Source organism: Streptomyces sp. NPDC000983 (assembly GCF_040299205.1).
Classification (GTDB): domain Bacteria; phylum Actinomycetota; class Actinomycetes; order Streptomycetales; family Streptomycetaceae; genus Streptomyces.
Genome location: NZ_JBEPBM010000002.1, coordinates 1 through 57377 on the forward strand (window position 1 = coordinate 1; position 57377 = coordinate 57377).

General features: G+C 71.7%; 45 protein-coding genes, 9 tRNA genes, 1 rRNA gene and 1 riboswitch (1 of these 56 running past the window's edge). Of the genes, 28 read left to right on the plus strand and 27 right to left on the minus strand.

The annotated features are described in order from the left end of the window. Both ABT296_RS01950 and ABT296_RS01955 read right to left on the minus strand, forming a co-directional pair. Positions 1–90: ribosomal RNA gene (locus tag ABT296_RS01950) — 16S ribosomal RNA — on the minus strand; the annotation flags it as partial. Between the two features lie 615 nt (positions 91–705). Then, entirely contained in the window at positions 706–1257 is a 552-nt protein-coding gene (locus ABT296_RS01955) for a MarR family winged helix-turn-helix transcriptional regulator (RefSeq protein ID WP_351922419.1), read from the minus strand. A gap of 164 nt (positions 1258–1421) precedes the next feature. Here ABT296_RS01955 and ABT296_RS01960 point away from each other — a divergent pair, with 164 nt between their 5' ends. Next, positions 1422–2675: an MFS transporter gene (locus ABT296_RS01960; protein ID WP_351922881.1), complete on the plus strand. Its 1254-nt coding sequence runs from the start codon at positions 1422–1424 to the stop codon at positions 2673–2675. Positions 2676–2697: 22 nt separating this feature from the next. Here ABT296_RS01960 and ABT296_RS01965 read toward each other — a convergent pair whose 3' ends face one another. Together ABT296_RS01965 and ABT296_RS01970 are read right to left on the minus strand one after the other, a co-directional pair. Beyond that, entirely contained in the window at positions 2698–4341 is a 1644-nt protein-coding gene (locus ABT296_RS01965) for an ATP-binding SpoIIE family protein phosphatase (protein ID WP_351922420.1), read from the minus strand. Positions 4342–4555: 214 nt separating this feature from the next. Further along, positions 4556–5935 carry an NAD(P)/FAD-dependent oxidoreductase gene (locus ABT296_RS01970; RefSeq protein WP_351922421.1) on the minus strand — a complete coding sequence of 460 codons (1380 nt, stop codon included), beginning with the start codon at positions 5933–5935 and terminating at the stop codon, positions 4556–4558. 383 nt (positions 5936–6318) lie between these two features. Between ABT296_RS01970 and ABT296_RS01975 the strand changes: the two genes are divergently transcribed. Beyond that, entirely contained in the window at positions 6319–7137 is an 819-nt protein-coding gene (locus ABT296_RS01975; RefSeq protein ID WP_351922422.1) for a TetR/AcrR family transcriptional regulator, read from the plus strand. Positions 7138–7437: 300 nt separating this feature from the next. After that, positions 7438–9462, plus strand: coding sequence for a sigma-70 family RNA polymerase sigma factor (locus tag ABT296_RS01980; protein ID WP_351922423.1), 2025 nt, complete (start codon positions 7438–7440; stop codon positions 9460–9462). Between the two features lie 82 nt (positions 9463–9544). Here the strand turns inward: ABT296_RS01980 and ABT296_RS01985 are convergent, their stop codons facing one another. Further along, entirely contained in the window at positions 9545–11644 is a 2100-nt protein-coding gene (locus ABT296_RS01985; RefSeq protein WP_351922424.1) for an asparagine synthase-related protein, read from the minus strand. Positions 11645–12337: 693 nt separating this feature from the next. Between ABT296_RS01985 and ABT296_RS01990 the strand changes: the two genes are divergently transcribed. The 4 genes from ABT296_RS01990 (at position 12338) to ABT296_RS02005 (ending at position 17539) form a co-directional block, all read left to right on the plus strand. Then, positions 12338–13762, plus strand: coding sequence for an NsdA family TPR-like regulatory protein (locus tag ABT296_RS01990; RefSeq protein WP_351922425.1), 1425 nt, complete (start codon positions 12338–12340; stop codon positions 13760–13762). 100 nt (positions 13763–13862) lie between these two features. Continuing rightward, positions 13863–15071, plus strand: a complete 1209-nt coding sequence (gene lhgD, locus ABT296_RS01995; RefSeq protein ID WP_351922426.1) for an L-2-hydroxyglutarate dehydrogenase — start codon at positions 13863–13865, stop codon at positions 15069–15071. Between the two features lie 137 nt (positions 15072–15208). Continuing rightward, entirely contained in the window at positions 15209–16108 is a 900-nt protein-coding gene (gene trmB / locus ABT296_RS02000) for a tRNA (guanosine(46)-N7)-methyltransferase TrmB (protein WP_351922427.1), read from the plus strand. Between the two features lie 54 nt (positions 16109–16162). Continuing rightward, positions 16163–17539: a PrsW family intramembrane metalloprotease gene (locus tag ABT296_RS02005; RefSeq protein WP_351922428.1), complete on the plus strand. Its 1377-nt coding sequence runs from the start codon at positions 16163–16165 to the stop codon at positions 17537–17539. Between the two features lie 79 nt (positions 17540–17618). Here the strand turns inward: ABT296_RS02005 and ABT296_RS02010 are convergent, their stop codons facing one another. The 4 genes from ABT296_RS02010 to ABT296_RS02025 all read right to left on the minus strand — a co-directional run bounded on the left by ABT296_RS02010 (position 17619) and on the right by ABT296_RS02025 (position 20706). Then, a complete protein-coding gene (locus tag ABT296_RS02010) occupies positions 17619–18641 on the minus strand; it encodes a M23 family metallopeptidase (protein ID WP_351922429.1) in 1023 nt (340 codons plus the stop codon). 11 nt (positions 18642–18652) lie between these two features. Then, positions 18653–18810, minus strand: a riboswitch (cyclic di-AMP (ydaO/yuaA leader). Between the two features lie 206 nt (positions 18811–19016). After that, positions 19017–19367: a hypothetical protein gene (locus ABT296_RS02015; protein ID WP_351922430.1), complete on the minus strand. Its 351-nt coding sequence runs from the start codon at positions 19365–19367 to the stop codon at positions 19017–19019. 60 nt (positions 19368–19427) lie between these two features. After that, positions 19428–19501: transfer RNA gene (locus ABT296_RS02020), tRNA-Met, on the minus strand. Between the two features lie 56 nt (positions 19502–19557). Then, positions 19558–20706: a dihydrofolate reductase family protein gene (locus tag ABT296_RS02025; RefSeq protein WP_351922431.1), complete on the minus strand. Its 1149-nt coding sequence runs from the start codon at positions 20704–20706 to the stop codon at positions 19558–19560. A gap of 60 nt (positions 20707–20766) precedes the next feature. Between ABT296_RS02025 and ABT296_RS02030 the strand changes: the two genes are divergently transcribed. The 4 genes from ABT296_RS02030 to ABT296_RS02045 all read left to right on the plus strand — a co-directional run bounded on the left by ABT296_RS02030 (position 20767) and on the right by ABT296_RS02045 (position 24908). After that, positions 20767–21282: a MarR family winged helix-turn-helix transcriptional regulator gene (locus tag ABT296_RS02030; RefSeq protein ID WP_351922432.1), complete on the plus strand. Its 516-nt coding sequence runs from the start codon at positions 20767–20769 to the stop codon at positions 21280–21282. A gap of 144 nt (positions 21283–21426) precedes the next feature. Next, on the plus strand, positions 21427–22197 hold the full coding sequence (locus ABT296_RS02035; protein WP_351922433.1) for a GTP cyclohydrolase II: 771 nt from the start codon (positions 21427–21429) through the stop codon (positions 22195–22197). A 100-nt stretch (positions 22198–22297) separates the two neighbouring features. Continuing rightward, positions 22298–24505 carry an AbeC-like domain-containing protein gene (locus ABT296_RS02040; protein ID WP_351922434.1) on the plus strand — a complete coding sequence of 736 codons (2208 nt, stop codon included), beginning with the start codon at positions 22298–22300 and terminating at the stop codon, positions 24503–24505. 19 nt (positions 24506–24524) lie between these two features. Then, positions 24525–24908 (plus strand): DUF5955 family protein, encoded by a 384-nt coding sequence (locus ABT296_RS02045; protein ID WP_351922435.1) that lies wholly within the window; start codon positions 24525–24527, stop codon positions 24906–24908. A gap of 70 nt (positions 24909–24978) precedes the next feature. Here ABT296_RS02045 and ABT296_RS02050 read toward each other — a convergent pair. The 5 genes from ABT296_RS02050 to ABT296_RS02070 all read right to left on the minus strand — a co-directional run bounded on the left by ABT296_RS02050 (position 24979) and on the right by ABT296_RS02070 (position 30135). Beyond that, positions 24979–25051: transfer RNA gene (locus ABT296_RS02050), tRNA-Lys, on the minus strand. Between the two features lie 88 nt (positions 25052–25139). Then, positions 25140–26690: an amino acid permease gene (locus tag ABT296_RS02055; protein ID WP_351922436.1), complete on the minus strand. Its 1551-nt coding sequence runs from the start codon at positions 26688–26690 to the stop codon at positions 25140–25142. 111 nt (positions 26691–26801) lie between these two features. Beyond that, positions 26802–28937 (minus strand): DEAD/DEAH box helicase, encoded by a 2136-nt coding sequence (locus ABT296_RS02060; RefSeq protein WP_351922437.1) that lies wholly within the window; start codon positions 28935–28937, stop codon positions 26802–26804. Positions 28938–29162: 225 nt separating this feature from the next. Beyond that, on the minus strand, positions 29163–29696 hold the full coding sequence (locus ABT296_RS02065) for a hypothetical protein (protein ID WP_351922438.1): 534 nt from the start codon (positions 29694–29696) through the stop codon (positions 29163–29165). A gap of 88 nt (positions 29697–29784) precedes the next feature. Continuing rightward, positions 29785–30135, minus strand: coding sequence for a metallopeptidase family protein (locus tag ABT296_RS02070; protein WP_351922439.1), 351 nt, complete (start codon positions 30133–30135; stop codon positions 29785–29787). A gap of 84 nt (positions 30136–30219) precedes the next feature. Between ABT296_RS02070 and ABT296_RS02075 the strand changes: the two genes are divergently transcribed. The 7 genes from ABT296_RS02075 (at position 30220) to ABT296_RS02105 (ending at position 36894) form a co-directional block, all read left to right on the plus strand. Next, on the plus strand, positions 30220–31788 hold the full coding sequence (locus tag ABT296_RS02075; protein WP_351922440.1) for a metallophosphoesterase family protein: 1569 nt from the start codon (positions 30220–30222) through the stop codon (positions 31786–31788). An 80-nt stretch (positions 31789–31868) separates the two neighbouring features. Beyond that, positions 31869–31941 (plus strand) — tRNA-Glu (locus ABT296_RS02080). A gap of 37 nt (positions 31942–31978) precedes the next feature. After that, positions 31979–32053, plus strand: a tRNA-Asp gene (locus ABT296_RS02085). Positions 32054–32077: 24 nt separating this feature from the next. Continuing rightward, positions 32078–32151 (plus strand) — tRNA-Phe (locus ABT296_RS02090). A gap of 116 nt (positions 32152–32267) precedes the next feature. Next, on the plus strand, positions 32268–36212 hold the full coding sequence (gene hrpA / locus ABT296_RS02095; RefSeq protein WP_351922441.1) for an ATP-dependent RNA helicase HrpA: 3945 nt from the start codon (positions 32268–32270) through the stop codon (positions 36210–36212). A 95-nt stretch (positions 36213–36307) separates the two neighbouring features. Next, positions 36308–36382, plus strand: a tRNA-Asp gene (locus ABT296_RS02100). A gap of 248 nt (positions 36383–36630) precedes the next feature. Then, entirely contained in the window at positions 36631–36894 is a 264-nt protein-coding gene (locus tag ABT296_RS02105; protein ID WP_351922442.1) for a DUF6274 family protein, read from the plus strand. Between the two features lie 459 nt (positions 36895–37353). Here ABT296_RS02105 and bldC read toward each other — a convergent pair whose 3' ends face one another. Further along, positions 37354–37560, minus strand: coding sequence for a developmental transcriptional regulator BldC (gene bldC / locus ABT296_RS02110; RefSeq protein ID WP_003949541.1), 207 nt, complete (start codon positions 37558–37560; stop codon positions 37354–37356). Between the two features lie 528 nt (positions 37561–38088). Further along, positions 38089–38931, minus strand: a complete 843-nt coding sequence (locus ABT296_RS02115; RefSeq protein ID WP_351922443.1) for a DUF8083 family protein — start codon at positions 38929–38931, stop codon at positions 38089–38091. A gap of 219 nt (positions 38932–39150) precedes the next feature. Between ABT296_RS02115 and ABT296_RS02120 the strand changes: the two genes are divergently transcribed. Beyond that, on the plus strand, positions 39151–40245 hold the full coding sequence (locus ABT296_RS02120; RefSeq protein WP_351922444.1) for a Leu/Phe/Val dehydrogenase: 1095 nt from the start codon (positions 39151–39153) through the stop codon (positions 40243–40245). A gap of 296 nt (positions 40246–40541) precedes the next feature. Continuing rightward, entirely contained in the window at positions 40542–40799 is a 258-nt protein-coding gene (locus ABT296_RS02125) for a DUF3073 domain-containing protein (RefSeq protein WP_351922445.1), read from the plus strand. Positions 40800–40901: 102 nt separating this feature from the next. On the opposite strand, the gene purM is transcribed toward ABT296_RS02125, so the two are convergent. From purM to purS, 9 genes are all read right to left on the minus strand, one after another. Then, on the minus strand, positions 40902–41999 hold the full coding sequence (gene purM, locus ABT296_RS02130; protein ID WP_351922446.1) for a phosphoribosylformylglycinamidine cyclo-ligase: 1098 nt from the start codon (positions 41997–41999) through the stop codon (positions 40902–40904). A gap of 35 nt (positions 42000–42034) precedes the next feature. Further along, positions 42035–43561, minus strand: a complete 1527-nt coding sequence (gene purF / locus ABT296_RS02135) for an amidophosphoribosyltransferase (protein ID WP_351922447.1) — start codon at positions 43559–43561, stop codon at positions 42035–42037. Between the two features lie 57 nt (positions 43562–43618). Then, positions 43619–44515 carry an META domain-containing protein gene (locus tag ABT296_RS02140; protein ID WP_351922448.1) on the minus strand — a complete coding sequence of 299 codons (897 nt, stop codon included), beginning with the start codon at positions 44513–44515 and terminating at the stop codon, positions 43619–43621. 69 nt (positions 44516–44584) lie between these two features. Continuing rightward, positions 44585–45382 carry a maleylpyruvate isomerase family mycothiol-dependent enzyme gene (locus tag ABT296_RS02145; protein ID WP_351922449.1) on the minus strand — a complete coding sequence of 266 codons (798 nt, stop codon included), beginning with the start codon at positions 45380–45382 and terminating at the stop codon, positions 44585–44587. A 10-nt stretch (positions 45383–45392) separates the two neighbouring features. Continuing rightward, positions 45393–46226, minus strand: coding sequence for a M23 family metallopeptidase (locus ABT296_RS02150; protein ID WP_351922450.1), 834 nt, complete (start codon positions 46224–46226; stop codon positions 45393–45395). A 96-nt stretch (positions 46227–46322) separates the two neighbouring features. Further along, the gene (locus ABT296_RS02155; RefSeq protein WP_351922451.1) at positions 46323–46823 is read right to left on the minus strand and encodes an ArsR/SmtB family transcription factor; all 501 of its coding nucleotides are present in this window, start codon (positions 46821–46823) and stop codon (positions 46323–46325) included. Between the two features lie 156 nt (positions 46824–46979). Next, a complete protein-coding gene (gene purL / locus ABT296_RS02160; protein ID WP_351922452.1) occupies positions 46980–49238 on the minus strand; it encodes a phosphoribosylformylglycinamidine synthase subunit PurL in 2259 nt (752 codons plus the stop codon). After that, positions 49235–49915 (minus strand): phosphoribosylformylglycinamidine synthase subunit PurQ, encoded by a 681-nt coding sequence (gene purQ, locus ABT296_RS02165; RefSeq protein WP_351922453.1) that lies wholly within the window; start codon positions 49913–49915, stop codon positions 49235–49237. Before purQ ends, purL begins: the two co-directional genes overlap by 4 nt. After that, entirely contained in the window at positions 49912–50175 is a 264-nt protein-coding gene (gene purS, locus ABT296_RS02170) for a phosphoribosylformylglycinamidine synthase subunit PurS (protein ID WP_020124274.1), read from the minus strand. Before purS ends, purQ begins: the two co-directional genes overlap by 4 nt. A 309-nt stretch (positions 50176–50484) precedes the next feature. Between purS and ABT296_RS02175 the strand changes: the two genes are divergently transcribed. The 8 genes from ABT296_RS02175 (at position 50485) to ABT296_RS02210 (ending at position 55092) form a co-directional block, all read left to right on the plus strand. Continuing rightward, complete coding sequence (locus ABT296_RS02175) at positions 50485–50802, plus strand: histone-like nucleoid-structuring protein Lsr2 (RefSeq protein WP_351922454.1); 318 nt, start codon at positions 50485–50487, stop codon at positions 50800–50802. Positions 50803–50940: 138 nt separating this feature from the next. Continuing rightward, a tRNA-Gly gene (locus ABT296_RS02180) sits at positions 50941–51012 on the plus strand. An 80-nt stretch (positions 51013–51092) separates the two neighbouring features. After that, a tRNA-Gly gene (locus ABT296_RS02185) sits at positions 51093–51165 on the plus strand. Positions 51166–51319: 154 nt separating this feature from the next. Beyond that, on the plus strand, positions 51320–52276 hold the full coding sequence (locus tag ABT296_RS02190; RefSeq protein WP_351922455.1) for an ABC transporter ATP-binding protein: 957 nt from the start codon (positions 51320–51322) through the stop codon (positions 52274–52276). Next, positions 52273–53052, plus strand: coding sequence for an ABC transporter permease (locus ABT296_RS02195; protein WP_351922456.1), 780 nt, complete (start codon positions 52273–52275; stop codon positions 53050–53052). Before ABT296_RS02190 ends, ABT296_RS02195 begins: the two co-directional genes overlap by 4 nt. Then, on the plus strand, positions 53034–54386 hold the full coding sequence (locus ABT296_RS02200; protein WP_502977167.1) for a sensor histidine kinase: 1353 nt from the start codon (positions 53034–53036) through the stop codon (positions 54384–54386). Before ABT296_RS02195 ends, ABT296_RS02200 begins: the two co-directional genes overlap by 19 nt. After that, the gene (locus tag ABT296_RS02205) at positions 54383–54997 is read left to right on the plus strand and encodes a response regulator (RefSeq protein ID WP_351922458.1); all 615 of its coding nucleotides are present in this window, start codon (positions 54383–54385) and stop codon (positions 54995–54997) included. Before ABT296_RS02200 ends, ABT296_RS02205 begins: the two co-directional genes overlap by 4 nt. A gap of 22 nt (positions 54998–55019) precedes the next feature. Continuing rightward, a tRNA-Gly gene (locus ABT296_RS02210) sits at positions 55020–55092 on the plus strand. A 42-nt stretch (positions 55093–55134) separates the two neighbouring features. Here the strand turns inward: ABT296_RS02210 and ABT296_RS02215 are convergent. Together ABT296_RS02215 and ABT296_RS02220 are read right to left on the minus strand one after the other, a co-directional pair. Beyond that, a complete protein-coding gene (locus ABT296_RS02215; RefSeq protein WP_351922459.1) occupies positions 55135–56034 on the minus strand; it encodes a phosphoribosylaminoimidazolesuccinocarboxamide synthase in 900 nt (299 codons plus the stop codon). Between the two features lie 80 nt (positions 56035–56114). Beyond that, positions 56115–57377 carry the 3' portion of a N,N-dimethylformamidase beta subunit family domain-containing protein gene (locus tag ABT296_RS02220; protein ID WP_351922460.1) on the minus strand. It continues 255 nt past the right edge of the window, so 1263 of the gene's 1518 nt are visible here — the last part of the coding sequence; the start codon falls outside the window, past its right edge; the stop codon is at positions 56115–56117.

The window sequence follows — 57377 nt, forward strand, 5'->3', positions numbered from 1 at the left end:
AATCCACCCCGAAGGGCTTCATCGTTCGACTTGCATGTGTTAAGCACGCCGCCAGCGTTCGTCCTGAGCCAGGATCAAACTCTCCGTGAATGTTTTCCCGTAATCGGGATGACACCACGAGAGCGGTGCGAGAGGAGGAATAATCCCCTCGCACACAGCGTCCTCGCTGTGTTATTTCAAAGGAACCTCGCCCCGGCCGATGGCCGGAGACGGGGTATCAACATATCTGGCGTTGACTTTTGGCACGCTGTTGAGTTCTCAAGGAACGGTCGCTTCCTTTGTACTCACCCTCTCGGGCTTTCCTCCGGGCTGCTTCCCTTCGGTCTTGCGTTTCCGACTCTATCAGATCTTTCCGACCCGATTTCCTCGGTGCTTTCCGGCTTTTCGGCCTTCCGGCGGTGTTGACTTTATCAGATCCTCTCGGCGTCTGACTCCCAGTCAACCGGGCTTGTCCTCGCGGCTGTTGGGCCGTTCCGACGTTTCAAACCCTAGCGGATCCTCCCGGCAGTTCCTAATCGGGCTGCCGAACCCCATTCGAATTGAATTCGGGCACGCCGAATTCATCCCGGCTGGGAGATCGTGCTGGTGGTTTGTAGTGCCGCTTCAGCGGCGGAGGTGCTACCGAAGAACCGTTACGGCCCCGCGGCAACCCGAAGAACTTTACAGATCCGCCAGGGGGCCGTCAAGCCCCGCCTGTCAAGATCTTTAATCCAGGTCGGTGAGCCGGCCGCCAGCGTCCGGCTGGGCGTGCTCCACCCTGCGCAGGAGGCGGGTGAGGACCTCGCCGAGGGTCGTGCGCTCCTCGGGAGACAGGTCCTGGAGGAGCTCCTCCTCGAAGACCGAGGCGAGGCGCATGGCCTCCATCCACTTCTCCCGGCCCTCCGTCGTCAGCTCCACGATCACGCGGACCCTGTTGGACTCGTCGCGCTCCCGGGTCACCAGGCCCTCGGTGACCATGCGGTCGATCCGGTGGGTCATCGCGGCCGGCGTCAGGCCGAGGCGCTTGGCGAGGTCGCTCGGGCCCAGGCGGTACGGGGCGCCGGAGAGGACGAGTGCCTTGAGGACCTCCCACTCGGTGCTGCTGATACCGAGCGTGGCGGTCTGGCGGCCGTAGGCGACGTTCATGCGGCGGTTCAGCCGGGAGAGCGCGGAGACGACCTTCTCGACCTGGGGGTCGAGGTCCTGGAACTCGCGCTGGTAGGCGGCGATCTGCTCTTCGAGTGTCGGCTCGCCGCTGAGGCCGGAGTTGTCGCCCATGCGCCGAGTATCGCACGAGGGTGGTTGGCGTTGAAGTCCTTCGATCTGTACTCTTTAGCTTCGAACTTTAGCTTTGAAGTCTTCAGAGCTAACCACTCCAGGGCCATCGGCCCGTATCGAACGACTTGAGAGAGGTGAACGTGACCAGGGCGATGGGCGCGGCGATGCGCCGGATCCACGTGGCGAACGCACTCAGCACGTTCGGGCTCGGTTTCACCGTCCCGTACCTGTACGTCTACGTGGCGCAGGTGCGCGGTCTCGGCGCCGTCACCGCGGGTCTCGTACTCGCGGTGTTCGCCGTGGCCGCGCTGATCGTGCTGCCCTTCGCCGGGCGGGCCATCGTCCGGCGGGGCCCGCTTCCGGTGCTGCTCGCCGCCCTGGTCACCGCCGCCCTGGGGGCGCTGAGCCTCGGGCTCGCGGGGAACGCCACGGCCGTACTGCTGTCGGCGGCGGCTCTGGGGGCGGGGCAGGCCGTGATGCAGCCGGCGCTGGCGACGATGATCGTGGACTGCTCGACCGCGGAGACCCGGTCGCGGGCGTTCGCGACCCAGTTCTTCCTGCAGAACCTCGGGCTCGGCGTCGGCGGTCTCATCGGCGGGCATCTCGTCGACACCTCCCGGGCCTCCTCCTTCACTCTGCTGTTCGCGATCGAGGCGGCGATGTTCCTGCTGCTGGTCGTGGTGATGGCGACGGTGCGGATGCCGCACTCGCCGCGGATCGAGGGCGCGCCCGCGTCGGCGAAGGGCGGCTGGAAGCAGCTGCTCGGGAACCGGGCGATGGTCCGGCTGTGCGTGCTGGGCTTCGTGCTGTTCTTCGCCTGCTACGGCCAGTTCGAGTCGGGTCTGAGCGCGTACGGCGTGGAGGCCGCCGGGATCTCCACCTCGGCCCTGGGGACCGCGCTGGCCGCGAACACCTTGATGATCGTGGTGGCGCAGTTCGCGGTGCTGAGGTTCGTCGAGCGGCGGCGCCGGTCGCGGGTGATCGCGGCCGTGGGGCTGATCTGGGCCGTGGCGTGGGTGGCCGCCGGGTATGCCGGGCTCGGGCACGGCAGCCAGGAGATGGCGACGGCCGCGTTCGTGTCGACGTACGCGTTGTTCGGGCTCGGGGAGGCGATGCTGTCGCCGACGGTCGCGCCGCTGGTGGCCGATCTGGCTCCGGCCGGGATGGCGGGCCAGTACAACTCGGCGTTCGCCCTGGTGAAGCAGCTCGCCCTGGCGGTGGGTCCGGCGGTGGGCGGTCCCATGGGTGCCGCGCTGCACGCGCCGTACATCGTGACGTTCCTGCTGTTCTCCCTGGGGATCACGTATCTGGCGCTGCGGCTGGGGCGGGAGCTGACGGCGGCGCAGGACGATCCGGCGTCGGTGCGGAGCCGGGTGGTCGCCACGGGTGGCGCCGCGCCGGCCCGGGCGCACGCCTGAGCCGGCCGCCGGCCCGCTCCGGTCAGGTGCGGGGCAGGACGAACTCGCACCACACGGCCTTGCCGCCGCCCGGGGTCCTGCGGGAGCCCCAGGAGGTGGCGATGGTCGCGACGATGGCGATGCCGCGGCCCGACTCGTCGCCGGGTTCGGCCCGGCGGCGTCTGGGGAGGTGGTCGTCGCCGTCGGTGACCTCGACGATCAGCCGGCGGTCGGTGCGGCGCAGGCGCAGGCGCATGGGCGGGGTGCCGTGCTGGAGGCTGTTGGCGACCAGTTCGCTCGCCGCCAGGACTCCGAGGTCGTGCAGGTCGGTGGGGAAGCGCCAGCTGGTCAGGACCCCGGAGGCGAAGGCACGCGCGCGGGGCGCGGCCTCCACACCGCCGAGCAGTTCCAGGGCGGCGTTGCGGAAGAGGTCGCCGTCGGGGCCGGTGCGGGCGGGGTGCTGGAGGACCAGCACGGCGACGTCGTCGTCGTGGTCCGCGGTGACGCCCGCGGAGCGGACCAGGCGGTCGCAGACGACCTGGGGGGTTCCCGTGGCGCCGGCGAGGGCGCGCTCCAGGGAGGCGATGCCCTCGTCGAGGTCCTCGTCCCGGCGTTCGACCAGGCCGTCCGTGTAGAGGACGGCCGTGGAGCCGGGGCTCAGCGGGACGGAACCGGACGCGTGCATCCAGCCGCCGGTGCCGAGCGGGGGGCCGGTCGGTTCGTCGGCGCGCAGAACGCGGCCGCTCTCGTCGCGGACGAGGATGGGCAGATGGCCGGCGGAGGCGTACACCAGCCTTCCCTCGTTGGGGTCGTGGATGGCGTAGACGCAGGTCGCGATCTGGTTGGCGTCGATCTCGGTGGCGAGGACGTCCAGCAGTTGCAGCACCTCGTGCGGGGGGAGGTCCAGGCGGGCGTACGCGCGCACGGCGGTGCGGAGCTGGCCCATGACGGCGGCGGCGCGGACGCCGCGGCCCATGACGTCCCCGATGACCAGGGCCGTACGGCCGCCGCCCAGGGTGATCACGTCGTACCAGTCGCCGCCGACGGCGGCTTCCGTGCCGCCGGGCTGGTAGGTCGCCGCGATGCGCAGGTCGTCCGGCTGTTCGAGTTCCTGGGGGAGGAGCGATCTCTGGAGGGTCACCGCCGTCTCGCGCTGGCGGCGCTCGCTGGCGCGCAGGCGCTCGGCGGCCTCGGCGTGGTCGGTGACGTCGGTGGCGAAGACGAGGACGCCGCCGTCCCCTTCGGCCACCGGGGTGCAGGTGAAGGTGTAGGAGCGGCCGTCGGGGGCCTTGCGGGACTTGACCGTGCGGGGTTTGCCGCTGCGCAGGACCTGGTCGAGGAGCGGGAGCAGGCCCAGTGCGCCCAGTTCGGGGAGGGCGTCGCGGGCCGGTTCGCCGAGCGGGCGTTCGCCGAAGGCGGTGGCGTAGGCGTCGTTGACGTAGGCGAGGCGGTGGTTGGTGCCGTGGACCAGGGCGACGAGGGCGGGTACGCCGTCGAGGACTTCGCGTACGGGCAGTTCGTCGAGGGCGGGGACGGGTGGGCCCTCGTCGGTGAGCTGTTCGGCTCTGGCCGCGGGGACGGCGCCCGCGCCCTCCCCGCGTCGCTCCGCGGCGACCGCGTGTTCGGTCCGGGCTGCGGCGCGGCGCTGCGTTCCGGGAAGCCGGGCGCTCCAGCGCGTGAAGTTCACGGATCCTTGCCTCGTGTCGTTGTCTTCGGCCAGCTCCGGACCCGGCCGGGGTCTGGGGGGTGGCTCCCCGGGGGATGCAGCACTGTGGGGACGGCTTCGTAGGGACGGACGGCGGGTGGTTGCCCGTCCGGGTTCGGGGGTCAGTCTGGCAGTGTGGCGGACGGCGCCGACATCCGTCAGACGCCCGCCGGCTCGCAGGAGTTCCTCGGTCCGGTCAGGACGACCCCTTCGGGTCGTCGTCGGTGTTCTGAGGAGACTTTCCACCGGCCGCGAGTTCGAACTCCGCTCGGGGGTGTTCGAGTGAACCGAGCGAGACGATTTCGCGCTTGAAGAGCCCCGACAGCGTCCATTCGGCCAGTACGCGGGCCTTGCGGTTGAAGGTCGGCACCCTGCTGAGGTGGTAGACGCGGTGCATGAACCAGGCAGGGTAGCCCTTCAGCTTGCGGCCGTAGACCTGTGCGACGCCCTTGTGGAGGCCGAGCGAGGCCACCGAGCCGGCGTACGCGTGCGCGTACGTGCGCAGGGGTTCGCCGCGCAGGGAGTGCGCGATGTTGTCGCCGAGGACCTTGGCCTGGCGCAGGGCGTGCTGGGCGTTGGGCGCGGTGTGGGTGCCGGGCTGCGCGGCGGTGACGTCGGGCACGGCGGCCGCGTCTCCCGCGGCCCACGCGTGCGGGGTGCCCTCCACGGTCAGCTCCGCGGTGCACTTCAGCCGTCCGCGATCGGTGCGCGGGAGGTCGGTGGCGGCGATCAGGGGGTGCGGTTTGACGCCGGCCGTCCACACGACCGTGCGGGTGGGGAAGCGGGCGCCGTCGCTGAGCACCGCCATCCGGTCGGCGCAGGACTCCAGGCGGGTGCGCAGGCGTACGTCGATGTTGCGGCGGCGCAGTTCGGTGACGGTGTAGCGGCCCATGTCCTCGCCGACCTCGGGGAGGATGCGGTCCGACGCCTCGACGAGGATCCACTTCATGTCCTCGGGGCGGAGGTTGCGGTAGTAGCGCGTGGCGTAGCGGGCCATGTCCTCCAGCTCGGCGAGCGCCTCGACGCCCGCGTAGCCGCCGCCGACGAAGACGAAGGTGAGGGCGGCGTCGCGGATCGCGGGGTCGCGGGTGGAGGAGGCGATGTCCATCTGTTCGATGACGTGGTTGCGCAGTCCGATGGCCTCCTCGACGGTCTTGAACCCGATGCCGTGGTCGGCGAGTCCGGGGACCGGGAGGGTGCGGGAGACCGAGCCGGGGGCGAGGACGAGTTCGTCGTAGGAGAGCTGTTCGGCGCCGGCGCCCTCCTCCTCGGTGGCGAGGGTGGTCAGCGTCGCGGTGCGCTTGGCGTGGTCGATGGAGCGGACCTCGCCGACGACGATCCGGCAGCGGTCCAGGACGCGGCGCAGCGGCACCACCACATGGCGGGGGGAGATCGAACCGGCCGCAGCCTCGGGAAGGAACGGCTGATAGGTCATGTACGGGTCCTGGGTGACGACGGTGACCTCGACTTCTCCCCGTTTGATTTCTGGTTTCAACTTTCTCTGGAGTCGCAGCGCCGTGTACATCCCGACGTAGCCGCCGCCGACAACGAGAATGCGCGCACGTTCCTTCACCATCCCATGACGCACCCGGCGCTTGAGTTTGTCCACAGCCTCGACCATTTGTGTGACCGGACGCCTTCCAGCCGCAGGGTTGGCCGAATTGCCGGAGTGCGGGGAATACGCGCAGGTCAAGTGGGGTGCGCCGGGGGGTCACAGGGGGTGCAATCAGGATGTATGCGGCCCGTACGCCGATCGGGGGGCGCTCCGTGCGGAACGTGCCCCTTCTGAATTGACTCCCTCTCAACTATGTTCGTGTGTCGACGGGGTGTAGGGGGATGCGCTCCTCGGGCTCAATGGGTTCGCGACGGCGGACCCGGGGCCCGGGCATGTTCCACCGCGCTCCGGCTGTCAAAGGCGGGGAGTCTCCGGGGGGAGACATCAATACCGGGGGAACGCTTATGCATGTTCAGGACTCTCATTGGTCGTCCACGTCCGCCGTCGCATCCGTCGGCGGGGCGATGGGCGGAGCGATGGGTTCGGCGATGAACGCGGCGGGGCACGGACGCGCGGACAGTGCGCGGACCACACCGCTGCGGGTGGACGCACAGCGCAATCTGGAGCACGTGCTGCGTGCCGCGCGCGAGGTCTTCGGCGAGCTGGGTTACGGGGCGCCGATGGAGGACGTGGCGCGCCGCGCGCGGGTCGGCGTCGGGACGGTGTACCGGCGCTTCCCGAGCAAGGACGTCCTGGTGCGTCGGATAGCCGAGGAGGAGACCTCCCGGCTCACCGAGCAGGCCAGGGCGGCGCTCGGGCAGGAGGACGAGCCGTGGTCGGCGCTCTCGCGCTTCCTGCGCACGTCGGTCGCGTCGGGTGCCGGGCGGCTGCTGCCGCCGCAGGTGCTGCGCGTGGGCGTCGCGGAGGAGCGGGCGGACGGCGCCGGGTTCGACGAGGCGCGGGTGCCGCAGCAGCGGACGCAGCCGGGCTCGGGCGAGCTGCGGCTGGTGCCCGGGGAGATCTCGTCCCCGGCCGGCGGCTCCGGTGCGACCGGTGTCGGCGGGGACGACGACGCGGGGGCCTCGGCGCTGCTGGAGGTCGTGGGGCAGCTCGTCGACCGGGCGCGCGAGGCGGGTGAGCTGCGGGCCGACGTGTCGGTGGCGGACGTGCTGCTGGTGATCGCGACGGCGGCACCCTCACTGCCCGACCCGGCTCACCAGGCGGCGGCCTCGGCGCGGCTGCTGGACATCCTGCTGGAAGGGCTGCGGTCGCGGCCGTCCTGACCGGGACGGCTCGCGGTGCCGGGTGACCCGAAACGGTGACGCGGGGGCGTGGGCGATGTGTGTGCGCTCCCGCCCCGGGCACCACCGGGAACCGCCTGGGACATATCGGGTGAACGGCTCAACTTCCTCATAGACCAAGGCAGTTGAGCCCTCTCCGAACGGGTGGGGTCCGGTACCGCGCCGTACGAAGTCCCCTCCAACGAGTGGAAGGCCGCCGCCGTCGGGCGCTGACCAAAAGTCGGTATGGCACTCTGACCCGGTGTTCTGGACTGGTTGGGCCGGCGGCGGGGGCTTTCCGCGATGAGTGTTGACGGGCGGGACGGGTCACTCGGTGACGGTGACGCGGAGGACGGCGGCCCGGCCACGCCTCACGTACCGAGCCAGGGTGGCCGGCCCGGCCCGGCGCACGGCACGCCCCCGGCGCACGGCACGCCCCCGGCGCACGGCACGCCCCCGGCGGCCGGCGAACCGCCGGTGACCGTGGGGATCCCGGCCCAGGGCGGCGAGCCCGTCGAGGGCAGCGTGCCCGCGCAGCGCGACCGGCGCGAGGACGGCGTCCTGCCACCGCCCCGGGAACTGCCGCCGTCCGACACCGACTTGATCGGCCGGATGCGCTCCGGCGACGACTCGGCCTACGCGGAGCTGTACCGCCGGCACGCCGACGCGGTCCGCCGGTACGCCCGCACCTGCTGCCGTGACGCCCACACCGCCGACGACCTCACCGCGGAGGTCTTCGCCCGCATGCTCCAGGCGGTGCGCGGCGGTTCGGGTCCCGAGTACGCCGTACGCGCCTATCTGCTCACCTCCGTCCGGCGGGTCGCGGCGACCTGGACGAAGTCGGCCAAGCGCGAGGAACTGGTCGAGGACTTCGCGGTGTTCGCCTCCCAGGCCGTGCGGGTCGCGGAGGTCTCCGACGACGACACGCTCGACCTGGGCGCGGACGTCCGCGCGATGCACGAGGCCGAGCAGTCACTGGCCATGCAGGCGTTCCGCTCGCTGCCGGAGCGCTGGCAGGCGGTGCTGTGGCACACCGAGGTCGAGGACGAGTCCCCGAGCGAGGTCGCCACGCTCTTCGGGCTCGACGCCAACGGCACCCGGGTGCTGGCCAGTCGGGCCCGCGAAGGGCTCAAGCAGGCCTACCTCCAGGCCCATGTCAGCGCCTCCCTCGCCGGGGACGAGGAGTGCGCCCGCCACGCCGACCGGCTCGGCGCGTACGCCCGCGGCGGTCTGCGCACCCGAGCCGAGCGCGGTCTGCGCAAGCATCTGGAGGAGTGCGCCAAGTGCCGGCTGGCCGCCGGGCAGATCAAGGAGGTCGCCAGCGGCATCCCCGGCGTCGTGCCGGTCGCGGTCATCGGCTGGTTCGGCGCCGCCGGGTACGCCAAGGTGGCCGCGCTCGTCGCCGGCGGCACCGGGGCGGGTGCCGCCGGGGTCGCCGGTGCCGCGGCGGCTGCGGGCGGCTCCTCCTCGGGCGCCGGTGGCGGCGCGGCCGTCTCCGAGGGGCTCGGGGCACCGGTGAAGGCAGGTATCGCCGCCGGCGTGGTCGCGGTGGCCGCCGCGGCGGTGGCGCTCGCCCTGGTCGGGGACGGCGATCCGGTGGCGAGGCCGGACGCCAAGCCGCCGGTCACCTCGCACGCCCCCGTGGTCGAGGAGTCCCCCACCGCCGGGCCCCCGAAGCAGAAGCCGCGGCCGGCCCCGCCCGTGGTCGCCGCCGAGCCGAAACCCACGCCCACCCCCAGCCCGACCCCCACGCCGAAGCCGAAGCCCACACCCGCCCCGGCACCGCCCCCCGCCCAGAAGCCGGGGCCGAAGCCCACCCCGTCCCCCACGCCGACGCCGACCCCGACGCCCACCCCCACTCCGCCGCCGCCGGCACCGGCACCGGCACCGGCACCGGCCGACTTCCAGTGGAGCGAGCTGTCGTACGACGTGGTCGGGGACGGCACCGAGCCCGAGATGCGGCTCGGGGAGAGCAGCTGGGTGTGGCAGCGCCACGGCGTCCCGATCGCCGGGACCCGGTACGCGCACGGGGTCACGGTGCACGGCCGGTCCTCGGTCACCATCGACCTCAACCGGGAGTGCACCTCCTACCGGGCCGTCGTCGGCGTCGACGACATGATGCTGGGGCTGGGCCGGGTCACCTTCTCCGTGTACGCCGACGGGGTGCGGCTGTGGCGGTCCGGGACGGTGCGCGGCGGCGATCCCGCGGTGCCGGTCGCGGTGGACCTCACCGGGCGCAGGACCGTCCGGCTGGTGGTGGAGCCGCACAGCCACTTCGACGACGTGACGCTCGCGGACTGGGCGGAGTCACGGTTCAGCTGCTCGTAGGAGCAGTCCGTCGACACGGGCGGTGGGATTCCCGGGGTGCTGCGGGGCAGGGCGTCGCCCACAGGCTGTGGACGACGGGCGCCTATGCGCGCCGGGCGCCCGCTCCCGCGCCCAGTGCGCCCCGCTGCGGGGTGATCCCGGCGGGCACCGCACGGGCGCGGGCCGGGGTTCCGGTCCAGCAGGTGCCGCGGCGGGCCATCAGCCGGGAGAGCCACAGTTCCAGGGAGACGAGGTCCGCCAGGCCGTCCAGCGGGAGCGGTTCGCCCTCGGCCGCCGAGCGGAGCGCCTTGCGCACGACCCGGGCCTCCACCAGGCCGGCCTGCGCCAGCAGCGGGGTGCCGAAGAGGTCCGCCAGGTCGTGCGCCGCGACCCGCAGCCCCGTACGGGCCGCCACCGCCGCCGGGGCGTGCGAGGGAGCGCCCCACCCGGCCGGGAGGTCGGTCACGCCCGCGCCCTCCAGGACCGTGCGCAGGATCGAGCCGCGCGCGCCGGGCTGCACGCGCAGCGCCTCGGGCAGGGAGCGGCAGGCGCGGACGACCTGGTTGTCGAGGAACGGCGCGTGCAGCCGCTGGAAGCGGATCTCGGCGGCCTGCTCCAGCACGCGCAGGTCCGCCGCGTGCCGGGCGAGGGAGGCACGCGCGCGGTAGTCGCCGGGCCGCTGCCCGGGGCCGACCCCGGAGCGGCTCGTCGCACCTTGAAGGCGAACCGATACTTCAGCCAGTGCCTCCCCGGTGAGCCAGCGTGCCGCCGGGCCGGGTCTCGCCCAGGTGAGCGCCGCCAGCGACGCCCCCACGGCACCTCCGGGTTCGTCGAACCGCCGGTGGAGCAGGCGCTCGGCGAGCACCTCCAGACCGGTGCGGTAGGGCGTGCGGGCCAGCTTGCGGGCGGCGCCGTAAACGCGCGCGGGGACCATCACCGAGCCGTCGGCCTTGGCGAGCGCGGCGACCGGCCGCACCAGGTGCCGGCGCTTGCGGTCCATCAGCAGGTCGGTCAGCCGGGCCGGGTGGGCGTCGAGGACCTGGCGGGCGCCGTGGCCGGTGAAGTGGTCGGCGCTGCCCGCCGCGAGCCGCGCCCGGTGCCGGGCCGCCGTCACCAGGGACGGGCCGGGTTCGTCGGTGAGCGGGCCGTCGAGGTCGGCGTAGGGGAGAGTCTCCTCGCCGCCGGTCACCACCACATGGTGCAGGCGCGGGTTGGCCGCGAGGGCGCCCGCCCGCTCCAGCTCGGCCTCCCGGCCGCCCGTGGCGAGGTCGTTGAAGGTGACCGCCAGCAGCCGCTCGCCCGCGCCGGTGCCGTGGCCCAGCACCGTGCCCGGCATGCCCGGCAGGCCGGCGGCGAGCAGGGCGAGGGTGGCGGACGCGGGGCCCCCGGAGAGGTCCGCGCCGATCCCGGGCACCGGTGTGCCGCGCGCGGCCCGCCGTTCGGCGGGGCCCATGCCGGGGACGGGCCCGGGGTCGATGCCGGTGCCGGGCACATGGCGGGGTGCGGAGAGCCGGACCCGTACCGCCTCCACCAGGGCGTCGCGCACGGCGTCCACCGCGCTGTCCGGGTCGGCCGGGGGCGCCGCGACCGCGAGCGAGGCGACCGGCTCGTAGCCGGCGATCTCCCGCGCCCCGGCGCGCAGGATCAGCGCGTGGCCCGGCGGGACGCGCCGGACGCCGTCGTAGGGGGTGGAGTCGTCCAGGGCCGCGGGGACGTCCGGGGCGGCGAGCAGGGCGGCCAGGTGGCCGAAGTCGAGGTTCGCCTCGATGAGGTCGGCGAGCGGCAGCGCGGCGGTGGCGTAGGCGGTGCCGCCGGCCCAGGGGGTGTGGAACACCGGCCGGGCGCCCGCCAGGTCGCCGCAGACCATGATCCGGCGGCCGACCTGGACGACGGCCGTGTAGCTGCCGGGCCAGGCCGTCAGATGGCGCAGCGCGCCGCCCCGCGCGGCGAAGAGACCGACCCGCAGCTGTTCGTCGCTCGCCCCGCAGATACCGAGGACGGCGATCCGGGTCCGGGCGTCGGCCTGCACCACGCGCACCTCGTCGGGGCGCCAGTCCCCGACCGCCCAGAGCGGATCGGGATCTCCCCACAGGAGTTGGGACCCCACGGGGTGGACGGTCTCGCCGTCGGGCCCGGTGGCCCCCGCGGAGCCGATCACGGCGGCTCCCGCGGCGGCGCTGCTCCATCCCACCAACCACCGCATGGACGCCTCCACAGGCTGTGGACTACCAGTGCACCGCACGAACCGGATCCCCATGCTGCCATGAAGGACGCGCGTCAGAGGTGCGGTGACACCGCCTGAGATCTGCGAAATGCGCTGCCGCGCGCGCCCCACCGGGGCGTCAACACCCGTGCGGGCCAAGGAGAACGAACGGCCGCGGCGACTCGAATGCGCCCCCGGTTCACTCCCCGAGAACGCCTTTCGCGCCCTCAACTGCCGTGGTGGGGGCGGTAATCACCCACAAAAGGCGGGGATGGTTTTCGGCCAAATCGGCGTAACGGAGACAGGCGTGGACACGCTCCGTACATGCGCTGCGCACCGCTCGACGGGTGCGCAGTCCGGGAGGCGGGACGCGCCCCCCGGACCGTTCCGCCGCCCGCGGGGATGGAGGCGGCGGTGTCCCCCAGCCCACTGGATCCAGTACAGCGGGCCGACCCACGCACGACCCATGGAACCGCTCCCCCCATGGCCGGAGAAGAGCGCACGCGCAGGCGCACAGCCACACAGCGGGAGCACGTCGCAACCGTCCGTACCTGAACCGCACTTCAGTACGGACCACAATCCCGCCATCCGGAAGAATGCCCCTTAACGCTTGGGATGCGGCGAACTACGCTGGGTTTACGAATGCCGCGTGGTTATGCCAGCGCGGCAGCCGTCTGTGTCGAGGGGTGGCGCATGTCCAGGGAGCAACGCGGGCCGAACGAAAAGCTCGGCGCCGTTCTCGCCCTCGCGGGAATCAGCAACGCAGGACTCGCGCGTCGCGTCAACGACCTTGGCGCTCAACGCGGGTTGACACTTCGCTACGACAAGACGTCGGTGGCGCGCTGGGTGTCGAAGGGGATGGTGCCGCAGGGCGCGGCCCCGCACCTCATCGCCGCCGCCATCGGCCAGAAGCTCGGCCGCCCGGTGCCGCTCCACGAGATCGGTCTGGCGGACGCGGATCCCGCGCCGGAGGTGGGCCTCGCCTTCCCCCGGGACGTCGGACAGGCGGTGCGCTCGGCGACCGAGCTGTACCGGCTCGACCTCGCGGGCCGGCGGGCCGGCTCGGGCGGCATCTGGCAGTCTCTGGCCGGGTCGTTCGCGGTCAGCGCCTACGCCACGCCCGCCTCACGGTGGCTGATAACCCCGGCCGACAGTTCGGTGGCGCGCGAGGTGAACCCCGCCGAGGGGGCCGGCGCACCGGCCAAGGTCGGCCACAGCGATGTGCAGAAGCTGCGGGAGGCCGCCGAGGACGCCCGGCGCTGGGACTCCAAGTACGGCGGCGGGGACTGGCGTTCGTCCATGGTGCCCGAGTGCCTGCGGGTGGAGGCGGCGCCGCTGCTGCTCGGCTCGTACTCCGACGACGTGGGCCGCGCCCTGTTCGGGGCGAGCGCCGAACTGACCCGGCTGGCCGGGTGGATGGCCTTCGACACCGGGCAGCAGGAGGCCGCCCAGCGGTACTACATCCAGGCCCTGCGGCTGGCCCGGGCCGCGGCGGACGTGCCCCTGGGCGGCTATGTGCTGGCGTCGATGTCGTTGCAGGCGACCTACCGGGGGTTCGGCGACGAGGGCGTCGACCTCGCGCAGGCCGCGCTGGAGCGCAACCGGGGGCTGGCCACCGCGCGCACCATGAGCTTCTTCCGGCTCGTCGAGGCACGCGCGCACGCGCGCGCCGGGGACGCGCAGGCTGCGGGCGCCGCGCTGAAGGCGGCGGAGGGGTGGCTGGAGCGCTCCCGGGAGGGCGACCAGGACCCGTCCTGGCTCGGCTTCTACTCCTACGACCGCTTCTGCGCCGACGCCGCCGAGTGCTACCGCGATCTGAAGGCGCCGCGCCAGGTGCGCCGCTTCACCGAGCAGGCGCTGTCGAAGCCGACGGAGGAGTTCGTGCGCTCGCACGGGCTCAGGCTGGTGGTCTCGGCGGTGGCCGAGCTGGAGTCGGGCAACCTCGACGCGGCCTGCGAGCAGGGCGTGCGGGCGGTGGAGGTGGCGGGCCGGATCTCCTCGGCGCGCACCACCGAGTACGTGAAGGATCTGCTGCACCGCCTGGAGCCGTACGGGGACGAGCCGCGGGTGGTGGAGCTGCGGGAGCGGGCCCGGCCACTGCTGATGACGCCCGCCTGAGCCGCCGGAGCGGGAGAAAGCCGGTCCGACCGGGTGTGCCTCCGGGGTTTGAGGGCATTGTCAGTGGCGCAGTGCACTATCGGAGGCGGAGGTGGTGCTCGTGCGGGCGGTCGCTCACGACTGTGACGTGCTCGTGATCGGTGGCGGGATCGTCGGACTGTCCACCGCGTACGCGATCACCCGGGCCGCGCCGGGCACCCGGGTGACGGTGCTGGAGAAGGAGCGGGGCCCGGCCCGGCACCAGACGGGGCGCAACAGCGGGGTGATCCACAGCGGGATCTACTACCGCCCCGGCTCGCTGAAGGCGCGGTACGCGGTGCGCGGTGCCGCGGAGATGGTCAAGTTCTGCGCCGAGTACGACATCGACCACGAGGTCACCGGCAAGCTGATCGTCGCCACCGAGCGGTCCGAGCTGCCCCGGCTGCACGCGCTGGTGCAGCGCGGCCGGGAGAACGGGATCGCGGTGCGGGAGCTGGGCGCCGCGCAGATCGCCGAGTACGAGCCGGAGGTGCGGGGGCTCGCGGCCATACACGTCGGGACCACCGGGATCTGCGACTACGTCAAAGTGGCCCGGCGGCTGGCCGACGCCTCGGGCGCGGAGATCCGCTACGGCGCCGAGGTCGTCCGGATCGACCGGCGGCCCGGGCTCGGAGTGGCCGTCCGGACGGCGGACGGGCAGGTCGTACGGGCGCGGGCGCTGGTGAACTGCGCCGGGCTCCAGTGCGACACGGTCGCCCGGCTGACCGGCGACGACCCGGGGATGCGGATCGTGCCGTTCCGGGGCGAGTACTACACGCTGGCCCGGCCGGAGCTGGTGCGGGGCCTGGTGTACCCGGTGCCGGACCCGACGTTCCCGTTCCTCGGCGTGCACCTCACCCGGGGTGTCGACGGCGGCGTCCATGTGGGCCCCAACGCGGTGCCGGCGCTGGCCCGCGAGGGGTACGGCTGGGGGGTCGTACGGCCGCAGGACCTGGCGCTGACGCTGGGCTGGCCGGGGGCCTGGGCGATGGCCCGGCGGCACTGGCGGTACGGCGCGGGGGAGCTGCGCCGGTCGCTGTCGAAGGGGGCGTTCACCGCGGCCGTGCGGCGGCTGCTGCCGGCGGTCACCGAGGAGGATCTGGTGCCCGCGGCATCCGGGGTCAGGGCCCAGGCCGTGCTGCGGGACGGGACGCTGGTGGACGACTTCCTGATCCGGGAGGGCGCCCACGCCGTGCATGTGCTGAACGCGCCCTCGCCCGCCGCCACGGCGTCCCTGCCGATCGGCAGGGAGGTGGCCCGCAGGGCACTGGCGGTGCTGGCCGAGGGGTGACGGGAGACCGGCGTGCGTGACGTGACCGGAGGCGGGCGGTGGGCGCCCCGGCCGCGGTGACCTCCGTCGCCCCGGCCGCGGTGACCTCCGTCGCCCGGGCCGCCGTGACCTCCGCCTCCCGTAAAATCGACCGCACTGTGTCTGAATCCCTGCACACCCCCCGAGCCCCCCAGTCCGCCCCCGGCCACGAGCCCGGTGTGTCCGTCCGGCACACCCGGGCCAAGGGCGAGCCGCGGTTCCCCGACGGGCCCAAGGCCGATCCGGCCGGCTCCCACTTCGACCGCCGGATCAGGAGCTTCCAGCCCCGCCGGAGCCGGGTGACCGCGGGCCAGGCGGACGCGCTGCAGCGGCTGTGGCCCCAGTGGGGGCTGGACATCGACGGGCAGCGGGTGATCGACCTGGCCGAGCTGTTCGGCAACGACGGCCCGGTCGTCCTGGAGATCGGCTTCGGGATGGGGGAGGCCACCGCGCAGATGGCCGCGGCCGACCCCGGCACCAACGTGCTCGCCGTGGACGTGCACACCCCCGGCCAGGGCAACCTGCTCAACCTCGCCGACCACCACGGTCTGTCCAACATCCGGGTCGGCAACGGCGACGCCATCATCCTGCTGCGCGAGATGCTCGCCCCGGACTCCCTCGCCGGGCTCCGCGTCTACTTCCCGGACCCCTGGCCCAAGAAGCGCCACCACAAGCGGCGGCTGATCCAGCCGGAGTTCCTCAGCCTCGCCGCGACCCGGCTCGGGCCCGGCGCGCTGCTGCACTGCGCCACCGACTGGGAGCCGTACGCCGAGCAGATGCTCGACGTGCTGAGCGCGCATCCGGACTTCGAGAACACGCAGGCCGACGGCGGTTTCGCGCCGCGTCCGCAGTTCCGGCCGCTGACCCGTTTCGAGGGCCAGGGACTGGACAAGGGACATGTCGTGAACGACCTCCTCTTCAGCCGCGTACAGCAGCGTGTGGAGCAGCACGTCGAGCAGCGCGTACAGCAGCACGTCGAGCCCGCAGCGCACCGAGACGAAACCCCCGCCGGCGCCTGAGCCCGCCCCCGCCCCCCGTGCGGGCGGCGCCCCTGCCTCGTTAGGGTCGATGCCGTGGCCACCCGTCCTCCGTACCCGACGCACCCCACCGGACCCGTGGGTCCCGCCGGCGGCTCGCCGCGGCCCGCGCACTGGTGGCAGCGCGCCTGGGTGCGGTACGGCGCGCTGAGCACCCTGCTCGCCCTCTCCGGGCTGGTCATCCTCGCCCTGGTGCGCGAACAGACCGGCACCCAGGGTTTCCTGGTCGGGCTGGGGCTCGCCGTGCTGCCCGTGCCGCTGCTGATAGCCGCCTTCCGCTGGCTGGACCGGGTCGAGCCGGGCCCCTGGCGGAATCTGGTGTTCTCCTTCGCCTGGGGCGCCTGTGCCGCGGCGCTGATAGCGATCATCGCCAACAGCTTCGCCACGCGGTGGATAGCGACGGCCACCGCGGACCCGTCCAGCGCGGACACCCTCGGGGCGACGGTCATAGCGCCGGTCGTGGAGGAGTCGGCGAAGGCCGCGGCCGTCCTGCTCGTCTTCCTGTTCCGGCGGCGCGACTTCACCGGACTGGTCGACGGGGTGGTGATAGCCGGGGTCACCGCGACCGGCTTCGCGTTCACCGAGAACATCCTCTACCTCGGCACCGCCTTCGGCACCGACCAGCTCACCGGCGACAGCGGCATCGCCTCCGTCACGGCCGCCACCTTCTTCGTGCGCATCGTCATGTCCCCCTTCGCGCACCCCCTGTTCACCGTGCTCACCGGCATCGGCTTCGGCGTCGCCGCGCTGTCCGCCCCCCGGCAGCGCTGGCGGCGGATCCTGCTGCCGCCGTGCGGGCTGCTGCTCGCGATGGGCCTGCACGCGATGTGGAACGGCTCGACGGTGTTCGGCCCGTACGGCTTCTTCGCGGTGTACGCGGCGATCATGGTGCCCGCGTTCGGGCTGCTGACCTGGCTGGTGATCTGGACCCGCCAGCGCGAACTGCGCACCGTGCGCGAGGAGCTGCCCGCCTACGCCGTGGCCGGCTGGCTCGCGCCGGGCGAGCCGTTCGCGCTGGGCTCGATGCGGGCCCGCAGGCTGGCCCGCGCGCACGCCCGGCGGGGCGGCGGCCGGCGGGCGGCGCGGGAGGTGGCGCGGTACGAGGCGTACGCGACCTCGCTGGCGTTCCTGCGGCACCGGGGGCGGCGGGGCCGCGCGGGGGCCGACTTCGTCGTACGGGAGGCGGAGCTGCTGCGGGAGCTGTGGCTGCGCCGTGAGGTGGCCCGGCCGGCCCTCGACCACGCGGCCCGCGCCACGGCTCCGCGGGTGCCGGTCGTGGCGGCGCCGTGGGCGGTGTACGGGATGTACGGGTATCCGTCCCAGCCGGTGTCGCCGCCGGGGCAGCAGCCCTGGCCGGGGTACCCGGCGCATCCCGCGGGGCCGTACCCCGCGTACAACCCGTACCGGACGTAACCGGGATCAGGGCAGCAGGAACCGGCAGCCCTGATGTCGGGGGGTCGTCATCAGGACCGCCGGGGTCACCGGGGCTGGATCAGATGTTGAGGCCCTTGCTGCGCAGCCACGCGAGCGGGTCGATGCCGGAGGAGGAGCCCTCGGGGTGGACCTCCATGTGGAGGTGGGCGCCGGTGACGTTGCCGGTCGCGCCGACCCGGCCGATCACGTCGCCGGTGTTGACCTGCTGGCCCACGCTGACGCTGATCGAGGACTGGTGGGCGTACCAGATCTCGGTGCCGTCCTCCAGGGTGAGCACGGTCTTGTAGCCGTAGGAGCCGTCCCAGCCGGCGGAGGTGATGGTGCCGGTGTGGACCGCCTTGAGCAGCGTGCCCGTGGGAGCGGCGAAGTCGAGGCCGGTGTGGTAGCCGGAGGACCACATGGAGCCGGCCTGGCCGTAGGTCGAGGTGAGGGTGAAGGAGGAGGTCGGGAGGGTGTACTCCTTGGCCAGCTGGGCCAGTCGCTCCTCCTCGGCCTTCTGGCGGGCCTCTTCCTCGGCCTTCTCCTTGGCGGCGGCGGCCTTGGCCTCGGCTTCCTTCTCCGCCTTCTCGGCGGCTGCCGTGGCGGCCTTCTCGGCGGCAGCGGCGGCGGCCTCGGCGGCCTTGGTGTCGACCTGGTCCTGCTGCTGCTCGGCCTGGGCCATGATCCGGGCGCGCAGGGCCTCGCCCGCGTCGGCGGCGCCCTGCTCGGTGTCCACGGCGGTCATGCCGACGGTGCTGAGCGGGGAGGCGGCCGTCTCGGGGGCCTCGTCGCCCGCGGAGTCGTCGGAGATCAGCGGCAGGTCGGGGATGGTGATGGCGACCGGGGGCTTGCCGGACTGGGCGCTGGCCATGCCGCCCGCGCCGACGGCCGCGATGACTCCGACACCGAGGACGGTGGAGCTGCGGGCGAGCCCGCCGCCGCGCTGCTTGGCCACGCGGTGCTTGCCGCGTACCGGGCGAACGGTCTCGGCGGTGGGGTTCCACTCCTCCCACGGGCCCTCGTCGGTGCGGTAGCTGCCGTATACGAAGGTCTCGTCGCCACGCTGGCTCGGCACGAACGGGGCAGGCGGGTTTGACGCCACGTGGGCGTGCTCCTTTCCTTCCTTCTCGCCTACCGGGTTAGCTGACGGGTTCGGAGCAGGAAGGTCTCCTACGCGCGTATATCCGCCGTCGATGTTCGGCGGGATACGAGCGATTCACCCCAAGTTGGTGGTTCCCCGGTTCCCTTGCGGGATTCGGCGCGTGCGCACGGAGCCGACTCTTGTGACGGCTGGGACGACCGCGCTGCGTTATCGAACGTTAATAGACGTGAGGCTCGGATTCCAAGCTGTTCCTCTTGATCATTAAGCTTTTCGGCCGGGACTTTACGGTCATGGAGGTTTCAAATCGGGCGAGTTGGCCACACCTTCTACTCGCGAGTTTTCCTGACGGTATGTCAGTTGTTATGCGGAGGGCTGTCATCCGATCACCCCCGGTGACATGCCGGGTCTACGGACGGCCAGCAGGGCCGTGTCGTCCGTCATTCCGCCCCCGCAGCGCCGGCGCGCCTCCTCGGCCAGGGTCCGCACGACAGCGCCGGAATCGGCGAAGGACCATCCGGTCAACTGCCGCTCGGGGTCGTGGAAGGCGATGTCGAGGCCGCCGATCCGTTCCGGCGGCCGGGGCAGCACGGCGCGGCGGTCCACCTCGGCGATCCGCCGCTGTCCGGCGAGGCGCAGGTCGCCGCGGCGGACGACGGAGTTGAGCATGACGGCCGGGGGCGCGGCGGCGAAGAAGGGGGTGGCGGTGACCTGGCGGGGGTGAGCCATCGGCGCGGGGGAACGCACCGAGGGCCGGAACCCTTTCGGGTTCCGGCCCTCGGCCTTCAGTAGCGGGGACAGGATTTGAACCTGCGACCTCTGGGTTATGAGCCCAGCGAGCTACCGAGCTGCTCCACCCCGCGTCGGTGAAACCAGTGTACGTCATCCGCGGGGCCCGAAGCACACGCGTTTGTTCACGTCACGGGTGTGCGCCCGTCGCCGGGTCGGTCAGGTGGCGGTTGGGGGCCTGGGCGCGGTCCGCGTACTCGGGCAGGACCAGCACCCGCGCCCCGGCCGCCGCGAGCAGTCCGCTGCCGTCGGCGCCCGCCACGAAGGTGTCCGGTTCCCGCCAGGCGGTCACCACCCGGCGCACGCCCGCCTCCAGGATCAGCCGGGAGCAGGGCGCGGGGCGGGAGGCCCGGCGGGCGCAGGGTTCCAGGCTGCTGTAGACGGTCGCGGAGGGCAGCCGGGGGTCGGCGGGGTCGATCTTGGCGAGGGCCGCCTCCTCCGCGTGGACGACCGGGTCGTCGCCCTCCCGGGAGTGGCCGCGGGCGAGTTCGGTGCCGTCGGCGGCGACCACGACCGCCCCGACGCTGAACGCCGTCCGGGACGGCGGGCACAGTTCGGCCAGTTCGCAGGCGAGCCGCAGCCAGTGGTGGTCGGCGGTGGTGGCGTGCGCGCCGGCGCCGGGGGCGGTGGGCTCGTAGCGCATGAGGACCACGTCCTCGATACGGCGGGACTCCACCAGGCGCAGCCGTCCGGGCTGGTAGGCGCCGGGGCCGAAGAGGCGGGGCGCGTCCGGGTCGCCGACGAAGAGGGGGGCGAGGACCAGCTGGAGTTCGTCGGCCAGGCCCTCCTGGAGGAGCTGGGTGTGGACGCGGCCGCCGCCCTCGACCATCAGCCGCCGTACGCCCCGCTCGTAGAGGTCCGCCAGGAGCGGGAGCCAGTCGAGGCCGGGGCCGAGGGGGACCACGTCGGCGGCGAGCCCGAGGGCGCGGGCCCGCTCGGCGCCCTTGTCCGTGGTGTAGAGGGCCTTGGCGCCCCCGGTGTGCCAGAACCTGGCGGCCGGGTCCACGTCACCGCTGCCGCTGACCATGACCTTCAGGGGGTACTCGGGCCGACCCGCCGCGGTGCGGGCCGCGCGCCGCTCGGGGGAGTTCACCAGCAGGCGCGGGTTGTCGGCGCGGAGGGTGCCGGCGCCGATGAGGATCGCGTCGACCGAGGCCCGTACCTCGTCGACCCGGTCGAAGTCGGCGGGGCTGGAGAGCAGCAGCCGCTCGGGGCCGGTGTCGTCCAGGTAGCCGTCGAGGGAGACGGCGGCCGACAGCAGGACGTAGGGCAGGGGCATCGGTGCTCCATCGGGACCGGCGGACTTGGTTCAAGTTTTAAGCAAACCTACACTGGGTCCATGACGACCCGCTGGCTCACTCCCGAGGAGCAGCGCGCCTGGCGCGCGTACCTGGGTGCCACCCTCCTGCTGGAGGACGCCCTGGACCGGCAGCTCCAGCATGACGCCGGCATGCCGCACATGTACTACTCCATCCTCGCCAACCTCTCCGAGTCCCCGGAGCGGCGGCTGCGGATGACCGACCTCGCGGAACGGCTGAAGATCACCCGGAGCCGGCTGACGTACGCCGTGAGCCGGCTGGAGAAGGACGGTCTGGTGCGGCGCGAGGAGTGCCGGTGGGACAAGCGGGGCAGTGTCGCCGCACTGACGGAGGAGGGCATGACGGTGCTGGAGCGGACGGCTCCCGGTCATGTGGCCACGGTCCGGGCCGCCCTCTTCGACCACCTCACGCCGGAGCAGGTGGGCCAGCTGGAGGAGATCTTCGGCGGGGTCGCCCGGGCGCTCCAGGGCGGGGAGCCGGCCGAGGTGCCGTGGCTGCGCCGGTCCTCGCCGTGCGCGTCCGGCGAGGACGGCTGAACCCCGCCGCCGATCAGTTGCTTCAAAGTTCAAGCATGGGTTAGGGTCCGATTCCGAGGATCTGCTTCAAATCTGAAGCAGCAATCGAGGCGGCCGTCGAGGCAGCCATCCGAAGCAGAGAGCCCAGGACGACCGGAGACCCGCATGTCCGACCACCCCGCCGCCACTCCGCAGCCCCGCGTCCCCGCCGCGGCCTCGAACCCTCACGCTCCCGCCGCGACTGCCGACCTTCACGCCCCCGCCACGGCTCCGGACCTTCACGCCCCCGCCACGACTCCGGACCTTCACGCCCCCGCCGCGACCGTGCGCTCCCGCGTCCGGATACCGCTGCGCTTCGGCGACGGCTACGAGGTCGAGGCCGACGTGGTCACCTTCCACGGCCTCGCCGACGACCAGGAGCACCTGGCCGTCGTCCTCGGCGACCCCGGCCCCGCCCCCCTGGTCCGGCTGCACTCCGAGTGCCTGACCGGCGACGTCTTCGGCTCCGCCCGCTGCGACTGCGGCCCCCAGCTCCGCGAGGCGGTCGAGCGCATCGCCGAGCGCGGCGGCGTCCTGCTCTACCTCCGCCAGGAGGGCCGCGGCATCGGCCTCTACAACAAGCTCGACGCGTACGCCCTCCAGGACCAGGGCCTCGACACCTACGCGGCGAACGCGGCCCTCGGCCTGCCCGAGGACGCCCGCGACTACACGGCGGCCGCGCAGATGCTCCGCGCGCTCGGCATCGGCGAACTGGACCTGCTCTCCAACAACCCCGACAAATCAGACCAGTTGCGCGCGCTCGGCATCGCCGTCCGTGACCGCGTCCCCACCGGCGTCTTCACCACCGCCCACAACGTCCGCTATCTGCGCGCCAAGGTCCTCCAGACCCAACACACCCTGCCGCTGGCCGAGTTGGCGGAGCGCACGGCGGGCTGACCGGCCGCCCGCACCGCCCCGCAGACCCCTGGTGTGCAGCCGTTCGACTACGTAGAGTGCTGCGAGCGGGCCGTGACTGGGGGTTGCCATGGGGCGATTCGTGCGTACGGGACGGAGAACCGCGCTGCTGTGCGCGGGCCTTGTGCTGCTGGGCAGCCCCTGGCTGCGCGAACCGCTGCTGAGGCTCGACCCCGAGACACCGCTGCCGCGCTTCGTGCACCGCGCGCTGTTCGTCCCCTCCTGGGCCCTGTCCCCCGGCTCGGAGGGGCTGGCCGAACCCCTCTACCTCGCCGGCAACACCGCCCTGCTCGTCACCCTCGCCGGCATCGTGCTCGTACCCCGGGTGCTGACCGGCACCCCGGCCACCCCGGGCCTGCGGCAGTTGGCCGCACTCGGGGCGGGCATCGTCATCTCCCTCGTCGCCGCGGTGGCCTCCTGGGCCGTCCTGAAGGCCGAGGGCGAGGAGGCCCTGACCTTCTTCGGCGGCCGGCCCGACGAGGTGATCATCCGGTTCCTCGTCGACGGCCTGGTCTTCGGCGTGCTCCTGGGCGTGGCCCTGGGAGCCGCGTACGGCGGTACCCGCACCCGCGCGGCCAGGTCCCGCATCCGCGAACGGAGGAGCACCATGGCACTCCCCTCGCCCGAGGTCCCCGGCGGTGCCGTCGGCTCCACCGACGCCGACGACACCACCCGCCACCTGTGCGCCGCGGCCTACACCGACCCCGAGTTCAGCCGCCGCGTCGTCGAGGAGGTCCTGCGCGACGAACTCGGCGCCGTCGCCCCCTCCCCCGGCGTCGACCTCGTGCCCGTCGTACGGCACAGCCTGGCGGCCCGCCGATTACACCTGGAGCGCGACCGCGAACTCGCCGCCGTGTACCTCCTGACCGGCGCCTTCGGACCCCTGTGGCTGGTCTTCGGCCACCTCGCCCTCAAGGCGCTGGCCGCCGCCTCCCGGGCCCCGCGGCGCGCGGTACGCGGACGGGAACCGGTGGACACGGCGGCGGCCCTGCGCCGGCTGGCCGGCACGGGCGCCGGGGTGCTGCTCGCCGGCGTGCTGTTCTGCGTGTTCCTCTCCACGCTGCCGCTGTCCGGCCCGTGGAGCTGGCTGGCCGGCTCGTACGCGGGAGGCGTCCCGTCGCTGCTGGCGGTGGTCGGCGGGGGCGCCTGGGCGTTTTGGATCATGACGCGGGAGGAGCTGGAGGTCGACCGGCGGCTGCGCGAGGGCCTGCGCCGCGAGACCTTCGACGCCCGCACCGCCCCCGACGCCGGCGAGGCGTGGGCGGCCGCCGGGGTACGGGCCGTGGCCGAGGCGCAGACCGGCAACGTCACCGTCTACAGCGGCTTCTCCCCCTTCGTCGGCCAGGGTGTACGCCAGGCCCAGTGGGCCGTGTCCCTGCCGCTGCTGCCGGCCCGGCCGGGCGCCCCGCTCACCGCCTTCGACACCTGGGACGTCGTACGGCGGCTGCGCTCCCGGCTGCACGAGGCCGCCCTGCGGCACGCCGCCGAGCAGCCGCCCGCGGACGCCGGACCGAGCCTGGCGGCACTGGAACTGGAGGACCGGGTCTTCGTCAGCGGCGCCCGGATCGCCGACGACCGACGGCTGCTGCCCGACCCGGTGCGGGCCCCCGCCACCCGGCTCTCCGACACCGCCGTACGCGACATCGCCCTCGACCCGCAGGGCACCCCACGGCACTGTCTGGCCGCCCATCTGCCGCTGTGGGGCGGCGCGGTGGTACCCAGCCAGCTGCTGCACGTCGCCGTGGTCGGCCGGACCCTCCACCTGCACTGCGACCGCCACGTCCTCACCCCGCTGCGACCCGGCCCGCGCGACGTCGACCTGCTGCCCGCCGCCCTCACCCCCGCGCACCGCACCGGCCTGCTGCTGTCGGCGCTGCGGCGCAGCGACAGCGCCCTGTTCGGGGCGCCCCGGGCCGTGCTCGGCGACGCCCTGCGCGAGTGGGGGCGCCTCCGACGGCTGCGCCGCGAGTACGCGGCGGCGGGAACCGACCCCGCCTTCGACCGCGGGGCCCGCCTCAGCATCCGCGAGCACGCCATGGGCGACGAGTACCTCGATCACTTCCAACGCGTGGACGCCGAGCGGACGTTCGCCGCCCTCGACCGGCACGCCCTGGCCGCCGTACGGGACTTCCTGGACGAACACGGCGTCGACACCTCCGACTTCCGCACCCAGACGCAGACCATCCTCAACCACGGCGTCCTGCAGACCGGCGGGGTCAGCGTCGTGGGCAACCAGGCCGTCGGCCCGGGCGCCCGGGCCACCACCGAACCGGCGCCCGCACCGAAGTAACCGCGACAGGGAGAACCGGATGTCCCAGCAGCCCCCCGAGGGCGTCAACTTCGGCGTGCAGCAGTTCGGCGGCCAGAGCCAGGTCGCCAACCAGGCCGTGGGCCCCGGCGCCCGGGCCGTGGCGGGCCACGTCTCCTTCCAGTCCCTCACCGCCGACCAGCGCACCCTGATCGACGACCGGCTGACCCTGGTCGAACGCCTCCTGGACGAACACCGCGCCGCCCTCCCCGACCAGACCGCCCCCCGCGCCGAGCTGCGCCGCCTGCGCGAGGAACTGACCGACCCGGCCCCCGAGCCCGGAGTGGTCCACCGAGCCCTGACCCGCCTGACGGCCTTCGCCGAACCGATAGCCCCCCTGGCAGCGGCGATAACGGCCCTGACCGAGGCGATCCCGTCCCTGTGAACCGGCCCGCCCCCGGAAAACACCGCGGCGCCCGCCCCGGCCGAAGCCGGAACGGGCGCCACGTCGTCGGTAGGCCCTGTGGGACTCGAACCCACAACCAATGGATTAAAAGTCCACTGCTCTGCCAATTGAGCTAAGGGCCCAGGCGATGTTGCCTCCACGAGCATAGCCGGACGCGGCCGAGTCTCCGATCGGGTATCGGGGACACGGCCGTGTCCGGTGGGCGAAGGGTTACGGATCGACCGGTTCGGGCGCACCCGCGCGGGCCGCCTCACGGGCCCGGGTGCGCTCGTGCTCGGGGTTGAGGAACCAGTGCCGGGCCGAGACCCGCCACCAGGTGGCGGCGAAGCCGAGCACGACCAGGACGGCGACCGGGGCGTAGTTGAAGGTCTCGGCGGTCACCGGGGAGACCTGCGGCAGCATGAACAGGACCGTGATCACCCCGACCCACGCCACCGCCACCACGCCGATCGCCCGGGACCAGCGCCCCAGGTGCCAGGGACCCCGTTCGAAGTCCTCGCCCTTGCGCAGTCGCAGCAGCGTCGGGATGACGTACGCGATGTAGAGGCCGATCACCGCGATCGAGGTCACCGCCGCGTACGCGGTCACGTTGATCAGGTACGGCAGCCCCAGCACCAGTGCCCCGAGCGCGGCCAGCCACACCGCCGCCACGGGTGTCCGGGTGCGTGGGCTGACCGTGTGCCAGACGTGCGAGAAGGGCAGTGCGCCGTCGCGCGAGAAGGCGTAGATCATGCGGCTGTTGGCCGTCACGGAGGCCATCCCGCAGAACAGCTGCGCCCCGATCACGACCAGGAGCAGCAGCTTGCCCGCCGTCGCGCCGAGCGCGTCGAGCAGGATCTGCGCGGGCGGCGCGCCGGTCGGGGAGGCGAGGGCGCCGTCGTAGGACTGGATGGCGAAGGTGAAGCCGAGCAGAAGGACGAAGCCCGCGATCCACGACGTCCAGATGGACCGCACGATGCCCTTGGGGCCCGCCGTCGAGGCGTCGTGGGTCTCCTCCGTCATGTGGGCGGAGGCGTCGTAGCCGGTGAAGGTGTACTGGGCCATCAGCAGGCCCAGCAGGACGACGTACAGGCCGCTGCCCCAGCCGGTGTTGTTCACGAACTCGCCGAAGACGAAGGACGCCGACTGGTGCTCGTCCGGTACGAAGGTCAGGGCGCCGACGATGACCGCGACGCCGATGACGTGCCACCAGACGCTGACGCTGTTGAGCAGCGCCACGATCCGCACGCCGAAGGTGTTCAGCAGCCCGTGCAGGACCAGGATCCCGGCGAAGAGCAGGATCGTGCGGCCGGGTGTCACCTCGAAGCCGAACTGGAGGTTCAGGTAGGCGCCCAGGAAGGACGCGGCGCCGAAGTCGATGCCGGCGGTCACCGCGACCTGGCCCAGCACGTTGAACCAGCCCGTGAACCAGGCCCAGGCCGCCGCGGTCCGGGGCGGGGCCAGTCGGTGGGCCCAGAAGTACAGGCCGGCGGAGGTCGGGTAGGCCGAGCAGATCTCGGCCATCGCGAGGCCCACGAACAGGGTCATCAGGCCGACCGCGACCCAGCCCCAGGTGATCACCGCCGGGCCGCCGGTGTTCATGCCGAACAGATACAGCGTCAGACACCCGGAGAGCACCGAGATGATCGTGAAGGAGACCGCGTAGTTGGAGAACGCCGACATGCGGCGGGCGAGAACCTGCGTGTAGCCGAGCTGGGCCAGCCGTTCCTCGTCGGAGAGGGATCCCTCCGACGGCCCGCTCGTTCTGCCGTCATCTGTCATGTCCCCAGCGATTCCCCACCCGGGGGAGTGACATGCGTCACGCATGGCCAAAAAAGAAGGCCCGCACGACCGAAACCGTGCGGGCCACTCTCAGACGGGGTTCAGACCCGGTCAGCCGTTGCGCTTCCAGCGCGGCTTGTCCTCGCGGCGCTGGAAGGAGCCGCCACCGCGGTGGTCGTCACGACGGCCGTACGGACGCTCGTGACCACCGGTGCGGAAACCGGGGCGGTCACCCTGGCGGTCGCGGTTGAAGGGGCGGTCGCTGCCGCGGTGCCCGCCGCGCTCGTCACGGCGCTCGAAGGAGCGGCCACCACGGTCGTTGTCGCGGCGGAAGCCGCCACGGTCGCCACCGTCACGACGCTCGAAGGAACGACCCTCGTTGTCCCGGCGGAACCCACCGCGGTCGTTGTCCCGGCGCTCGAAGGAACGGCCCTCGTTGTCGCGACGCTCGAAGGAGCGGCCGCCACGGTCGTTGTCGCGACGGAAGCCACCACGGTCGCCACCCTCACGACGCTCGAAGGAACGCCCACCGCGGTCGTTGTCGCGGCGGAAGCCACCACGGTCGCCACCGTCACGACGCTCGAAGGAACGACCCTCGTTGTCACGACGCTCGAAGGAACGGCCACCACGGTCGTTGTCCCGGCGGAAGCCACCACGGTCGTTGTCACGACGCTCGAAGGAACGCCCACCGCGGTCGCCGTCACGACGGTCGTCCCGACGCTCACGACGCTCGTACGTCGACGGGGCCTCGCCCCGCTCGGCGTCCTGCGCGTCCGGCTGCTCCGGGACCGCGACCTCGGCCGCGGCCACCGCCGCCTGCGCCTCGGCCACCGCCGCCTCCGGGTCCTCGCCGCGCTCACGCGCCACGCGGGCCACCAGGCGGTCCGACTCCTCGCGCAGCTCCGTCGCACGACGCTGCGCACGCTCCAGCTGCTTCGCCAGGTGCGCGACCTCACGCTCGGCCTGCTGCGCCGCGTTGCCCGCGGACTCCGCCTGCACCTCGGTCATCGACCGGGCACCGGTGATCTCGGCGACCTCCGGGTCGAACGCGGCACCGCCCTGGATGATGTGACGCCCGGCGTCGACGCCCGCGTCCTCCATCAGCCGGAAGATCTGCCGGCGCTGGTGCGGCAGGGACAGCGACACCACGGTGCCGGTACGGCCCGCACGCGCCGTGCGGCCCGCGCGGTGCAGGTAGTCCTTGTGGTCGCCGGCCGGGTCCACGTTCAGCACCAGGTCGATGCCGTCCACGTGGATACCGCGGGCGGCCACGTCGGTGGCGACCAGGACGTTGACGTAACCGTCCTTGAAGTCCGCCAGCGTCCGCGTCCGCGCGCCCTGCGTCATACCGCCGTGCAGCGCGTCCGACTTCACACCCGCGTCGCGCAGCTGCTCGGCGACCCGGTCCGCGCCCAGCTGGGTACGGACGAAGATGATCGTCCGGCCCTTGCGGGAGGCGATGGCCGCCGTGACCGGCGCCTTGTCCTTGGGCTTCACGATCAGGATGTGGTGCGACATCGTCGTGACCGCACCCTGGGCCGCGTCGACCTCGTGCAGGACCGGGTCCTTGAGGTACCGGTCGACGAGGGTCTTGATCTCGTTCTCCATCGTCGCGGAGAACAGCATCCGCTGACCGCCCGCCGGAACCTGGTCCAGCAGCTCGGTGACCTCGGGCAGGAAGCCCAGGTCGGACATCTGGTCGGCCTCGTCGAGAACGGCGACCTGGACGTCCTGCAGGGAGCAGGCGCCGCGGTTGATGATGTCGCGCAGCCGGCCCGGAGTGGCCACCAGCACGTCCACGCCGCGCTCCAGGGCGTAGATCTGGTTGCCCATCGACGTACCGCCGCAGACGACCTTCATCTTCAGGCCGAGCTGGTCGCCGTAGGGCTGGAGGGCGTCCGCGACCTGCATCGCGAGCTCACGGGTCGGGGTGAGGATCACGGCGCGCGGACGGTGCTTCTCGGTGCGTCCGCCGGACAGACGCGCGAGCGTCGGCAGGCCGAACGACAGGGTCTTGCCCGAGCCGGTACGACCGCGGCCCAGGATGTCCTTGCCCGCCAGCGCGTCCGGGATGGTCGCGGCCTGGATCGGGAAGGGGGTGGTCACGCCGTTCTGCGCCAGCTTGCGCACCACGGCCTCCGGCAGACCGAGGTCCGCGAAGGTGATCTCGGGAACGGCCGACTCCTCGGCGTTCTCGGAGGAGGTGTTCTCGGGCAGGACGACCTGATCAGAACTGGAAATGGACATGCGTATGCGAAACCTTCCGGAGTCTCGTCGGCACGCGCCCGTCAACTCCGTGTTTCGCTACACGACCGCCTCTATGCGGTCCGCCACGGCAAGGGAGAGTACGCGCCACACGGCGCGCTCTGCATCGGCGCCGGGCAAATGGGATCAAACGATCTACCACCATACGCACCCCCCACCCCCCAAGGCAAACCAAGCCGACTAGACGTAGGTCACACCCCCGGCCGGCTAGGCCGGCGCGCCCGCCTCGGGAGCCGGCTCCAGCGGCCCCAGCTGCGGCCCCGCCTCCCCGTGGGCCGACGAGGACGGCTCCGCCACCGTCGGCTCGGGAGTGACCGTCGGCTCCACCGGGGTCGGCGTGGGCGTGGGCTCCGCCGGAGTCGGCGTGGGCGGCGCCTTCGTCGGCTCCCCCGGCCCGCCCGGCTGCTCCGACTCCCCGGGCCGGCCCGGCGCCGAGGCGTCCCCGCCGGGCCCCTCGGACGCGGACGCCGAGGGGGACGCGGACTTCCTGCCCTTGCCCTTGCCCTTCTCGGCCTTCCCGTCCTTGCCCCGCTCACCGTCCGCGGCCCCGTACCCGTACCCGGGACCACCGCCGGACACCGCGCGGCCCCCGCCCGGCTCCTCGGCACCGCGGTGCCCCGCCGAACGCGAGGGCTTCACGTCCCCGTCGGAACCGCCGTCACCCACGCTCATACAACCCGCGGCGGCGGCGACGGCCACCGCCGTGACGGCCAGACGGACAGGAACACGCAAGGGGCGCACGGGCAGCCACCTCCGATGAAGGCACAGGAGTCAACCTCACCAACTCCCGCCGCCCACAAGAGGACACGCGCCCCACCTCGCCCGGCCCTCAGCCGTACCCCAGCGCGTGCAGCCGGTCGTCGTCGATCCCGAAGTGGTGCGCGATCTCGTGCACCACCGTCACCTCGGTCTCCGCCACCACGTCGTCCCGGGACTCGCACATCCGCAGGGTCGGACCCCGGTAGATCGTGATCCGGTCCGGCAGCACCCCCGCGTACCACTCACCGCGGTCCGTCAACGGCGTCCCCTCGTACAGCCCCAGCAGCTCCGGATCGTCCGCGGGCGGCTCGTCCTCCACGAACACCGCCACGTTGTCCATCAACCGCGTCAACTCCGGCGGGATCCGGTCCAACGCCTCGGCGACCAGTTCCTCGAACTCCTCGCGCGTCATCTCCAGCACACCGCCATTCTGCGACACGGACCACCCGCACGAGACCCCCGTCGCCCCGGCATATCGCCCCCCGCACTTGGGCATACGCGACCAATGGTCCCCGTCCCCGCCGCACTGCGCACCCTCACCCACCGGATACGACGGACCCCCCACACCCCGCGCCGGACGCCCGGCCCCGCCGGACTCGCGCCGCGGCCGCGCCCCTGGGCACGGGCCCTCGGGCTCGTCGGTGTCGTCCTGCTCGGCGCCTGGCTCGGCCTGCTGACCGTCGGCAACGTCCCCGTCTCCGTCGGCCCCATGAACACCACCATGACCCTGCGCCCCTCGTTCACCGGCGGCACCAAGATCAACGTCTCCCCGCTGGGCGCGCTCCGGCTCGACAGCCACACCGCGCCCGTCCGCCTCGACGTCAACGTCGACCAGCTGGACCCCGAGCGCTCCCAGGCCCTCGTCGACCACCCCGAACGCCTTTCCGGCCTCCAGGACGAGGTCGCCCAGGACATCGCCCGCGGCACCCGCGAACTCGCCCTGCGCTCCTGCGTCGCCGTCGTCACCGGCGCCACCGCACTGGGGCTCGCCGTCTACCGCCGCCCCCGCCGCGCCCTCGGCGCCGGCGGCCTCGCGCTCACCCTGCTCGCCGCCTCCGGAGCCACCGCGGCCGCCACCTGGAACCCGGACTCCGTCCTCGAACCCAAGTTCTCCGGCCTGCTCTCCTCCGCGCCCTCACTGGTCGGCGACGCCCGCAGCATCGTCACCGAGTTCGACGTCTACCAGAAGGAACTGGCCCGGCTGGTCACCAACGTCACCAAGCTCTACGACGCCACCTCCACCCTCCCCGCCTACCGGCCCGACCCCACCACCATCCGCGTCCTGCACGTATCCGACATCCACCTCAACCCCGCCAGCTGGAAGATCATCGCCTCGCTCGTCGAGCAGTACCGGGTCGACGTCATCGTCGACTCCGGCGACACCATGGACCACGGCAGCGCCGCCGAGAACGGCTTCCTCGACCCCATCGAGGACCTCGGCGCCCCCTACGTCTGGGTCCGCGGCAACCACGACTCCATGACCACCCAGCGCTACCTGGAGAAGCTGGACAACGTCCACGTCCTCGACGACGGCCGCGCCAGGACCGTCGCCGGACTGCGCTTCGCGGGCATCGGCGACCCCCAGTTCACCCCCGACCGCACCGCCCGGCCCGGCGCCGGCGCCTCCCAGGAACTGGCCGGCGCCCGGCTCGCCACCGCCCTGCGCGACCAGCAGGCCGCCGGCACCCCGGCCGACGTGGCGATCGCCCACGAACCCGAGGCGGCCCGCGGCGTGGACGGCGAGGTCCCCCTGGTCCTGGCCGGCCACATCCACCACGACGAGACGGAGGTCCTGGAGCGCGGCACCCGGCTGCGCGTCGAGGGCTCCACCGGCGGCAGCGGCCTGCGTGCGATCGAGGGCAAGTACCCCGACCCCATCGAGACCTCGATCCTCTACTTCGACCGGGACACCCGGCGCCTCCAGGCCTGGGACGAGATCGAACTCGGCGGCCTCGGCCTGACCACGGCGGAGGTCAGCCGCCACCTGCCGGAGGAGAACCACCCGGGCGTCACCCCGCCCCCGACGCCCGCCCCCACGCCGTCCCCGTCACCGCCCTCGTCCCCGTCCCCGTAAACCGTTTTGGCGATCCCTCCCGCCATCCCATATGCTTCTCACGTCCCCGACGCGCTGGAAAGCGCGCAGGCGGGCCGATAGCCCTCATCGTCTAGCGGCCTAGGACGCCGCCCTTTCAAGGCGGTAGCACGGGTTCGAATCCCGTTGGGGGCACGCAGTACGGTGTGCGACACTGTCGTACGCACAGCAAGGTCCTGTGGAGCAGTTTGGAGTGCTCGCCACCCTGTCAAGGTGGAGGCCGCGGGTTCAAATCCCGTCAGGACCGCTGAGGTTTCCCCGGAAGCCTCGTGGCTGGGTAGCTCAGTTGGTACGAGCGATCGCCTGAAAAGCGATAGGTCGCCGGTTCGACCCCGGCCCCAGCCACAACGAAGGCCCCGATCTCCGGATCGGGGCCTTGTTGTTCGTCAGGGCGGCTCGGGCGCCGGGCCCGGCAAAAGCGTTCGCCAGGAATTTGGCCGGGATGAGATCCTGGATCGCGTATGTCTACGCACCCTGCCCCCGCCCTCGGCGCCCTCGCCCCCCGTCTGACCGAGCTGTCGCTGCGTGACGCGCACCGGCTCGGTCGGCGGCTCGAGGGCGCGCGCAAGATCCGTAAGCCGGAGGCCCGGGCCGCCGTCCTCGTCGACATCGAGGCGGAGGTCGTCCGGGCCGAGGAGCGGATGGGGGTGCGGCGTGCCCGGGTTCCGGCCGTCCGGTACCCCGAGCAGCTGCCGGTCAGCCAGAAGAAGGACGACATCGCGGCCGCCATCCGTGATCACCAGGTGGTCATCGTCGCCGGTGAGACCGGGTCCGGCAAGACGACCCAGATCCCCAAGATCTGCCTGGAGCTGGGCCGTGGGGTGCGCGGCATGATCGGGCACACCCAGCCGCGCCGGATCGCGGCGCGCACGGTGGCCGAGCGGGTGGCCGAGGAGATGGACACCCCGCTCGGGCAGGCCGTGGGCTGGAAGGTCCGCTTCACCGACCAGGTCAACCAGGACGCCACGTTCATCAAGCTGATGACGGACGGCATCCTGCTGGCCGAGATCCAGACCGACCGCGAGCTGCGCGCCTACGACACGATCATCATCGACGAGGCGCACGAGCGGTCCCTGAACATCGACTTCCTGCTCGGGTACCTGGCGCAGTTGCTGCCCAAGCGGCCGGACCTGAAGGTCGTCATCACCTCGGCGACGATCGATCCCGAGCGGTTCTCCCGGCACTTCGGGGACGCGCCGATCATCGAGGTGAGCGGGCGGACGTATCCGGTGGAGGTGCGGTACCGGCCGCTGCTGGAGGAGGACTCGGCGGACTCGGACCGGGACCAGATCACCGCGATCACGGACGCCGTCGAGGAGCTGATGGGCGAGGGGAAGGGCGACATCCTCGTCTTCCTCTCGGGCGAGCGGGAGATCCGGGACACCGCGGACGCCCTGGAGCGGAAGAAGTACCGGTTCACGGAGGTCCTGCCGCTGTACGCGCGGCTCTCGCACGCCGAGCAGCACCGGGTGTTCCAGCCGCACACCGGCCGCAGGATCGTTCTGGCGACGAACGTCGCCGAGACCTCGCTGACGGTGCCGGGCATCAAGTACGTCATCGATCCGGGTTTCGCGCGGATCAGCCGCTACAGCCATCGCACCAAGGTGCAGCGGCTGCCGATCGAGCCGATCTCGCAGGCCAGCGCGAACCAGCGCAAGGGCCGGTGCGGGCGGACGAGCGACGGCATCTGCGTCCGGCTGTACGCCGAGGACGACTTCGAGGGGCGTCCGGAGTTCACGGACGCGGAGATCCTGCGGACCAACCTGGCCTCGGTCATCCTGCAGATGACGGCGGCCGGGCTCGGGGACATCGAGAAGTTCCCGTTCATCGACCCGCCGGACCATCGCAACATCCGCGACGGTGTGCAGTTGCTCCAGGAGCTGGGCGCGCTGGACCCGGCGCAGAAGGACGTCCGCAAGCGGCTGACCGAGACGGGCCGCAAGCTGGCCCAGTTGCCGGTGGACCCGAGGCTGGCGCGGATGGTGCTGGAGGCGGACCGCAACGGCTGTGTCCGCGAGGTCATGGTGATAGCGGCCGCGCTGTCGATCCAGGACCCGCGCGAGCGTCCCGCGGACAAGCAGGCGCAGGCCGATCAGCAGCACGCCCGCTTCAAGGACGAGACCAGTGACTTCCTGGCGTACCTGAACCTGTGGCGGTACGTGCGGGAGCAGCAGAAGGAGCGCGGTTCCAGTTCCTTCCGGCGGATGTGCAAGCAGGAGTACCTGAACTTCCTGCGGATCCGTGAGTGGCAGGACATCTATCTGCAGTTGCGCACGGTCGCGAAGCAGATGGGGATCGAGCTGAACGAGGAGGACGCCCCGGGCGACCGGGTCCATGTGTCCTTGCTGGCAGGCCTGTTGTCCCACATCGGGATGAAGGACGTGAAGGACGGCGCCAAGAACGAGTACCTGGGCGCCCGCAACGCGAAGTTCGCGGTCTTCCCGGGTTCGGCGCTGTTCCGCAAGCCGCCGCGGTTCGTGATGTCGGCGGAGCTGGTGGAGACCTCGCGGCTGTGGGCGCGGGTCAACGCGAAGATCGAGCCGGAGTGGGTCGAGCCGCTGGCGGAGCACCTGCTGAAGCGGACGTACAGCGAACCGCACTGGGAGAAGGACCAGGCGGCGGTGATGGCCTTCGAGAAGGTCACGCTGTACGGGGTGCCGATCGTCGCGCAGCGGAAGGTGAACTACGGGCGAATCGACCCCGAGGTCAGCCGCGAGCTGTTCATCCGCAACGCGCTGGTCGAGGGCGACTGGCGTACGCATCACAAGTTCTTCGCCGACAACCGCCGACTCCTCAGCGAGGTCGAGGAGTTGGAGCACCGGGCGCGGCGCCGGGACATCGTGGTGGACGACGACACGCTGTTCGACTTCTACGAGCAGCGGGTGCCCGAACATGTGGTGTCGGGGGCGCATTTCGACTCGTGGTGGAAGCACAAGCGGCACGAGCAGCCGGACTTCCTGGACTTCGAACGGGCGATGCTGATCCGCGAGTCGGCGGAGGCGGTCACCAAGGCCGACTACCCGGACTCGTGGCGGCAGGGTCCGCTGAAGTTCCGGGTGACGTACCAGTTCGAGCCGGGTGCGGACGCGGACGGCGTGACGGTCCACATTCCGTTGCAGGTGCTGAACCAGGTCACCGACGAGGGCTTCGACTGGCAGATCCCGGGGCTGCGGGAGGAGGTCGTGACGGAGCTGATCCGTTCGCTGCCGAAGCCGGTGCGCCGGCACTACGTCCCGGCCCCGAACTTCGCGAAGGCGTTCCTGGAGCGCGCGGTGCCGTTGCAGGAGCCGTTGACGGTGACGATGGCGCGTGAGCTGAAGCGCATGGTCGGGGTGCCGTTCGAGGCGGAGGACTTCGACTGGGCGCGGGTGCCGGAGCATCTGCGGATCACGTTCCGGATCGTGGACGAGCGGCGGCGCAAGCTGGCGGAGGCCAAGGACCTGGAGGCGCTGCGGCTGAGGCTCAAGCCGCGGGCGCGCGAGGCGCTGTCGCAGGCGGCCGCGGCGACGGCGTCCCGGGAGGGCGGCGAGTCGCTGGAGCGCAAGGGTCTGACCGACTGGTCGATCGGGACGCTGACGCGGGTCTTCGAGACGCGCCGGGCCGGCCAGCCGGTGAAGGCGTACCCGGCGCTGGTGGACGACGGCGACACCGTGTCGGTGCGGCTGTTCGACTCCGAGGCGGAGCAGGCGCAGGCGATGTGGCGGGGCACGCGCCGTCTGGTGCTGCGGAACATCCCGGTGAATCCGGGGAAGTTCGCGAGCGATCGCCTCTCCAACGCGCAGAAGCTGGCGCTGTCGGCGAACCCGCACGGTTCGGTGCAGGCGCTCTTCGACGACTGCGCCATGGCGGCGGCGGACAAGCTGATCGGGGACTTCGGCGGACCGGCGTGGGACGAGGAGTCGTACCGGAAGCTGTATGACCGGGTGCGGGCGGAGATCGTCGACACGACGGTGCGTACGGTCGGGCAGGTGCAGCAGGTGCTGTCGGCGTGGCAGGCGTGCGAGCGGCGTCTGAAGGGCGTGCGCAGCGCGGTGCTGCTGGCGAATCTGACGGATGTCCGCAAGCAGCTCGACGCGCTGGTGAAGCCGGGGTTCGTGACGGCGGCGGGGGTGGCCCGGCTGCCGGACCTGATGCGGTACCTGGTGGCGGTGGACCGGCGGCTCCAGCAGATGCCGGCGAACGTGCAGCGCGACACGACGCGTATGGAGAAGGTCCACGAGATGCAGGACGAGTACGCGTGGCTGCTGGAGCAGATGCCGCAGGGGCGTCCGGTGCCGCGGCAGGTCCTGGACGTCCGCTGGATGATCGAGGAGCTGCGGGTGAGCTATTTCGCGCACGCGCTGGGCACGGCGTACCCCGTCTCGGACAAGCGGATCGTGAAGGCGATCGACGCGCTGGCACCGTGACGGAGGCTGTACGGACGGTGAGTTCGACCAGGACACCCGGGGTCCTGTACAGTCTCATCTCGCAGCGCAACGCAGGAATGAGCGCCGCGAAACCTGGTCCTGTGGAGCAGTTTGGAGTGCTCGCCACCCTGTCAAGGTGGAGGCCGCGGGTTCAAATCCCGTCAGGACCGCATGAATGAAGGACCCGGGTCATATGACCCGGGTCCTTCTGCGTGTGCCCGCGTACCGGCTGGCACGGAAGGGTGCCGTGGGGCGCTCGGGGCGCGTGGGGCGCCTCCTGGGGGCGACAGGGATCCGACAGGGGCGTGACAGGGTGCGTCGAGGCCCGGCGAGGCGCCTCGCGCCGTCTTGACGGCGTCACATTCGCTCGGTACCCAGAAACCAGGGCCCAATCTCCGTAGGCCCCTGGAGGTGGCGTATGGCGGCTTCGGCTAGGCACGAGACGCGGGCGTTGCTCCGCGCGCACCTGTCGGCCGCTTCCTCCTACCGGCATCTCACCCGGCACTGTCCGATCTGCCATCAGCTGCTGCGGCTCGCGATGGACTCGGCGCCGGCCGCGGGCCGGCCGTCGGCCGGCCCCGTCGAGCCGGACGAACCGCCGGCGCCCGTGACGGCCACGGCAGCCGCCCCGCCCCCGCCGTCCGCACTCCCCGTCGAGGACGAGACCCCGTCCCCCGCGTGACTCGCGGGGCGGCCCCCGATCCCCAACGCCCCTGCCGCCAGGGCGTGCTGGAAGGCACGGCTCCACTAGCGCACATACGCCAGAGGCAACAAGCTCCCCGGCATGTGACGGGTGTCACCGCATGACTTTTGGAAACCGCGGTACTTACACCTGTCCTACAACTGGTCAATTTAATATGTGCAATTGCACTACCCCGGGGGCCGGACGCACAGGAGATCCGACACCCCTCCCCAGGCTCCGACAAGGCCACACACAGACCGTCCGGCAAGCCCGCGTCCGCGCACAAAAAAGATCGCGCTGGACCCGGCGGAGTCCAGCGCGATCTACGACGCACCCTGTCAGTTGCCTGAAGCCCTGGGCGTGAGCCCTGTTGGGGCAGGGCCCTCGTCGCTTGGAGCTATGGGTTCGGACGCCTCGGCGCGTTGGGGGACCCGCCGAATTGTCCGGTTATGAAGTTGTTCAGGCCTCGCTGCGCTGCTGCGGGATGCCCGCGAGCAGAGCGCGGACCTCGGCCTCGCGATAGCGGCGATGCCCGCCGAGCGTACGGATGGATGTGAGCTTTCCGGCCTTCGCCCACCGCGTGACCGTCTTGGGGTCGACGCGGAACATGGTGGCGACCTCAGCCGGGGTCAGCAGCGGCTCGGCATCAGGGGTGCGAGCGGTCATGAGCGGCCTCCTCGGGAGAACCGAACCTTCTCGGTTCTTTCCTCTAAATTCTGCACCTTGACCCGCGTTGCCCGAAATGGCGGACGCGAGTCGAGTCGGTTATAGGACGAACGGCTTGTCCTCGGCACTACAACTACACCATCTGTCCAGCCGCGTCGGCCAAACCGATGGAATTGCCCCTCCAGGTGTTCATCAGCGACGGAAGCCGATGGACCATGCCATAGCGGACAGTCACGCCACTGTGACGATCAGTCACAGGGCGATCAGGAGTCATCAGACCCCCCAAAGCGTGCAATGCGAGCAGAGTCCTCCCCGGACTCCTTGTCCTATTTTGGCATGAGGGTGGGGAAGGGACGCAAGAGCCGCGTAAGTGCGGTCCATCACGCTTGACACACCTTGCGGCGAAAGCCCGGATCGGGTTCTACGTCCGATGTTGACGGAACTTCAAGAACCCCGGGTGCACCAGAAGGAGGACCAAACCCCAAAACGGGCTTCCGGTCAAACACCGGTTCGTGACCTGGCTCACGGTCAGTTGGCCGACCGGCGTGCGCGCACCGACCGCCACCGCTCCACCAGCCGCCCGTACGCCACCCCCGCGGCCGCCCCGTCCCCGGAGCGCAGCGCCGCGATGCCCTCGGCCACGTCGGCGGCGGAGTGGTCGTCCTCCAGCGCACCGGCCGGCAGTACGTGCACCAGGCCGCCGTAGTCGAGTTCGACCAGGGAGCGCGGATGGAACTCCTCCAGCCAGCGCCCCACGTCCACCAGGCCCTCCACCAGGGGGCCTTCGCCGACGGTGTCCTTCAGGGTCCGCAGGGCCCGGGCCACCCGGCGGCGCGCCTGCACCATCGGCGTCCGGTACCGCAGCATCGGCGGGACCTCGCCGGTGCCCTCGTCGTAGCGCCGCTCCTCGTCGGAGACGAGGACGAACCAGTGCAGCGGCACCTGCCAGGTCGCGGTGCGGATCCAGGGCCGGGCGTCGGGGTTGCGCCCCAGCCAGCGCTCGTAGTCCTGGGCGGCCTGCATGCGCAGCAGCGCCGGGAGCACCGCGTCCAGCACCGCGGGCGACAGCTCCTCGCCGAGGTCCTCCAGCGCCTGCCAGCCGCGCAGCCGGGTCCGCCACGGGCAGACGCAGACCACGCCGTCGGCCTCCAGCACGAACGCGTCCAGGCTCTCGTGCACGGGCACCGGGACCGGTGGGGTGGGCAGCAAGTCGGCCAGGGCGCGCCGCAGTTCGTCCTGGTACGAGGGCCGCTCGGCGAGCCGGGCGTATCGCGCCCAGTGGCTGCGCTCGGGTTCGGGGAAGGCGGCCAGCGGCTCGTAGACGCGCAAGTAGACCGCGTACGGGACGATCAGCGAGGACACCTTGGGCACGCCTGCTCCATCCCCCGCCGTCCGCCGGGAAAAACTGAGAAACCCGCTCACAAAGACGCGGGAAAACTATGCAAATCGTCGCACGGGGGTGCTCCGGGAGTAGGTGATCCTGAGCACGTCGAGGTGGCGGGGCGCCCCAGGCTCTAATCTCTTGCTCACAGTTCCCGCCACCCCAGGGAGCTGCTCCCGATCGCCGCTACTTACCCAGGAGTCACCACAGTGACCGACGTAACCGACGGCGTCCTGCACACCCTCTTCCACTCGGAGCAGGGCGGACACGAGCAGGTCGTGCTCTGTCAGGACCGCGCCACCGGCCTCAAGGCCGTCATCGCCATCCACAGCACCGCGCTGGGCCCGGCCCTCGGCGGTACGCGCTTCTACCCCTACGCGACCGAGGAGGAGGCCGTCGCCGACGCCCTGAACCTCGCGCGCGGGATGTCGTACAAGAACGCCATGGCCGGTCTCGACCACGGCGGCGGCAAGGCCGTGATCATCGGTGACCCGGAGCGGGACAAGACCGAGGAGCTGCTCCTCGCCTACGGCCGTTTCGTGGCCTCCCTCGGCGGGCGCTACGTCACCGCCTGCGACGTCGGCACCTACGTCGCCGACATGGACGTCGTGGCCCGCGAGTGCCCGTGGACGACCGGCCGCTCCCCCGAGAACGGCGGCGCCGGCGACTCCTCGGTGCTCACCGCCTACGGCGTCTACCAGGGCATGCGGGCGTCCGCCCAGCACCTGTGGGGCGACCCCTCGCTGCGCGGCCGCAGGGTCGGCATCGCCGGGGTCGGCAAGGTCGGTCACCACCTGGTCGAGCACCTGGTCGCCGAGGGCGCCGAGGTCTTCGTGACCGACGTCCGCGAGGACGCCGTCCGCCGGATCACCGAGCGGCACGAGGGCGTCACCGCGGTGGCCGACACCGAGGCCCTGATCCGGATCGAGGGGCTGGACGTCTACGCCCCCTGCGCACTCGGCGGCGCCCTCAGTGACGACTCCGTCCCGGTGCTGACCGCCAGGGTCGTCTGCGGCGCGGCCAACAACCAGCTCGCCCACCCGGGCGTGGAGAAGGACCTCGCCGACCGCGGGATCCTCTACGCCCCGGACTACGTGGTGAACGCGGGCGGTGTCATCCAGGTCGCCGACGAACTGCACGGCTTCGACTTCGAGCGGTGCAAGGCGAAGGCGGCGGGCATCTACGAGACCACGCTCGCCATATTCGCACGTGCGAAGGCGGACGGGATTCCGCCGGCCGCCGCCGCGGACCGGATCGCCGAGCAGCGGATGCACGAGGCCGCCGCGGCCCGCCGGGCGGGCTGATCCGAGCCGTCCGGACATTTGTCCGGTACCCGCCGACGGGCACTTAGAGAGAACTCTCACGTCCGTCGGCGGGTCGCCCGCCCAGAAGTAGTTAAAATCGCGGTTGACCAGCGGGTACGGGGCGACTCGAGGGTTGTGGGCTCAGGCACGTGCTGCGGGCGACGTACCGTATGCGCGTGGGCTCAGGTACCGTGGAAGCCCTACGGGCCGGTCTCTCTGCGGAGAGTCCGTTCCGGATCATGAACGCGTGTCAAGACTCTGGGGCCGTCGAGCCCCGTCACCGAGGGGGTCGAGCCATGGGGCGCGGCCGGGCCAAGGCCAAGCAGACAAAGGTCGCCCGCCAGCTGAAGTACAACAGCGGCGGGACTGACCTGTCGCGTCTGGCCAACGAGCTGGGCGCTTCGACTTCGCATCAGCCGCCGAACGGCGAGCCGTTCGAGGACGACGACGAGGACGAGGACGACCCGTACGCGCAGTACGCGGATCTATACAACGACGACGAGGACGATGAGGACGACGAGTCCGGTCCCGCGTCGCAGCGCCGAGGCGCTTGACGACTCTGCTGTGCTCGACCCGGTCCGAGGCGGTCACCGCCGCCGGACCGGGTTTTGCGCTGCCCTTCGAGCGTCTGCCTTTCAGCGTCCGCCTTCCGGGCGTCAGCCGGCGTAGTCGCCCACCAGCTCCGCGCCCGTGGTGTGCTCACCGCGGTCCGTGATCTCACCGGCGACCCAGGACTCGACCCCGCGGTCGGCCAGGGTCGCGAGGGCGGCGTCCGTGGACTCCTGCGGCACGATCGCGATCATGCCGACGCCCATGTTCAGGGTCTTCTCCAGCTCCAGGCGCTCGACCTGGCCCGTCCGGCCGACGAGGTCGAACACGGGGGCCGGGGTCCAGGTGGAGCGGTCCACGACGGCGTGCAGCCCGTCGGGGATCACCCGGGCCAGGTTGGCGGCGAGGCCGCCGCCGGTGATGTGCGAGAACGCGTGCACATCGGTGGTCCGGGTCAGCGCCAGGCAGTCCAGCGAGTAGATCTTGGTGGGTTCCAGCAGCTCCTCGCCGAGGGTGCGGCCGAACTCCTCGATCCGCGCGTCCAGGGCCAGGCCGGCCTGGTTCAGCAGGACATGCCGGACCAGCGAGTACCCGTTCGAGTGAAGACCGGAGGCCGCCATGGCGATCACCGAGTCACCCGTACGGATGCGATCCGGGCCGAGCAGGCGGTCCGCCTCGACCACGCCCGTACCGGCGCCGGCGACGTCGAAGTCGTCCTCGCCCAGCAGGCCGGGGTGCTCGGCCGTCTCACCGCCCACGAGGGCGCAGCCGGCCAGGACACAGCCCTCGGCGATGCCCTTCACGATCGCGGCGACCCGCTCGGGGTGGACCTTGCCGACGCAGATGTAGTCCGTCATGAACAGCGGCTCGGCGCCGCACACCACGATGTCGTCCATGACCATCGCCACGAGGTCGTGGCCGATGGTGTCGTAGACGCCCATCTGACGGGCGACGTCGACCTTGGTGCCGACGCCGTCGGTGGCGGAGGCGAGCAGCGGGCGCTCGAAGCGCTTGAGGGCGGAGGCGTCGAAGAGACCGGCGAAACCGCCGAGGCCGCCGAGGACCTCGGGGCGCTGGGTCTTCTTCACCCACTCCTTCATCAGCTCCACCGCGCGGTCGCCCGCCTCGATGTCGACGCCCGCGGCTGCGTAGCTGGCACCGGTGCCCGCGTGCGGAGCGCGCTGATCAGACTCAGCTGAAGACATGACCTTGAGAACCTTCGTGTCGTACTACGGGGGCTTTACGGGCGGCGGATCGCGTCCGCGGCGGCCGTGGCGGCCGGCCCGGCGGCCAGCTCGGTCTCCAGGAGCTGCTTGCCGAGCAGCTCGGGGTCCGGGAGCTCCATCGGGTACTCGCCGTCGAAGCAGGCGCGGCAGAGGTTCGGCTTGTCGATGGCGGTGGCCTCGATCATGCCGTCGATGGAGATGTACGCCAGGGAGTCGGCGCCGAGGGAGGTGCCGATCTCGTCGATGGTCATGCCGTTGGCGATGAGCTCCGCGCGGGTGGCGAAGTCGATGCCGAAGAAGCAGGGCCACTTCACGGGCGGGGAGGAGATCCGGATGTGGACCTCGGCGGCGCCGGCCTCACGGAGCATGCGGACCAGGGCGCGCTGGGTGTTGCCGCGCACGATGGAGTCGTCGACGACGACCAGGCGCTTGCCCTTGATGACTTCCTTCAGCGGGTTCAGCTTCAGGCGGATACCGAGCTGCCGGATCGTCTGCGAGGGCTGGATGAACGTACGGCCGACGTACGCGTTCTTCACCAGGCCGGCGCCGAACGGAATGCCGGACGCCTCCGCGTAGCCGATGGCGGCGGGGGTGCCGGATTCCGGAGTCGCTATGACCAGGTCGGCCTCGACCGGGGCTTCCTTCGCGAGCTTGCGGCCCATCTCCACACGGGAGAGGTACACGTTGCGGCCGGCGATGTCGGTGTCCGGGCGGGCGAGGTAGACGTACTCGAAGACACAGCCCTTGGGCTTCGCTTCCGCGAATCGCGAGGTGCGCAGGCCGTTCTCGTCGATCGCGATGAACTCGCCGGGCTCGATCTCGCGGACGTAGCTGGCGCCGCAGATGTCCAGGGCGGCGGACTCCGAGGCGACGACCCAGCCGCGCTCCAGGCGGCCGAGGACCAGCGGGCGGATGCCCTGCGGGTCGCGGGCGGCGTACAGGGTGTGCTCGTCCATGAAGACGAGCGAGAAGGCGCCCTTGACCTGCGGGAGGATCTGATGGGCGGCTTCCTCGATGGTCAGCGGCTTGCCGTCGTCGTCCGCCTGGGCCGCGAGGAGCGCGGTCAGCAGGTCGGTGTCGTTGGTCGCCGCCACACGCGGGGTGCGGCCCTCCTGCTTGGGCAGGTCGGCGACCATCTCGGCGAGCTGGGCGGTGTTGACGAGGTTGCCGTTGTGGCCGAGCGCGATCGAGCCGTGCGCGGTGGCACGGAACGTCGGCTGGGCGTTCTCCCAGACGGAGGCGCCGGTGGTCGAGTAGCGGGCGTGTCCGACCGCGATATGACCTTGGAGCGATCCGAGAGAGGTCTCGTCGAAGACCTGGGAGACCAGTCCCATGTCCTTGAAGACGAGGATCTGGGAGCCGTTGCTGACCGCGATTCCCGCGGATTCCTGGCCCCGATGCTGGAGGGCGTAGAGCCCGAAGTACGTGAGCTTTGCGACCTCTTCGCCCGGAGCCCAGACACCGAAGACGCCACAAGCGTCCTGGGGGCCCTTCTCGCCGGGAAGCAGATCGTGATTGAGTCGACCGTCACCACGTGGCACGGCTCCGAGTGTAGGCGAGATCGACCACTGGTCCGAATTCGCTGGGAGTGGGCTTTCTTACTTCTCCGCGGCCCCCGCCTTGGCGATCAAGCCCTGCCCAGGGGGGTTGGTGAGCGTCAGGGTCCGGTCTTTCTGCTGGTAGGACACCTTGCCGGACAGGATGTCGATCATCGCCCGCTCGGTCTTCATCGCCGGGCCCTCGCACAGCATGCGGGTGGTGGACAGACGTCCGAAGTCGATGACGCCGTCCTTCACCGTGGCCTCGCCGCGGAACTTGTTGCACCCGAGGCTGCCGCTCACCGTGCCGTCCTCGGCGAGGGTGAAGTGGACCTCGACACCCTTGGGGAGGGACTCGGCCGTCTTGCCCTGGGTCAGGGTGTCGACGGTCCACTCGGTGCCCGTCAGCGCGGGCTCGGGTTCGTTCTTCACGGGTCCCTCCTTCAGGGTGATCGAGTCGCCGTCACCCCTGGTCAGGGTCAGGGTCCTGGTTCCGTCGCGCCCCTGGACGTCCGCCTCGAGAGTGCCGGTGAACACGCTCAGGAACCGCTCCTCGAACTTCTGGACCGGGCCGGGGCAGCCCATCGCGGTCGAGCCGAGGTCGGTGATCCGTACCGTGTCGCCGTCGACGGTGACGTCGGCGCCGAAGCCGTTGCAGCCCACGGTGCCGCCGGACCGGCCGCCGCCCATGCCGGGCTCGGTGGTGCCGGGCTTGAACACGATGTGCGCCTCGTCGACGCGGAACTCCTTCACATCCGTCGGCAGCGCGTACTCCCTGCCGTCCACGGTGACCCGCTGCGGCACCCAGCGGGTGTCCGCGATGGCGGCGTCCTTCTTCGTCTTCCCTCCGTCGCCGACCGCGCCGCTGTCGCTGCCGGACTCCGTGCCGCAGGCGGCCAGCAGGGCCATGCCGGTCAGGGCCGCGGCGGTGTACTTGGCATGTGTCGTCCGCTTCATGTCCCTTCGACGCACGAGGCGGGTGTTGGGTTCGGTGTCGTTACCGCTCCGTTGTGCCGTGCCGGCCGATCAGCTCATCAGGGGCAGCAGACCGCCGAGGTCGGCGCGCTCCCCGCTCGCCCGGACCTCGGCCTCCTCCAGGGCCCGCTTCCACTCCAGCCGGCCGGTCGCCAGCCTGATCCAGGTGAGCGGATCGGTCTCGACGACGTTGGGCGGGGTGCCCCGGGTGTGCCGGAGACCTTCGACGCACTGCACGACGGCGTACGGCGGGATCCTCACCTCGGTCGAGCCGCCGGGCGCCTTCACGGCGAGCGCGTCGGCGAGGAGGCGGGTGCAGGCGGCGAGGGCCTGCCGGTCCTGGGGCACGTCCAGGCCCGGTACCGCGGCGTTCAGGTCGTCGGTGTGGACGACGAGCTCCACGACGCGGGTGACGAGGTAGTCGGCGAGCGGCAGGGCCCCGGCGTTGGTCCGCAGCAGCCTCGTGCCCGGGTGGGTGTCGAGCTGTTCCTCCAGGGTGTCGGCGACGTCGGCGAGGTAGGCGTCGAGGTCCGGGTGGTCGTGGACCACTCCCCTGGTGAACTCGTCGATCGCGGCGGAGTTCACGGCGGTGGCGAACGGCCAGTCCAGCAGCACGGCGTCCGGCTTGGCCGGCTCCGGCAGATCGAGCGCCCGCCCGATGGCCGTCACCGCCATCCCGATGTGCGCGACCAGCTCCCGCACCGTCCACGCCCCGAGCCGGGTGGGCAGCGCGAGCTGCTCGGCGGAGAGCCCGCGCACGGCGTCCTGGACATGCCCGAGCTGTCCGAAGACGGCGGCACGGATCTTGACGGGGTCGTAAGTACGGGCGCGCTTCTTGGCAGGAGGCATGCGATCAAGCCTAGGCAGGCCGTGCGGCCGGCGCGGGCACTTCGACCACCTCCCCGTTGCCGGGGACACCTATGTTCCGCCAGCGGAAGGGCAGGCCGCGGGCGGTGTCCGGGTCGGGGCCGTCCATCAGCTGGAAGTGCACATGCGGCTCGGTGGAGTTGCCCGAGTTCCCGCACCGGGCCAGCACCTGCCCGGCGCGCACCCGGTCGCCCTCCGCGACGGCGAGGGAGCCGCGGTGCAGATGGGCGTAGAGGGCGTGGGTGCCGTCGCCGAGGTCGAGGACGAGGTGGTTGCCGACGATCCGCCGGGCGCCGGCCATCTCGCGCACCGTGCTCTCGACGAGCATCAGATACAGCAGCCCCGGCAGGGAGGTCCGGCCGCGGTGGTCGCGCTGCCGGTCCTCGGCGTGGACCACCGTGCCGTCGGCCACCGCGTGCAAGGGGGCGCCGAAGGCCGGGAAGTCGGTGTTCCGCCGGGCCGGGGGCCACAGGGCGCGGAATCCGGGGCGGGCACCGGGCTCGGGCTCGGCCACGAGGTCTATGGCGTAGGTCTGGCCGTAGGCGTGCGTGCCATGGCTCGGGGTGCGGTTCGCCGGGCTGTTCAGTGCCGACCAGCGGCCGGTGACGGGCGGCTCGACCTCCAGCGGCTCGGGGTGCCCGGGCTGCCCCTCGGGGGTCCGCCCGGGCCGGTTGGCCGCGACGGCGAGGACGAACGCCAGGGCCAGCGGCAGGTAGTTCCACCAGCGCGGGTGGCCGAGGTCCAGCCAGGCGTCGGCGGCCACCAGGCCGAAGAAGACGACCAGCAGAGACCGGAAGCCGATCATGGCGAGCTTGCGTGCGGACATGGTTCCCCCTGTAGATCCGTAGTCCTCGATATCTGTTGTCCCCGACGACGGTTGTCCCGACGTCTGTCGTCCCCGGTGTCTGTCGTCCCCCGTGTCTCAGGGCCGGGCCGCCGCCAGCATCACCAGCAGCGGTACGACCCTTCCCGGCGGCACCTCGTAGCGGCCTCTGCCGGTGGTGCGCAGCCAGCCCCCGGCGGTCAGTTGGGGCAGATGGTGGTAGATCTGGCCGGTCGTGCCGATCTCCTCCAGCGCGGTCAGTTCGGCCACGGTGCGCCGACCGCCGAGCACCTCTCTGAGCAGCCGCAGCCGCACCGGATGGGCGAGAGCGGCGAAGACGTCGACGGTTTCCGACCACTCGTCGTCCAGCAGGTCCTCGGACAACGCGGTGTGCTGCCAGCTGAGCTCCTCCCCGGTCGGCAGTCGCACCGCTCCCGTGTACAGGACGCCGCCGTCCGCGGCCCCCGCCCCGGACATCCGCTCCTGCAGCCCCTCCAGGGCCCAGAAGTCGCCGTCGCCGACGCGCGGGGTGGTCCGGCCCGCCGTTTCGAGTGCTGCCAGGCGGCGTTCGAGTTCGGTGACGCGCTCCTCCAGGTCCATGCTTCGAGATTACGGAACTACGTAATTCCGTGCAAGCACTCTTTCCGGTGAACCCGCCCAAGCCCGTGAACATGCCGGAGCCCGTGCACCCGCCCCACCCCTGGACATGCCGAAGCCCCCGCCCGGCGGACCGGGCGGGGGCTTCGCGGGCTCCGACTACGCCAGCAGTGCCGGGATCGTCGCCTCGTGGGTCTCGCGGAGTTCCGCCAGGGGGAGGGAGAACTCGCCCTGGACGTCGACCTCGTCGCCGTCGACCACGCCGATGCGGGTGACCGGGAGGCCGCGCGCGCCGCACATGTCGTTGAAGCGGACCTCCTCCGAGCGGGGCACGGCGACGACCGCGCGGCCCGCCGACTCCGAGAAGAGGAAGGTGAACGCGTCCAGGCCGTCCGGGACGACCAGGCGGGCACCCTTGCCGCCGAGCAGCGCCGACTCGACGACCGCCTGGACCAGACCGCCGTCGGAGAGGTCGTGCGCGGAGTCGATCATGCCGTCGCGGGAGGCGGAGATCAGGATCTCGGCCAGCAGCCGCTCGCGCTCCAGGTCGACCTTGGGCGGCAGTCCGCCGAGGTGGTCGTGGACGACCTGGGACCAGGCCGAACCGCCGAACTCCTCGCGGGTGTCACCGAGCAGGTAGAGGAGCTGGCCCTCCTCCTGGAAGGCGACCGGGGTGCGGCGGGCCACGTCGTCGATGACGCCGAGGACGGCCACGACCGGGGTCGGGTGGATGGCGACCTCGCCAGTCTGGTTGTACAGGGAGACGTTGCCGCCGGTGACCGGGGTGCCGAGCTGCTGGCAGGCGTCGGCCAGACCGCGGATGGCCTCCGCGAACTGCCACATCACCGCCGGGTCCTCGGGCGAGCCGAAGTTCAGGCAGTCGGAGACGGCCAGCGGCTTCGCGCCGGTGGTGGCGACGTTGCGGTACGCCTCGGCGAGCGCGAGCTGGGCGCCGTGGTACGGGTCGAGCTTGGCGTACCGGCCGTTGCCGTCCGTCGCGATGGCGACGCCGAGGCCGCTCTCCTCGTCGATCCGGATCATGCCGGAGTCCTCGGGCTGGGCGAGGACGGTGTTGCCCTGCACGAAGTGGTCGTACTGCGAGGTGATCCACTTCTTGGACGCCTGGTTGGGCGAGCCGACCAGCTTCAGGACCTGCGCGCGCAGCTCCTCGGCGGTCGTGGGCCGCGGCAGCTTGTTCGCGTCGTCCGCCTGGAGCTCGTCCTGCCAGGACGGGCGGGCGTAGGGGCGCTCGTAGACCGGGCCGTCGTGCGCGACCGTGCGCGGGTCGACGTCGACGATCTTGCCGCCGTGCCAGAAGATCTCCAGCCGGTCGCCGTCGGTCACCTCACCGATGACGGTGGCGATGACGTCCCACTTCTCGCAGATCTCGAGGAAGCGGTCGACCTTCTCCGGCTCCACGACCGCGCACATGCGTTCCTGCGACTCGCTCATGAGGATTTCCTCGGGCGAGAGCGTGGAGTCGCGCAGCGGGACGTCGTCGAGGGTGACGCGCATGCCGCCCGAGCCGTTGGAGGCCAGCTCCGAGGTGGCGCAGGACAGGCCCGCCGCACCGAGGTCCTGGATGCCGACGACGAGCTTCTCGGCGAACGCCTCCAGGGTGCACTCGATGAGGAGCTTCTCCTGGAAGGGGTCGCCGACCTGCACCGCGGGGCGCTTGGAGGGCTTGGCGTCGTCGAAGGTCTCGGAGGCGAGGATGGAGGCGCCGCCGATGCCGTCGCCGCCGGTCCGGGCCCCGTAGAGGATGACCTTGTTGCCGGCGCCGGACGCCTTGGCGAGGTGGATGTCCTCGTGCCGCATGACGCCGATGGCACCGGCGTTGACCAGCGGGTTGCCCTGGTAGCAGGAGTCGAAGACGACCTCGCCGCCGATGTTGGGCAGGCCCAGGCAGTTGCCGTAGCCGCCGATGCCGGCGACGACGCCCGGCAGGACGCGCTTGGTGTCGGGGTGGTCGGCCGCGCCGAAGCGCAGCGGGTCCACCACCGCGACCGGGCGGGCGCCCATCGCGATGATGTCGCGCACGATGCCGCCGACGCCCGTGGCCGCGCCCTGGTAGGGCTCGACGTAGGAGGGGTGGTTGTGCGACTCGACCTTGAAGGTGACCGCGTAGCCCTGGCCGACGTCGACGACACCGGCGTTCTCGCCGATGCCGACGAGCAGGGCGTCGGACTGCGGGGCCTTCTCGCCGAACTGGCGCAGGTGCACCTTCGACGACTTGTAGGAGCAGTGCTCGGACCACATGACGGAGTACATGGCGAGCTCGGCACCGGTGGGCCGGCGGCCGAGGATCTCGACCACGCGCTCGTACTCGTCCTTCTTCAGACCGAGTTCGGCCCAGGGCAGCTCGACGTCGGGGGTCGCGGCCGCGTGCTCGACCGTGTCCAGAGGCGTCCGGCTCATGCGTTGACCAGCTTCTTGAGGATCGAGGTGAAGAAGGGGAGGCCGTCGGTGCGGCCGGTGCCGATGAGCGGCTCCACGGCGTGCTCCGGGTGCGGCATCAGGCCCACGACGTTGCCGGCCTCGTTGGTGATGCCGGCGATGTCGTTGAGGGAGCCGTTGGGGTTGAAGTCGACGTAGCGGAAGGCCACGCGGCCCTCGGCCTCCAGCTTGTCCAGCGTGTACTGGTCGGCGACGTAGCGGCCGTCCATGTTCTTCAGCGGGATGTGGATCTCCTGGCCCGCCTCGTAGTCGCTGGTCCAGGCCGTGTCCGCGTTCTCCACCCGCAGCTTCTGGTCGCGGCAGATGAAGTGCAGGTGGTCGTTGCCGAGCATGCCGCCGGGCAGCAGGTGGGCCTCGGTGAGGACCTGGAAGCCGTTGCAGATGCCGAGGACCGGCAGACCGGCCTTCGCCTGCTCGATGACGGTCTCCATCACCGGCGAGAAGCGGGAGATGGCTCCGGCGCGCAGATAGTCGCCGTAGGAGAAACCACCGGGCAGCACCACGGCGTCGACCTGGTGGAGGTCCTTGTCCTTGTGCCAGAGGGCGACCGGTTCGGCACCCGCGAGGCGGATCGCGCGCTGGGTGTCCCGGTCGTCGAGACTCCCCGGGAAAGTGACGACGCCAATACGAGCGGTCACTTCGCGGCCTCCGCGACTTCCTCCACCTTGACGGTGAAGTCCTCGATCACGGTGTTGGCGAGGAAGGATTCCGCAAGATCATGGATGCGGGCGAGCACGGCCTCGTCGACCGGTCCGTCAACTTCCAGTTCGAATCGCTTTCCCTGACGTACGTCCGAGATGCCTTCGAAACCCAGTCGCGGCAGTGCGCGCTGCACCGCCTGGCCCTGGGGGTCGAGGATCTCCGGCTTGAGCATGACGTCGACTACGACGCGTGCCACTGGCACTCCCGGTGTGTGGTGCTGAGCAGGTTCCTTCAGACTACCCGTACAAAATTTCTACGCGAGTAGAGTTGTAGGAAACTACGTGACGGCAGTCACGATCCGGTATCGGAGGGGGACGTTCGGGAAAAGTTCCGGGAAAGATCCCCGATCAGTTCGGGATACGTATTGCCTTCTGACACGCGGGGAGATTTAGTCGGGCTTCACATTGCAATGCCGGGCACTGTACAAATGAATTGGCAATAGCCGATACTCGGCACGTCATCGCAGTTGAGCTGTATGAGGTGCCATCCGAAGGGACCGATATTCGTGGCGCAGAAGGTCGTGGTCACACTCTCTGACGACATCGACGGCTCGGAAGCGGCGGAAACGATCGCCTTCGGACTCGACGGCAAGTCGTACGAGATCGACCTGAACCAAACGAATGCCGAGAAACTGCGTAAGGCGCTCGAGCCGTACGTGGAGGCCGGCCGCAAGCGGTCGCGCTCCGGCAAGGCCTACCGGCAGACCGAGGTCGCCCCCGACCCGGCGGCCGTACGGGCCTGGGCCCAAGCCAACAAGATGGACGTGCCCGCCCGCGGCCGGATCCCCAAGAAGGTCTACGAGGCGTTCGCCGCGGCGCAGTGACGGCCCCCTGGCACGCCCGTCCCCAGGGTGCGTCAGCGGGCCCCGAGGACAACCGACTTGCGCTGCACCCCTCCCGATCAGCTAGAGTCTGGAGCACGCCGAGGGCAGGGAAGGAAAAACCCAGCTCACGGAGTACATGCGGGTGTAGTTCAGTAGTAGAACATCCCCCTTCCAGGGGGAAGGCGCAGTGTGCAATTCCTGTCACCCGCTCTGCACCGCCGTACCGAGGGTCCTTTTGGATCAGGTAGGCTGGTGCTCGCACCGATCAGTGAGAGCTGGTCGGAGGCAATGCGGACGTAGCTCAGTTGGTAGAGCGCAACCTTGCCAAGGTTGAGGTCGCGAGTTCGAGCCTCGTCGTCCGCTCGGGAATCAGACCCCGGTCCATCGGACCGGGGTCTTTTCGTGTTCCCCACAGGTTCGTTTCCCGGCCGTTCACGGACGTGCTTCTGACATTTGTCATGTCCTTCGATGACAGCCCGCACTGCCCCACCGCCCGGAGAACCGGGAGGCTGAGGGCATGGACAGGAACGAACACGAACACGTGATTGAGGTCACCGACCTGCGGCGTGTGTACGGGGGCGGGTTCGAGGCGGTGCGCGGCATCGGCTTCTCGGTGGCCCGCGGCGAGGTCTTCGCGCTGCTCGGCACCAACGGCGCGGGCAAGACCTCCACCGTCGAACTGCTGGAGGGCCTGGCCCGGCCGGCTTCCGGCAGCGTCCGGGTGCTCGGGCACGACCCGTTCGCCGAGCGGGACGCCGTCCGGCCGCGCACCGGCGTGATGCTCCAGGAGGGCGGTTTCCCCTCCGAGCTGACGGTCGCGGAGACCGCGCGGATGTGGGCGGGCTGTGTGAGCGGGGCCCGCCCCGAGGGCGAGGTGCTGGAGCGGGTCGGGCTCGGCTCGAAGAGCCGGGTGCGGGTCAAGCAGCTGTCCGGCGGTGAGCGGCGGCGGCTGGACCTGGCGCTCGCGCTGCTCGGCGACCCCGAGGTGCTCTTCCTCGACGAGCCGACGACCGGGCTCGACGCCGAGGGCAGGCGGGACACCTGGGCGCTGGTGCGGGAACTGCGCGACGCCGGTACCACCGTGCTGCTGACCACGCACTACCTGGAGGAGGCCGAGGACCTCGCCGACCGCCTCGCCATCCTGCACGAGGGCCTCATCGCCGCCTCCGGCACCCCGGCCGAGGTGACCGCGGCCCAGCCGTCCCGGATCTCCTTCGAACTGCCCGAGAACTACTTCCTGGGCGACCTGCCCCCACTGGACGAACTCGGCGTCACCGGACACGAGATCGAGGGCCGGGTCGTACGGCTGCGCACGCACGAGCTCCAGCGGGCCGCCACCGAACTGCTGACCTGGGCCCGCGGGGCCGGGGTCGAACTGCGGCGGCTGGACGTGCGGTCGGCCTCGCTGGAGGAGGCGTTCCTGGGCATCGCGCGGGAGGCGTCCGCGCACAAGACGAAGGAGTACGCGGCATGAGCGGCACCGTCACCACCACCCCGGCCGGCCGGCTGAAGGCGCTGGCCCGCGCCGAACTGACCCTGCTCGGCCGGACCCGCGGCACCCTCTTCGCCGCCCTGTTCGTCCCCCTGGTCCTCCCGCTCAGCGTGTGGTCCGCGACCAAGGACATGGACCTCGACGAGTACGGCCTGACCGCCGGCACCGTCGTCCTGCCCGCCGCCGTCGGCTTCTCCCTGCTCTTCGCCGTGTACGGCGCGCTGGTGGGCGTGTTCACCGCCCGGCGCGAGGAACTCGTGCTGAAGCGGCTGCGCACCGGTGAGCTGCGGGACGGCGAGATCCTCGTCGGATCCGGCCTGCCCGCCGTCGCCACCGGCCTCGCCCAGTCGCTGCTGCTGGTGGTGGGCTGCACGGTCGTCCTCGACATCCCCGCACCCCGCGCACCCCATCTCGCCGTCCTGGCCGTGCTCGTGGGTGTGGTGCTGTGCGCCGCGCTCGCCGCCCTCACCTCGGCGTTCACCCGCACCACCGAGAGCGCCCAGGTGACCACGCTGCCGCTGCTGCTGGTCTCGATGCTCGGCTCCGGCATGACCTTCCCGCTGGAGATGCTGCCCGACAACGTGGCGTCGGTGTGCGAACTGCTGCCGCTCACCCCGGTGATCACGCTGATCCGCGGCGGCTGGACCGGGGAGCTCGCGGTGTCCGAGACGGCCGGACCGGCGCTGATCGCACTGGCCTGGACCGCCCTGGCCGTGTTTGCTGTACGGCGGTGGTTCCGCTGGGAACCGCGGCGCTGAGCAACGGGAAGAACGGGGAGTCGCGCGTGTCCGGGGGATGGTGGCGGGGCAAGAGCACACCGGCGAAGGTCGAGACGTACACGCGCTGGTCGTTCCACTTCTTCGGGGTGTCCGAGCTGCTCTTCATCGGGCTGGCCGCGTTCTCCCAGGCCGGCGTGGTGATCGGCGTCTGGCTGCTGGCCGCCGTGGCCTGCCACGCGGGGATCGCCACGGTCACCGCCTCGCGGGCACTGGACTGGACGCGCGGCAGGCGGGAGCAGCCGGTGCGGCTGCTGTGGACGCTCGCCGCGGCCACCGCGGTGCTCGCCGTGGCCGCGCTCGCGCTCGTCGAGCACGGGCCCGGCGGCAAGGACGTCGAGACCGCGGCGGGCACCGTCTTCGGCGGTGTGACCGCCTTCGGGGCGGGCACGCTGGCGCTCGGCGTGCGGGAGCACAAGCGGATGCTCGCCGTCGTGGGCGGATTCGCCGCGGGCGCAGCGGTCGTCACCTGGCCGCTGGGGCTGCCCGCGATGGCCTCGCTGGCCACCGGTCTCGTGGTCCTGATCGGCGGCGGCTTCCTCGCCTTCACCTCCGCCTTCTCCGTCTGGCTGCTGAACGCCGTCTACGAACTCGACGAGGCGCGCGAGACCCGCGCCCGGCTCGCCGTCGCCGAGGAACGGCTGCGGTTCGGGCGGGACCTGCACGACGTGATGGGCCGGAACCTGGCCGTCATCGCGCTCAAGAGCGAGCTGGCCGTCCAGCTCGCCCGGCGCGAGCGGCCCGAGGCCGTGGAGCAGATGATCGAGGTGCAGCGCATCGCGCAGGAGTCCCAGCGCGAGGTGCGCGAGGTCGTACGCGGCTACCGCGAGACCGACCTCGGGGTCGAACTCGCCGGTGCCAAGGGGGTCCTGACGGCCGCCGGGATCGACTGCGAGGTGAGCGGCCCGGTCGAAGGTCTGCCCGCCGAGGTGCAGTCGGCGCTCGGCTGGGTGGTCCGGGAGGCAACCACCAACGTCCTGCGGCACGGCGACGCCGAGCGCTGCTCGGTGTCGTTGCGGGTGCGGGAGGGACGGGTGGTGCTGGTGGTGGAGAACAACGGAGTGCACGACGGGGTGGAGGACGACGGGGTGGACGAGGAGAGCCGCGCCGGTGCGCGCCCGCGGGACGACGCCGGTCCCGTCCGCGCCGTACGGGCGGCACGGCTGCCGGCCGGCGCCGCGCGGCAGGAGGGTTCGGGTCTGGCCGGGCTGCGGGAGCGGCTGCTGGCGGTGGACGGCACGCTGGAGGCGGGGCCGGTCGAGGGAGGGGTGTTCCGGTTGGTGGCCGAGGTGCCGTTGACGGCGGTGGTGGCGTGAGCGAGCGGGTACGGGTACTGCTCGCCGACGACGAGCATCTGATCCGGGGCGCGCTGGCCGCGCTGCTCTCCCTGGAGGACGATCTGGTCGTCGTCGCCGAGGCGGCGACCGGGCCGGAGGCGCTGGCCATGGCGCGGGCCCACGAACCCGACGTGGCCGTACTGGATCTGCAGATGCCCGGCGCCGACGGTGTGAAGGTCGCCACATCGCTGCGGACGGAACTGCCGTCCTGTCAGGTCATGATCGTGACCAGTCACGGCCGCCCGGGGCATCTGAAGCGGGCGCTTGCGGCGGGTGTGCGCGGGTTCGTCCCGAAGACGGTCAGCGCCCAGCGGCTCGCGGAGATCATCCGTACGGTCCGGGCCGGAAACCGCTACGTGGACCCGGAGTTGGCCGCCGACGCGATCTCCGCCGGGGACTCCCCGCTGACCGCCCGGGAGGCCGAGGTGCTGGAACTGGCCGCGGACGGGGCGCCGGTCGCGGAGATCGCGGAGCGGGCCGCCCTGTCGCAGGGGACCGTGCGGAACTATCTCTCCTCGGCCGTCTCCAAACTCGGGGCGGAGAACCGGCACGCCGCGGTGCGTCTCGCCCGCGAGCGGGGTTGGGTATAGTGGTTCTCGCGCCACGGCGCATGCGAACGTAGCTCAGTTGGTAGAGCGCAACCTTGCCAAGGTTGAGGTCGCGAGTTCGAACCTCGTCGTTCGCTCTGAATGAGCCCCCCGGTCCTCGACCGGGGGGCTTCTTCGTTCTAGGACCAGCTCGTGCCGGTCAGGAGTTCGTACGCGTCCACGTACTTGGCGCGGGTGGCGTCCACCACCTGCTGCGGGAGGGCCGGCGGGGGCTGCTCGCTCCTGCGGTCCCAGCCGGACTCCGGCGAGGTCAGCCAGTCGCGGACGTACTGCTTGTCGTACGAGGGCTGCGCGCGGCCCGGCTGCCACTGGTCGGCCGGCCAGAAGCGGGAGGAGTCCGGGGTGAGGACCTCGTCGGCGAGGACGAGGGTGTCGCCGTCGAAGCCGAACTCGAACTTGGTGTCCGCCAGGACGATCCCGCGCTCCCTGGCGATGTCCCGGGCCCGGGAGTAGACGTCGAGGGTGGCCTGCCGCAGCTCGGCGGCGACGGCTTCGCCGACCTGCCGGGCGACCTCCTCGTAGGAGACGTTCTCGTCGTGCTCGCCGACGGCGGCCTTGGTCGCCGGGGTGAAGATCGGGGCGGGCAGCTCGCTGCCGTCCACCAGGCCCTCGGGCAGGGCGAGTCCGCAGACCGTGCGGGACTCCTGGTACTCGGCCAGGCCCGAGCCGGTGAGGTAGCCGCGGGCCACGCACTCCACCGGGACCATCCGCAGCGACTTGCAGATCAGGGTGCGGCCCGCCCAGTCGGCGGGGGCGCCGGGCGGCAGCTCGGTGCTCAGCACATGGTTGGGGGCCAGGTCGGCGAGCTGCTCGAACCACCACAGCGAGAGCCGGGTGAGCACCCGCCCCTTGTCGGGGATCTCGGTCGGCAGCACCCAGTCGTACGCCGACAGACGGTCACTGGCGACCATCACGAGGTCGCCCGCCTCATTGCGGTAGAGGTCCCGCACCTTGCCGGTGTGCAGGTGCGTCAGGCCGGGAACCTGGAGCGGCTCGGGCTTTTCTACGAATCCGGACACGGTTCCTCCCCGTGGTTCTGTCCAACGAGTCGATTGTCCCGTACGGGCGGCTGACCTCGGACTTGGGGCCCTCGGGGGACTCAGTCACGCTTGCAGATGCGGTCCAGGAGGTTGGCGGTGGCGCGCTGGACGCGGGTGTCGACATGACCGGGGCGGTCCAGGGCCGGGGACCAGGCGAAGGTGCCGGACGCGAAGACCAGGGCGCCGGAGGGGGCGCGGTAGAGGGACGTCTCCTGGTGGCGGGCGGCCCCGTCGCCGTCGGCGTAGGGGGAGTGCGCCAGCAGGATCCGCTCGTCGTGCTCGGGCAGGGCGGTGCGCGGGAAGTAGCGGTCGGCCTCACCGGCGACCATGCCGGGGAGTTCGTCGCCGTCCTGGGCGCCGGTGGCGTCCCACAGCCAGTGGTCGGCGTTGCGGACGATCAGGGGGTGGGGCTCGGGCACCCGGCCCGCGTACTGGATGCCGATCAGCTGCTGCTCGGGGCGGTCGATCTCCCGCCACAGCACCGGCCTGCCCGGGCCCCTGCGCTTGCGGCAGGTCAGCAGACGGTCGGGGACGCCGGACGGGGACGGACCCAACTCGACCTGCCAGTACATGGTGTTGGCGGAGAGGAAGACCAGCGAGGTGCCGTGCTCCCGGGCCAGCTCCGTGGTGCGGCGCATGTGCGGCGACCAGTACTCGTCGTGGCCGGGGAAGACCAGGCCGCGGTAGCGGGTGGGGTCGATGTGTCCGGCGTGCAGGTCGCGGGCGTCCGCGTAGGCGAGGTCGTAGCCGTAGCGCTCGGCGAAGCGGATGAAATCGTAGGCGTGGCCCACGTGCAGGGGGAGGCCGGCGCCCGCGTAGGGGCGGTCGAAGGAGACGGTGGTCGCGGCGTCCGCCTCGCCGAGCAGCCGGCCCTCGTCGTCCCAGGCGTGGTAGAGGCTGGCGCCGATGCGGCCGTCCTCCGGGTAGAGGTTGTACGCCTGCCAGGTGATGTCCGGCAGGAGCAGCAGCAGGTCCGCGGGGTGGTTGTCGCGGACGGTGAAGGGGATGTGGGAGCGGTATCCGTCGACGGTGGTCAGCACGGCCACGTACGCGCCGATGCTCCAGGACGAGGGGATCTGCAGCCGCCAGGAGAGCCACCAGTGGTGGCAGGAGACCGTGCGGTCCGCGGTGAGCGGCGGGGGCTGGACGATGCCGGACAGGCGCGGGCTGGTGGTGATCTTCGCGGCGCCGTCGCCGCCGTAGTGGCCGATCCGGTAGACGTCGACGCTGAACTCCTGCGGCGGGTCGACGGTGATGTGGAAGTCGACGGCCTGGCCGGGGGTCACGGAGCCGGTGGAGACGAAGCCCTTGATCTGACGGTT

What these genes read in the sequence shown, in the direction of transcription:
- ABT296_RS01975 (WP_351922422.1), top strand. Translation starts at nt 6,319, where the DNA reads ATGCATGTTCAGGACTCTCATTGGTCGTCCACGTCCGCCGTCGCATCC.
- purL (WP_351922452.1), bottom strand. Translation starts at nt 49,238, where the DNA reads ATGAGCCGGACGCCTCTGGACACGGTCGAGCACGCGGCCGCGACCCCC.
- purM (WP_351922446.1), bottom strand. Translation starts at nt 41,999, where the DNA reads ATGTCTTCAGCTGAGTCTGATCAGCGCGCTCCGCACGCGGGCACCGGT.
- ABT296_RS02060 (WP_351922437.1), bottom strand. Translation starts at nt 28,937, where the DNA reads ATGTCCATTTCCAGTTCTGATCAGGTCGTCCTGCCCGAGAACACCTCC.
- ABT296_RS02140 (WP_351922448.1), bottom strand. Translation starts at nt 44,515, where the DNA reads ATGAAGCGGACGACACATGCCAAGTACACCGCCGCGGCCCTGACCGGC.
- ABT296_RS02035 (WP_351922433.1), top strand. Translation starts at nt 21,427, where the DNA reads ATGTCCGACCACCCCGCCGCCACTCCGCAGCCCCGCGTCCCCGCCGCG.
- ABT296_RS02125 (WP_351922445.1), top strand. Translation starts at nt 40,542, where the DNA reads ATGGGGCGCGGCCGGGCCAAGGCCAAGCAGACAAAGGTCGCCCGCCAG.
- ABT296_RS01980 (WP_351922423.1), top strand. Translation starts at nt 7,438, where the DNA reads ATGAGTGTTGACGGGCGGGACGGGTCACTCGGTGACGGTGACGCGGAG.
- ABT296_RS02190 (WP_351922455.1), top strand. Translation starts at nt 51,320, where the DNA reads ATGGACAGGAACGAACACGAACACGTGATTGAGGTCACCGACCTGCGG.
- ABT296_RS02045 (WP_351922435.1), top strand. Translation starts at nt 24,525, where the DNA reads ATGTCCCAGCAGCCCCCCGAGGGCGTCAACTTCGGCGTGCAGCAGTTC.
- ABT296_RS02195 (WP_351922456.1), top strand. Translation starts at nt 52,273, where the DNA reads ATGAGCGGCACCGTCACCACCACCCCGGCCGGCCGGCTGAAGGCGCTG.
- ABT296_RS01990 (WP_351922425.1), top strand. Translation starts at nt 12,338, where the DNA reads ATGTCCAGGGAGCAACGCGGGCCGAACGAAAAGCTCGGCGCCGTTCTC.
- ABT296_RS02075 (WP_351922440.1), top strand. Translation starts at nt 30,220, where the DNA reads ATGGTCCCCGTCCCCGCCGCACTGCGCACCCTCACCCACCGGATACGA.
- ABT296_RS01970 (WP_351922421.1), bottom strand. Translation starts at nt 5,935, where the DNA reads ATGGTGAAGGAACGTGCGCGCATTCTCGTTGTCGGCGGCGGCTACGTC.
- ABT296_RS01960 (WP_351922881.1), top strand. Translation starts at nt 1,422, where the DNA reads ATGCGCCGGATCCACGTGGCGAACGCACTCAGCACGTTCGGGCTCGGT.
- ABT296_RS02155 (WP_351922451.1), bottom strand. Translation starts at nt 46,823, where the DNA reads ATGGACCTGGAGGAGCGCGTCACCGAACTCGAACGCCGCCTGGCAGCA.
- ABT296_RS02145 (WP_351922449.1), bottom strand. Translation starts at nt 45,382, where the DNA reads ATGCCTCCTGCCAAGAAGCGCGCCCGTACTTACGACCCCGTCAAGATC.
- ABT296_RS02150 (WP_351922450.1), bottom strand. Translation starts at nt 46,226, where the DNA reads ATGTCCGCACGCAAGCTCGCCATGATCGGCTTCCGGTCTCTGCTGGTC.
- ABT296_RS02055 (WP_351922436.1), bottom strand. Translation starts at nt 26,690, where the DNA reads ATGACAGATGACGGCAGAACGAGCGGGCCGTCGGAGGGATCCCTCTCC.
- ABT296_RS01985 (WP_351922424.1), bottom strand. Translation starts at nt 11,644, where the DNA reads ATGCGGTGGTTGGTGGGATGGAGCAGCGCCGCCGCGGGAGCCGCCGTG.
- hrpA (WP_351922441.1), top strand. Translation starts at nt 32,268, where the DNA reads ATGTCTACGCACCCTGCCCCCGCCCTCGGCGCCCTCGCCCCCCGTCTG.
- ABT296_RS02030 (WP_351922432.1), top strand. Translation starts at nt 20,767, where the DNA reads ATGACGACCCGCTGGCTCACTCCCGAGGAGCAGCGCGCCTGGCGCGCG.
- bldC (WP_003949541.1), bottom strand. Translation starts at nt 37,560, where the DNA reads ATGACCGCTCGCACCCCTGATGCCGAGCCGCTGCTGACCCCGGCTGAG.
- ABT296_RS02025 (WP_351922431.1), bottom strand. Translation starts at nt 20,706, where the DNA reads ATGCCCCTGCCCTACGTCCTGCTGTCGGCCGCCGTCTCCCTCGACGGC.
- ABT296_RS02015 (WP_351922430.1), bottom strand. Translation starts at nt 19,367, where the DNA reads ATGGCTCACCCCCGCCAGGTCACCGCCACCCCCTTCTTCGCCGCCGCG.
- ABT296_RS02105 (WP_351922442.1), top strand. Translation starts at nt 36,631, where the DNA reads ATGGCGGCTTCGGCTAGGCACGAGACGCGGGCGTTGCTCCGCGCGCAC.
- ABT296_RS01955 (WP_351922419.1), bottom strand. Translation starts at nt 1,257, where the DNA reads ATGGGCGACAACTCCGGCCTCAGCGGCGAGCCGACACTCGAAGAGCAG.